The following is a 57671-nucleotide window of genomic DNA, read 5'->3' on the forward strand; positions in this document are numbered from 1 at the left end:
AGCAGATGCGCCGTCTTTTAGTACTTCAACTTGCTTAATCATTGATACTGGGATTGTGTTTAAGTCAACAGTAGATGCTGCACCAGTACCAGAGTTGATCATACGACGACCATTAACTAGTACTAGAGTACGTTGTGCGCCTAAACCACGTAGGTCAACACGTGCGTTACCGCCTGAACCGTTGTTAACAGCAGGGTTAGTCATCGCACCGCTTGCTGCAGTCATTTTTTGTAGAACGCCATCGATGCTTGATGCACCCATTGCTTTGATGTCATCTGCGCCGATTAAAGTTACAGGACTAGACGTCTCCATATCGGTACGCTTAATGCGAGAACCTGTAACTTGAATTTTTTCAATAGACTCTGCTGCATCATCAGCAGCTAAAACTTGCATGCTTGAAAACATTGGGATTGCTGAAACAACAGCTAAACCAAGAATTGATTTTTTCATGTGAAAACCCTACTTGTTGGAAATTTACCTTTAATCAGGTAGCGCTCGTTATTATTAGAATCACGAGTCAGCGGAGGGCAACTTAGGCTCAGTTAACTGAACGAAAACTGAATGGAAGATTAAATAAAAAACACCACAAAAATGACGGACCCATTTCAGGTAATAAGGTTTCATGATGTATCAATGTTAACAGAAAAAAACACTTCTATATCAGAAAGGTAAGATTCTTTAGTAGCAAAAAAAACATGATTGAAATCAATTGCACGCACTTTGTAATCAAGTGTAACTAAAGCCCAATTAGTGCTACAAATGAAATTTTTACAAGTTGATCACACCACGTTATAAAAACCGTAAAAGCTTGGTAAGACTGCTAACCATACTTATTCACTAAAATTAACTAAATAGACAAAGTTAGCCTGTTAAACAGTGAATTAGAGGATGATTTTTTACTTTTGTTCCATCAGTTTGAAACTAACGTATAAAAATACGTTTAATGAAGAGCATTAAAGTATAAATAAATGACAAGGTAATGACGTTACTCACAGCTTCAGCGAAATTCGAAGCTGTGAGTAATAAAAATAGCGGTTGGTGTTAGCGAGTTTGAATTGAATCGAAATAATAAAACAAAGTACGAGGCTGATTATCAGCAGTGTTATAAGTAAGCGTCATTTTCCAAGTCATGACAGGTTCAGAACACGCTCCGACCATAGTGTCAGCAACCCAAACCTGCCCTTTGCGTTTAAACTGTAGTGGGATGAATCCCATATACATAGTGACACCTTCAAGTTTTGCAGCTAGATTTTTGGCCCCGTTTGGCAGCTTTAGGTTAATTGCAAAGGGCGTTTCCGGGCTGATGTCTGGGTTACTCAGCCAAGCTTCTGCATTATTTGGGTAATAACAATGACGATTGTTCTCACAACTTGTACTTGTTCTGTCCTCTTCTATACTTTGGCTATCACATGCAGCTAAAAATACACTAAAAAGGAACACGGTGAATAAACTAGTTCGCACTCTATTTGCCTGTATAAAATAAAAGCGGATACTAATTAGCTACCCGCGAAAAGACAACCATGCTAGATGGAATAAGCTAATAAAAATACAAACTCTGACAAAAAATAACCAACAAAGCGCTAAAATTTGATTGATGTCATAATTTTATGCAATTGACCTATCTTTTTAAGGTCAAAAATTTTATCATTTCCATCGCAAAAATAAGGGTTTCTCGAGTTTGTTTTCTGAAGCTAGCACCTCTAAGTTGGCTTTAGGTAACACGCTTGTGAAGTAATAGTAGGCCCCACTTTTAATAAAGTGGGTAATTCATTTCTAAAACGCATTAATTGCAGCGGAAGCCAGAAAATGAGCCAAACAGTAGCATCACAAACTGAGTACAATTATAAAGTTGTACGCCAATTCGCTATTATGACAGTGATTTGGGGCATCGTTGGCATGAGTGTTGGGGTTCTGATTGCTGCCCAATTAGCTTGGCCAGCACTTAACTTTGATACACCATGGTTAACTTACTCTCGACTACGTCCGTTACACACGAACGCAGTAATTTTCGCATTTGGTACAAGTGCACTTTTTGCGACGTCTTATTACGTCGTACAACGTACATGTCAAACGCGCCTTTTCTCAGATAAACTAGCAGCCTTCACCTTCTGGGGTTGGCAACTTGTTATCGTACTAGCAGCGATTACCTTACCATTAGGTATCACAAGCTCTAAAGAATACGCAGAACTTGAATGGCCAATCGATATTCTTATCGCCGTTGTTTGGGTGACTTACGCAGTTGTATTCTTTGGTACGTTAATCAAGCGTAAAGTATCGCACATCTATGTTGCGAACTGGTTCTACGCTGGTTTCATCATTACTGTTGCCGTTTTACACATTGTAAACAGCATGGCAATTCCAGTTTCACTAACTAAATCATACTCTATCTACGCAGGTGCTGTAGATGCAATGGTTCAGTGGTGGTACGGTCACAACGCTGTTGGTTTCTTATTAACTGCTGGTTTCTTAGGTATGATGTACTACTTCGTACCAAAACAAGCAGGCCGCCCTGTTTATTCATACCGTCTATCGGTAGTTCACTTCTGGGCTCTTGTTTCTTTGTACATCTGGGCAGGTCCTCACCACCTACATTACACTGCGCTTCCAGATTGGACGCAAAGCTTAGGTATGGTTATGTCAGTTATCCTATTCGTTCCATCTTGGGGTGGTATGATCAACGGTATCATGACGTTATCAGGTGCATGGCATAAACTACGTACTGACCCAGTACTACGTTTCTTAGTTGTTTCTCTATCTTTCTACGGTATGTCTACGTTCGAAGGCCCAATGATGGCTATCAAGTCAGTAAACGCGCTTTCTCACTACACTGACTGGACTGTAGGTCACGTACACTCAGGTGCACTAGGTTGGGTTGCAATGATTTCTATCGGTGCTATCTATCACCTAATCCCTGCACTATTCTCACAAGGCCGTATGTACAGTGTTAAACTAGTTAACACGCACTTCTGGTTACACACTGTTGGTGTTGTTTTATACATCGTAGCAATGTGGATCTCAGGTGTTATGCAAGGTCTAATGTGGCGTGCAGTAAACTCAGACGGTACGTTAATGTACAGCTTTGTACAGTCATTAGAAGCTTCGTATCCGTTCTATGTAATGCGTTTCCTAGGCGGTGTATTCATCGTAACAGGTATGCTAATTATGGCTTACAACGTTTATCGTACTATTGCTGCGAAGAAAGATTCGCTTCAACTAGACGCTGACGCACAATTGGCATAATGGAGTAGCACGATGAGCAATAATAATTCACAAAACAAACACGAAATAGTCGAAAAGAACGTTGGCCTTATGGCTATCTTGACTGTCTTTGCAATCAGCTTTGGTGCACTAGTTGAGATTACTCCACTAATGTTCCAAGACGATACGACTAAACCTGTTGATGGCCTACGCCCTCTTACAGCATTAGAAATGGAAGGCCGTGACATCTACGTGCGTGAAGGTTGTTACAACTGTCACTCACAAATGATTCGCCCTTTCCGTGACGAGGTTGAGCGTTATGGTCACTACTCTGTAGCTGGTGAGTCAGTATGGGATCACCCATTCCAATGGGGTTCTAAACGTACTGGTCCTGACCTAGCTCGTGTTGGTGAGCGTTACTCAGACGATTGGCACCATGCTCACTTAATGGATCCACGTGCAGTGGTTCCTGAGTCAAACATGCCAGCGTTTCCTTGGTTAGACGAAAACAGAGTCGATACGACCCATACACTTAAAAAGCTTCAAATATTCCGTGATAGCTTCGGAATTGACAAAGCTAGCGACCGTTACGACGGTAAAGGTTATGGTAGTGACGAAGAGCTACAAGCTGACATTGCGAAAATCGAAGCCATGAACGATGGTAAAGGCGCAACTGAAATGCAAGCTCTAATCGCTTACTTACAACAGCTTGGCACACACTTGAAGTAATTATTATGGATTACGGAACATACAGAGGCATTTTGACTCTGGTAATTTTAGTACTGTTTATTGTGATTGTTGTATGGGCATACAGCAAGCGTAGCAAAAGCCGATTTGATGACGCTGCTAATGCCATATTTGAAGATGAAAAAAAACACAACAACACAATCTCTAACGAGGAAAAGGAGTCTGAGAAATGACTAGCTTTTGGAGTATATGGGTTATTGTATTAACCCTAGCGTGTCTTGCTATCATCTTCGGCCTACTTCTGTGGAACTTGAAAAACTACACAGGTGTTAAAGAAGGCGAAAGCTGTGGTCACGAGTTTGACGGCATTGAAGAACTAAATAACCCACTTCCAAAATGGTGGACTTACATGTTCTTCGCAACATTTATTTGGTCTGTATACTATCTTGCAGCCTACCCTGGTTTAGGTAACTGGGAAGGTTTAGGTAAATGGACAAGTTCTAACCAAGGTATTACTTCTCTAGCTGAGTCTAAAGAAGCGACTGAACAAGCATTAGCTAATGGTGAGAACGTTCAATTAGACCAAGAATTTATTGCCGCTGATGAGCGTTTTGGCCCAATCTTTGAGTCATTTGCAAAACAAGATATTGAAACACTAGTTAAAGATGAAAAAGCGCTTGAGATTGGTCAACGTTTGTTCTCACAAAACTGTGCACAATGTCATGGTTCAGATGCACGTGGTGGTCAAGGCTTCCCTAACCTAACGGATAACGATTGGTTATATGGTGGCACACCAGACAAAATCAAAGAAACACTTCTTTATGGTCGTGTAGCTGCGATGCCACCATGGGGTGATGCGCTTGGCGAGCAAGGCATTAAAGAAATGACTGCTCACGTACTTAGCCTTTCAGGCCGTACAGTTAACCAAAAAGACGCTGCTGCAGGTGCTGCTAAGTTTGCAATGTGTGCTGCGTGTCACGGTGCTGACGGTAAAGGTTCGGTTGCACACAACTTACCATTTGGTGCACCTAATCTAACAGATAACATCTGGTTATATGGTGGTTCAAAACGTGCCGTTGAAGAAACACTAACCAATGGCCGCGCAGGTGTAATGCCAGCATGGAAAGACATTTTAGGTGAAGATAAAGTACACCTACTAACTGCTTACGTTTACAGCTTATCGCAAGATAAATAACCACGCGGTTAAAAAAATGTATAAACAATTAATCATTTAATTCAATAGATTAATTAAGATCAAAAAAGCCTCTATCTAGAGGCTTTTTTTTAGTCTTTTGCTTTTAAATCCGATAAAATGCTTACAACGTTTTTAAAGGTATAAGTACTATGAAACCCACTCCTTGGTATAAAAACTTTTGGCCATGGTTTTTAATCTCTTTTCCTCTTGCAGCGATCATTGGCTGCGCTGGTCTTATTTATATGGCAATTGGTAACGGCCCAGATATGGTTGTTGATGATTACTATAAAAAAGGTAAAGCAATTAACCTTGAACTCAGCAAATTTAATAAAGCAAAAGCGCTTTATTTACATGGCGATTTAAATGTTACTAACGACAAAGTTGCATTCACCTTCACTAAAGGTGATGCAAGCAATGTCCACTCTTTAAAAATGTCATTTTATCACCGCACCATTAAGGCAAATGACTTTGATGTGAGCTTAATGAAAAACGCCCATGGCGATTTTACAGCCCTACTCGACGCTCATGTTGACGGCGCATATACAGTGTTTATTGAACCAATAGATAACAGTTGGAAACTCAAAGAAGACATCATTTTACCAACTGATAAAACAATTTCGATTAGCCCTGAATATAAGTAGTAAACTCTAATGTCCGATAATTGCTTTCATTGTCTTGAAAGTGTGCCAAAAGGCTTTAATGCGACTGTCGAAATAGACGGTAAGGCACAACCTATGTGTTGTATTGGTTGCCAAACGGTTGCAGAAAATATCGTCGCCCAAGGCATGACCGATTACTATAAATTTAGAACCGTTCGCTCTGGTAAAGTTGAACAACTTGTTCCAGAGCAACTCGAGTTGATCAAAAGTTACGATAACGAAGATATTCAAGACGAGTTTATTTCTGCCTCTAATAATTTATCCGAGGTGCTACTAACGGTTGAAGGCATAACTTGTGCTGCTTGTGCGTGGTTAATCGAAAAACAATTACTCAATCTAAAAGCGATAAAACGCGTTGATGTAAATACATCGACCAACCGTGCCATGATCCAATGGGATAAATCGGTTACTCCGCTTAGCCAAATTATTACCTCATTACACGAAATCGGCTATAAAGCTTATCCGTTTCAGGCAGACCTTGAGGCCAGTCAAAAACAGCAAGCTGCTAAAGCCTATATCCGCCGTTTAGGTGTTGCGGGTCTAATGACCATGCAAGTAATGATGTTCGCTTTTGCCATGTATTTTGGCATGTTCTCGGGCATGGAAGAAAACTTCGAACAGTATTTCCGCTGGATAAGCCTTGTGCTTGCTTCACCGGTAATTCTCTATAGTGCCCTACCATTCTTAACTAATGCGATTAATGGTTTAAAAGCAAAACAGCTAAATATGGACCTACCCGTATCTTTAGCAATTTTTGGTGCTTATGGGGCAAGTTGTTATGCCACTTTAATGTCTGTTGGCGAAGTTTATTTTGAATCTATCTGTATGTTTACCTTTTTATTATTACTAGGTAAATATTTAGAATTTAGAGCTCGCTTAAAAGCCAGTGAGTTTACTGCTAACTTGCAAAAGTTACTGCCCCTTACAGCCCGTATCATCGATGAAAACAATCAAGAATCAATTATCGCAGCTAAAAAGCTAAGACTAGGTGATGTTGTATTAATTAAAGCAGGCGAAACAATTCCTGCTGACGGTATCGTTATACAAGGTCAAACAACTGTTGATGAAGCCATGATGACAGGTGAGCATCAGCCAGTTAATAAGTTTATTAACCATCAAGTATACGCAGGCACTATTAACCACGATGGTGTGATCCGTATTGAGATCAACAAAATCGGTCAAAATACCTTACTTAATCAAATTATAAAGTTACAACACACAGCTTTAACTAAACGCCCAAGATTAGTTGAAATAACTGATAAGGTGGCTCAGTGGTTTGTAGCGTGTTTATTAGTGTTTGCGTCAATTACAGCGATTGGCTGGTATCAAATAGACCCTGAGCATGCTTTTTGGATTACTATTTCGGTGCTTGTTGCAACCTGCCCTTGCGCACTGAGCTTAGCGATTCCTACCGCCCTTACGTGTGCAGTAGCAAGCCTGACAAAGCGTGGTATTTTAATTAAACAAGCCCATGTATTAGAAACGCTACCGCAACTAACCGATATTGCCTTTGATAAAACAGGCACCCTTACCCAAGGTCGTTTCACTATAGAGCGAGTTGAACTAGTAAACAGCCAGTATAGTGAAGCTGACGCATTACGACTAGCAGCGCAACTTGAAAGTTTCTCTGAGCACCCGATTGCTAATGCATTCGCTGGTTTCAACGATACAGTGAACCCAATTGAGAATGTTACAATCGAACCGGGTAAAGGCATTACAGCAGAACTTAATAATCAGCACTATGCGATAGGTAAAAGTGGCTGGTTCGATACTGATAAAGCAGATGCTCAAGCAACCTTGTATATCAATAAACAAGTAGTTGCGCGCTTTTACCTAGCCGATAGCTTACGTAACAACGCAGAAAAATTGATTACTAAACTGCATTCACAGCAGCTCAAGTGTCATATGTTAACTGGTGATGCTTCAAACAGTGGTGAGCAAATTGCTAAGCAGTTAAATTTAGATACTGTACATGCAGCATGTAGCCCTCGTGACAAACAAACCCATGTTGAAGCATTGGCTAGCAAAGGTGCCATTGTTGCTATGGTTGGTGATGGTGTGAATGATAGCCCGGTATTTGCAAGTGCCCATTTATCTATTGCGATGGAAACTGGCGCCGATATTTCCAAAAATAGTGCCGATGTGGTATTACTCAATAGTGATCTAACCGCCATTGAACATTTGCTTACTGTCTCGAAGAAGACTCGCCGTATTGTTAAGCAAAACTTGGCATTATCACTTATTTACAATGGTTCGATTTTACCACTTGCAGCACTAGGACTTGTAGCTCCTTGGATGGCCGTTATTGGTATGTCTGCAAGCTCCATTTTGGTTATTACCAACTCATTAAGGTTATTAAAACTATGAGTATCATCTACATCCTCATCCCAATTGCCATTTTATTTGTGCTAATTGCTATTGGTGTGTTCTTTTGGGCTGTAAAAAGCGAACAATTTTCTGATTTAAACAAACAGGGCCACAGTATCCTGTTTGAAGACGATAAAGAGCAGCACAACAAAAGTAATGATTGATCCGCAGTTTATTAGTGCATTTGTAATGGGCTTGTTAGGCAGTGGTCACTGTCTGGCTATGTGTGGTGGTATTTCCAGTAGTTTACAACTTGCCGCTAGCAAAAATCGTGCAGTTCGCTTTTCTATTGCTTATAACCTTGGCAGAGCGCTCAGTTACATGCTTGCCGGTGCTCTAGTAGCCGGTATTAGTAGTCGCTTCGCTGCACAAAATACCTCAATCTCAGTAGGTTTATCGTTTCTAAGTGGTATTTTTATGCTACTTGTTGGGATTTATATCATGCGCCTAGCGCCCACCCTACAGTGGCTAGAAAAATTAGGAAAAACGCTAGTATGGCAGCATTTATCTAAACTGAATCGTTATTTACTACCTGTCGATACAACGCCAAAGGCCCTGTTGTATGGCGCTTTATGGGGATGGCTGCCGTGTGGATTAGTTTATTCGGCACTAACTTGGGCACTTACCAGCCCTTCTGCCCTTCACGGTGCTGGGGTAATGTTATTTTTTGCCTTAGGGACATTTCCTGCAATGATTAGTATTGGTCTAGTCAGTCAAAAAATAAACACTATTTTCAACCATGTTTGGATTAGGGTTATTCTAGGCAGCGTAATAATATGGTACGGTATATACTTATTAATTATAGCAACCGATAAGCTAATTCATTAATCTTAGCGGTTGTTAACTTATTTGAATGGATTTGATGTATGGACTTCTCACAAAACAAGTCAAAAGGCTTATGCACAATTAGCTGTAATAATTGCAGTATCAGCCAGCTATGTTTACCATTTTCATTAAACGGTCAAGAAATGGATCGTCTAGATGAAATCATCGAACGTAAAAAACCACTGCATAAAGGTGATTATTTATTTGAATCTGGTGAAAGCTTAAATGCCATTTATGCTGTGCGCTCAGGTTCGTTTAAATCTTACACTCTATCTGAACAAGGTGACGAGCAAATTACCGGTTTCCATTTAGCTGGCGATTTAGTCGGTTTCGATGCAATCAACAAAATGGCACATCAAAGTTTTTCTCAAGCCCTTGAAACATCTATGGTGTGTGAAATTCCATTCGATACGCTTGATGAATTAGCCGGTAAATTACCAAAATTGCGCCAACAAATTATGCGTTTAATGAGTAATGAAATTAACTACGACCAAGAAATGCTGTTGTTACTCAACAAAAAATCAGCTGAAGAGCGCCTTGCAAGTTTTATTTACAACTTGGCTGAACGCTTTGGTGAGCGTGGTTTTTCACGTAAAGAATTCCGTTTAACTATGACGCGTGGTGAAATCGGTAACTACTTGGGCCTAACTGTTGAAACAATTAGCCGCCTTTTAAGTCGCTTTCAAAAGGCTGGTTTTATTAAGGTTGAGGGCAAGTTTATCACCATTTTGGACCAGCAGGCACTTGCTACAACAGCGGCAATTAAATGTAAATAGAGTTTGATTTAACGCAACTTTATACTGTTTACCCCTTTAACTGTTCTAAATTTAGGTTACACTCAAAGTACTACTTTTTGCGGAACAGTTAAGGAGCAGCACATGGACGCAATTAAACGAATTTTAGCAGTTATAGACCCAACTAAAGAGCAGCAACACAGTTTAAGCCGCTCAATCGATCTAGCCAAAAAATCTGGCGCGACCATCACCGCTTTCCTCAGTATCTACGACTTCTCTTATGAAATGACAACTATGCTTTCAGCTGATGAGCGTGAAGCAATGCGAGAAGCCGTGATAAAAGACCGCCAAGAATGGTTAAATGAACAAATTGCACTTTATCCAGAACTCACTATTGATAGTTGTGTGGTTTGGCATAACCGTCCTTACGAAGCTATTATTAACACCGTGATCAACGATGGCTTTGATCTTGTTGTTAAAGGCACTCATCAACACGACACACTAAAATCGGTTATTTTCACACCTACCGACTGGCACCTTATTCGTAAGTGCCCTGCTCCAGTGTTACTTGTTAAAGAAAAAGAATGGCCAGCTCAGGGGAATATTCTAGCAGCTGTGAACGCGGTGAGTGAAAATGAGCAACACCTTGAACTTAACAAGCGTATTATTAATGATGCCCGCTTCATTTGTGACTTAGCCAATGCCACGCTTAATATTGTAAATGCGTACCCAGCAACACCGGTTAATATTGCAATAGAAATCCCAGAGTTTAATCCTGGCGTTTATAACGAATCAGTTAAAAAACATCACTTTGAATCAACGCTCTCTTTAGCTAAAGGGTTTGATATTGACCAAGCTCAATGCTACATAGAGGAAGGTTTACCAGAAGATGTCATTCCAGATGTTGCTGCACGCCTTAACAGCGAGTTAGTAGTGATTGGTACTGTTGGTCGCACTGGCTTGAGTGCTGCGCTAGTTGGTAATACTGCAGAGCACGTTATTGATAGTCTTGATTGCGATGTCTTAGCCCTAAAACCAGATGGCTATGTGAGCCCTCTCGCTAAGTAACAACCAGGATATGTATTAAAAAAGCCCCAGTTTGGGGCTTTTTTTATATATTTGTTACATCAATGAACAGTGATTCATCAATGTTTGTTGATGAGACCACCGCCTCGCTAAAGTCATAGCTTTCACGATTGCCTTCTCTATCAAGTGGTAAGTTTTCAAAATCAAACAAGTTTCTATCAGCAAGCTGGCTTGGGCTGACATTCTGTAAAGACTTAAAGATACTCTCAACGCGACCTGGAGTTTTCTTATCCCACTCTGTCAGCATCGCTTTAATTGATTGACGCTGTAGATTTTCTTGAGAACCGCATAGGTTACATGGAATGATCGGGAAATCTTTGTGCTCAGCGTATTTAATTAAATCTTTTTCACGACAATATGATAACGGACGAATAACTACGTTACGTTCATCATCTGAACGTAATTTTGGTGGCATCGCTTTTAATCGTGAACCATGGAACATATTTAAAAACATAGTTTCGACGATGTCATCCAAGTGATGACCTAGTGCTAGTTTGGTCGCACCAATTTTTTCTGCAAATGAGTAAAGTGTACCGCGACGAAGTCGTGAACACAGACCGCAGGTTGTTTTGCCCTCTGGTACTTTTTCTTTTACTACTGAGTAAGTATCTTTATCAACGATGTAATACGGGATATTTAGCGTTTCAAAGTAATCAGGCAAAATATGCTCAGGAAAACCAGGCTGCTTTTGATCAAGGTTTACGGCAATCACTTCAAATTTAATTGGCGCAGCTTTTTGTAAATTAAGCAAAATATCAAGCATTGCGAATGAATCTTTACCACCACTGATACATGCCATAACAACATCGCCGTCTTCAATCATGTTGTAATCAGTAATCGCATTACCAACATGCCTTCTTAGACGCTTTTGAAGTTTATTAAATTCAAGAGTTTCTTTTCTAGTATCAGTTTGATTCATTTGCTCTGCTCATACAGGCTTTACTAAGCCATGTTTCATAGTAAAAAGTTCGGCGTGGATTATACGGACTTTTTGAGCCAGTTGAAATGATTAGCGTGGGATAATTAAAAAGCATAACTCGTGAAGATATTACGTAAACTAAGGCTCTTTATGAATAGCATTAAAGGATCATCAATTTACAGGCTTATTTTAGGGTTTTCTGACTTCAATAAGCTAACTTCATTTTACTGTGCATTTATAACGCGAAGCTGTACAAGCAAGATCAGGCCAATCATCTCTGCCCCAGCAGTATTTATCATTTCTAAGTGGTTTTAGGTGCCAAACTACAGGTTTACCTTTTTTATCTAAGCGAGTTTCATTTTCAAGCTGCACTCGAATTAAATTTTTCTCTGTCGATAAAATAGTATAAACAAAGGTTTTTCTTGCTTCAGTCTCAGAAATATAGCCCTGCTCGTCATAAGAGATTTCTAATATTTTGTTTTTAAAAGCTATAGTATGAAAATTAGCTTCACAAACTGGGCTATTTGTAGACTGCCATGAGCCTTGTAACTTAGTTTGCATTTCTTGTTTGATAGGTGAATAACTGCTACAAGCTGAACATAGCAGTAAAATAACAAAAAATGCCGGTATAATTTTCATAAGTATGCTTTTAAGTCCCTGAAAAGTTGACGTTTAGCATAACGAGAATCGTAAAAATGTCCAGCAATAAGCTTAATACAAAAACAAAGGGCACATGAGCCATGCGCCCCTTGTTAACCTTAAGTGTTTTTAGTTTTTGTCTTATTTTTTGCCATTCGTTTGGCACGTTTTATTGCCGATTTTTTAGAAGCATTTTTCTGCGCTATTTTTAACACTTTAGCTTCTTTTAACTGCTTTTTGGCTTCTTTCAACCGCTTTTTAGCATTTTTAGCCAGGCTCTCTGCTTCGCTGGCACACTCTACAGCGGCTTGTGCTTTAAGTGCTGCATCTTTTGCAATTTCAGAGGTTCTGGCCACCTCTTTTTTACTTTTTTCGAGAACTTTTTCGAGCTTTGCAAGGCGCTTTTCAAATATTGACTCTGAATTTTTCATTGTATTCTCCTTTACTGACGCGTAGACATGCGGGTAGGTTCAGTGACAATAAGCGGGTCAACCCGATTGACTATATCCTGATCTTTTTCTGGGTAGTCCAAACAACTTAAGAAATGACGCATACAGTTGATACGACCCCGTTTTTTATCATCAGAGCGAATTTGTGTCCAAGGCGCATCTTTTGTATGGGTATGAAACATCATCGCATCTTTCGCGTCACTATAATCATGCCATTTAGCCAATGATGCCATATCAACCGGACTCAGCTTCCATTGCTTAAGCGGGTCGTTTTGACGTGATTTAAAGCGTCTGAATTGCTCTTCTCTACTGACCGAAAACCAATATTTAAATAGCTTAATACCGCTATTCACCAACATACGTTCAAGTTGTGGTGTTTGACGCATAAACTCTAAATATTCGTGATCATCACAAAAGCCCATTACCTTCTCTACACCGGCTCGGTTATACCAAGAGCGATCAAATAGTATAATTTCACCTTTGCTTGGCAGGTGATTAATGTAACGCTGAAAGTACCATTGTTCTCGCTCTCTTGAAGTTGGTTTTTCTAAAGCCACTACGTGCGCACCACGCGGATTTAAATGCTCCATAAAGCGTTTAATAGTGCCTCCTTTACCCGCCGCATCTCGACCTTCAAATAAAACCACTATTTGTTGATTGGTCTCTTTTACCCAACCTTGCATTTTCAAAAGTTCAATTTGCAGTTCGTGTTTATGGCGCTCGTATTCAACCAGGTCCATTTTGCGTTTATATGGATATTTACCGTCTGCATTCCACTTTAGGCTTGGGTTTTTAACATTTAAATCAAAAATTACATTCTGTTTCGCATTGGCTTCGGCTAATTTCTGTTTTTTAACTGATACAGGTTCGACATTGACTATCTGCATAACGACTCCTTTTAAACTATAAGTACCTATATTGAGATCTTTATAGTTTTACTTTAAGCCAGTTATTGCTAAGTAACTTGATCTAAATCTATATTTTTATTTCTTGAAAAATCATTAAAAAATATAAAGTTAGCACTTTATAGCTAATTAAAAATAAGCCTATAAAAGTAAAATCAAGCCCTTTTTCTATAGTAAAAAACAATCAGATAAAACCTATATCTTCATACCGTTTTCATATCTAAATACAAGCTGTTACTTAAACTGCGCTGCAATACAAGTAATTAGAAAAAATATTAAATGAGGGAATAAACTAGACAAGAGAAGCTGTTATATAAATTGCTTTATTTATATTGAATTTTCAATTTTGATACTAAACCAAAGTAACGAGATAAACTTTTAAAAAAAGAGACACAAGAACTATCTTCTCAACATTGAAAAAGGGACCTTAATAAGATCCCTTTTGTCGATATTTAAACGATTTTAGCCGATGTATAGTGGTTATTTAACGATCCAAGGCGTGGCGCTAATAAGCTTAGCATGACTGCTTAATACCGTTTCATCATCTTGCCAGTCATCAGAAACCTTAATTGAGCAACGTTGCTCCTTACAGCTAACACCGTTTGCCGAGATAGCATCTTGGCCGTTAAATTTTAGTACAACACCTTGTTGTTCAGGCAGCAAAAACCACATTAATTTGCTAACGAAAAAGCCCGACAAATCAGATAGTAGCTCGTCAAATTCTTCATTTAACGTATACAAGTTTGCTTTACTAAGCTCAAAATCAGCCAGATCAGTTGCTTCAATTTGCAACCTTAATTGACAATCATGTTTTGGATTTTCTGGCTGAACAACAATAACGGCTTTATCTGTATCTAGCTGCTTATCAAAAGGTAAAAGCAATTGAGCTTTATCTGTATAAGTTAAGTCAAACTCTTGTTTCTCTGTAATTATTTTACCTGATTTGATTGTACATACTTCGTTAGTAGCGATATCAGACAAATAAAAATTAACTTGAGCGTATTGAAATTCGCCTTTATTAACGACTTTCAAACGATCATAAAAACCATCGTATGCAACAACAAATTCAGTAGCAGCGGCCTTTGAGGCAACTGCACCTAGTGCAACCGCAATGGTTGTAAATTTTAACCACGGAAGGAATTTATTCATCAAAGTAAGCTCTGTTTTGATTTATCATTTTATTTAATTCTTCAATGTACGCTTCACCGCGCTCAGAATACGACAACAAGCCCTGTGTTAGCTTAGTAGCATCAATTGGCTTTTGCTGGCGACGTAAATCGGCTCGAATTGATCGTAAATCTTTATACGCTGCGTGAGTATTAATATTTTTAAAATATGAGCTTACAGCAGCACGTACCGATTTAAAAGCAGTCACTTCATGAGCGGCTTCGTTGGCTCGACGACGTGGTACCATGCCACAGCCTTTTTTATAACACCACTGACCGAAAAAGTTTAAGCCAATTCGAGCAAAACGTGACGTACCCCATGCTGATTCGTTAGCCGCCTGCATAAGCGCAAGTTCTTTTGGAATGATATCTACACGGCGCAGAGCTTGGGTCAGTGATAAGGTATCAATAGTGGTTGGTAACTTGTAGCTGGTCAGTATTTTCTTAATATCTGATTGCTGTTTACTACTTAGCGGCTCATTATACTCAAGCATCATGCGTGCAATTTCTATGAGCGCACGTTGTTGTAGGATCTTTTTATTCTCAGCCTCAACATGAGGACGGATAAAGTCAAAAAATGCATGTTTCTTTTCTTTCACATCAGTAAACGCTGCAAAATCAGGCAGTTTTACATTATGTAATGGCTTTTCTTTTTTGATTACGCGCTGAGTGCCAATAGGTGTTGTCTGTGACTGTTCATCCCCCTCATCCAGAGTATCTTTATCCATAAATGGCGACAACAACGCCCATGCAAAAAAAGCGGCCAGTAAAGCTCTAAAAACGTAATTCAGCATGTATTCTCTCAAATAAACTTTTACTAATATGCGGTAACTTCACGCACACACAATGGCGAAGTATACCAAAGCAGACATTTTTTGGCGAATTAGCCCTGAGATAGTTCCTTAAAGTATAACTAAAGAAGCGTTATGAACCGCCAATTTACTCGCAATTTTCAAGCGCTTGCGTATACTTAAATGCAACCAAACGAGAAATAGGAAGGTTATTTTTATGTGCCAATCTTGGCAAGCTCGCATTATTGATCAGCAAAAATATCGTCCCAACGATAACCGCTCAGCTTGGCAAGTTGACCGTTCTCGTATCATACATGCTGCAGCATTTAGGCGTCTGCAGGCTAAAACCCAAATTATGGGTATTGGCTTAAATGATTTTTACCGAACTCGCCTTACCCATTCTTTAGAAGTTGCACAAATTGGTAGTGGATTATTACGCCACTTAAAAAAGCAACACCCTGAATTTACGAATTTTCCGAGTGGTAGTTTACTTGAAACCTTATGTCTTGCTCATGATATCGGTCATCCACCATTCGGAAGAGAACACCAATTTTGTATCTTTTAATATAGGAAGGAAGCTTTAAGCCTTATGAAACATAACATTAAGCAAAAAGCTATACATACAATTTACCACATACAAATTTCAAAAGTCAAGTTTAACTAGATAGATCATCCAAACTAGCCAAGCAGTTTTGTTCAAATAGGTCCATGAACACACCTACTTCTGGCATTTCTTCTTTATACGCGTCAACTTTCTCAGATAAGCGTTTTTTAACAGATACGAATTCAGGGTTATGGAATTTGAGTTCATCGCATGCTTTAAAATAAGCAGTAAGAACATCTGCCGCTTTTACTAGTTTCTTATATTCTTTATCTACCTGCTTTTGAATAACTAGTTCTTTAAACAAAGGTTGTAATTTTTCGGGTAGAGTGTTTAAGCACTCAATCTCTGCCAAATCTTCAATTTTCTTGAATTCTTCTGTTAATGCTGGAGAGCTGTATTTAGTAACATGATTGATATCTTGAAGTTTTGTTTCAGAAACCTCATGGTACAAAGCAATTGTAGCCGCCTTCTCAGGGCTTATTTGACCACCGCAGTACACATTTTTTATAGTTGCTAAGAGATGAGCGATAACAGCAACTTGATGGCTATGTTCTGCAACATTTTCTTCTTTCATTAAGTGCATAGGAGACCAGCGCTTAATGAGGTTCATACGAAGTATCCATGCTAAAAACGAACTATTTTTCACTATAAAACCTCTCAGATAAAATTAAAATTCTCACCATTTCAATATTTAAAAAAAACATTATGCTCCCCCACTTGAAGGTTCAAGTGGAATCAATCTATAAAAATGTGTACTTAGCCTTCTTCTGGAATTTGATTAAGCGTTCGGTTGATTGTTGAACGACTAACTTTGTACTTTTTTGCTAAGTTAGAAATGGATTCTAGATATAGCTTTCATTATATCGTTAGCTTGTTTTTTATATAATACTGGTAACCTACCTAGACTTACCTTGAGCTTTTGCTTCTTCGCGGCCTTCAGCATTTCTGCTTCTGATAAGATCACGTTCTAGTTGAGCGAATATTCCACATAGGTTAATTATCGCTGCTTACATTAAGTGAGACATCTATGGTTTTTAGATTTGCACCTTTACGATGGATATCCTCTATTGCTTCCAGAATAGACTTTAAAGAGCGACCTAATTGGTCAAGACGAGTTAGAATAACCTCGTCACCAGCTCTTATATAATCAATAAGCCCTTTCAGCATCTCATCCTTTTTAACTGAAGTACTAGAGTGTTTACCCTGAAAGATTCTCTCACAGCCAAATTCAGTTAATTTAGTAAGTTGAATATCAAGCTCCTGTTCTTGAGTTGATACTCTGGCAAACCAACTTTCATATATTATCTAGCTTCAGCCAACTCTAAAGATGCGGCTATCTCGTACTCATCATCAGTTTGATTACCATAGATATCTCCGCGATGAATATCATAGAACGTTGCGAAGTCAGGAATATCAGAAACTATATTCCTTCCCCATTTAGATTTATAAATAATGTTGTTAGTACTTAAATGCTTAATTAATTTGTGAGCCTCTGAACTTAATGACACTCGTTCAAGTACCTTATAGGTTTCTTGTCCATATTCACAAATGTGAGTGGCATTACCTTCTTCCACTATTACTCTAAATGGATCTCTTAAAATTTCTTTTAACTCTTCGAATGATAGTTTTCTAATTTCTTTAATTTCACTCATATGCATGTCCAAATATTATAACTTTGGGACACCATACCAAACAGATGTCCGAAAAAACAACAACTTTCTGACACTTACAATTATTTGAATTTTACTGATTCTTGACATGACAATTAGATAACTACGCATTCTATTGATGTAGTATTTATGAATGTATGGTTTAACTATGGTAGTCATATCTGCTCTTACAGGTTCGAAGAATTCGTTCTCATCTTATCTGACAAGCAACTATGAGCGAAAATCGGACGATCTCTCTAGCTCGTTTTTGGACAGAAATGAGTTAGAGCCGACCAGTGGCTCTGTGCCCAGACTGTGTGAAAACTCTGATCACCTTTTGGTCTAAGTATGTTCTGCTTATGATCTATTAATCTATACATTTAGTTCACTTAATATACTGATATTTATATAATTAGACTATTGATTCAGTTGAGGGTTGAGGCAGTATGTCAAAGTTTATAAGCGGTGAAAGTCGTGACCAATCAACGTTATTTCCAGAATCGTTGGAAGACTACGTCAGTGAAGATAATACGGTCAGAGTGATTGATGTTTTCATTGAGGAACTAAATCTAGCTGAATTGGAGTTTAAAGGGTTAACTTTAAAGTCCACAGGCCGCCCTAAGTATCATCCAGCCACATTATTAAAACTGTATCTTTATGGTTACCTCAACCGTATTCAATCATCCCGCCGATTAGAAACCGAATGCCAACGCAATATTGAACTGATGTGGCTACTTGGTAAGTTGGCACCCGACTTTAAAACGATTGCTGATTTTAGAAAAGACAACGGAGATGGTATAAAAAATGTGTGCAAAACGTTTGTTGAAGTCTGCCGTCGTCTGAATATGTTTGAGAAACCAGTTGTTGCCATCGATGGTAGTAAGTTTAAAGCTAGCAACAACAAAGGCAATAATTTTACGCCAAGCAAAGTTAAATTCCACATCGACCGAGTCGAAAAGAATATTGAACGTTACCTTGAATTACTTGATGAAGCCGATAAAGAGCAAGCTAACGTCACAAAAATTAAAGCCACAAAAGATAGGCTAGCTGACTTTCGCAGCCAGTTAAAAAAACTACACGAGATTAAAGAACAAGTTGAAGCTCATCCTGACAAGCAAATATCCACTACTGATCCTGATTCACGTTTAATGAAAACTCAAGGTTTTACAAGAGTTGTGAGTTATAACGTGCAAAGTGCGGTTGATACCAAGCACCACCTTATAGTGGCGCATGAGGTGACCAACGTGCCAGATAGAGGCCAGCTTGCGTCAATGACAAAACTCGCACAAAAAGCATTGCGCAAGGAAGATATAAGGGTATTAGCAGATAAAGGTTACTTCAGTCAGCCCGATATAAAAGATACTATCGATTTGGGTGCAGAGCCAATCATGCCCAAGACGGATACATCGTCCTCTGAAAAGAAAGGGATATTTAACCGCTCACTCTTCAAATACGATGCAAATAAAGATATTTACTTATGCCCCGCTGGTAATGAACTTCAAAATCGAATGCAGGTATTTGAGCAAGGTAAATACCTTGATGTTTACTTCAATCACATTGCTTGTCGAGATTGTAAAATAAGAAGTCAGTGCACTAACTCTAAAAAAGACCCTAGGCGAATAAGGCGGTGGGTGCATGAGATTCTGACAGAAGAAATGCTTCAAAAGCTAAAGAATGAACCTGAATTGATGCTTCATCGCAAGCAAACTGTTGAGCACCCCTTTGGCACAATTAAACTCTGGATGGGAGCTACCCACTTACTAACACGAGGTTTAAAAAGCGTGGGGACAGAAATAAGTCTTCATGTCCTAGCTTACAACTTCAGAAGAATGATAACAATTATGGGAGTTAACGGCCTAAGTAAAGCAATTAGAGTAGCGTTGCCATAGCAGTTTCGCTCGCGCGGAGAAAATTGCGATACTGAGAAAAAATCGATCGCAACCATCTTAAATGGTTTCAAACTAAGAACATACCCAAGACAATTTATTAAAAATTAGTTTTCACACAGTCTGTGCCAAAAGCGGACTTGGTACAAAAACAAAGGCACCTCATGTATCAAAAGGTGCCTTCTTATTTTGTTAAAAGTTGTTTTTATTTTTAACCGCTATAACTTGACCATTTTTTGCAATTTGGAAGTAAAGCTTATCTTCGTTGCTAGCATTAGATGCACTAACTACGTAGAAATTGTCTTCAACGCTAGCAATCGAAAGTTGCGACTTATCAATATTTTTCCATGACTCATCTAACTTACCAACTTCAAAACCAGCGTCTTTAAATGTCATCTTTTGAATATGTGTTGCAGCGATGCTAACAGCTTTCTGACCGCTGATGACACCATGATCTCCATGTGCCTGTACATTACTAGTTAGCAAGGCACCACAAAGCGCAACGATTGATATTAGTTTGTTCATTTTAGTCTCCATTTTGTATGAAATTCGTAAAGTTAAATTCGTTATTGTTTAAGGCCAATAACTTCGTATTGCCCTTTGACCATTAGCTGTATTGAAACTGGCTTGTCTGATTTGTTTTTCCAGTACCAGCCATGAGAGCCTTCAAATGGCGTGGTATAACTACCTTTCATTTCATTAGTAGTAGCAATAACATAGCTTTCAAAATATCCCGTTGTGTCACCTTCTGGCTCACCATGTAAATCGAAGTACAATGGAACACCATCGGTTAACCATTCATAAGTCATTTTTTCATGCTGCTTCATATAAAATTTATATTCGATGCCGCGTCCCGCAGGGACTGTCACTTCTATTGTTTGAAACTCATCCGTGCCTTTAGTTGTCTCTAATGACGTTGTTTCCACTTCAGCCGCTTGTGCAAGTGCTGTTAAACCTAACTTGTTTCCAATACCTGTCGGATCGATGTTGTACTCTGCTGGTAAGATAAAGGTAACCAGTGCAATAGCCGCGACAACGACTGCTGAAATACTCGCTTTAACGAGTGTTTTGGTACTAACTGTATGTTGCATAAAATTCTCTTTTATTTCTGTATTTCTATAAGTTAAAAATCGATTAAATGGTAAAGTAACCAGCAAGTTGTAAGCCCATCAACATCACACCAGCACTCATTAGTGCGGTATTTGTGACTGTCGAAAAGCGTTGAAATGAAGGCAGTTTTCGCCATGCATTTATCATGATCAAAATAAGTGCGAGCGCAGCAAATTGACCAAGTTCAACACCTAAGTTAAAGGCAATCAGGTTGGTAATAAGACCTTCATCAGCTAGGCTAAACTCTTGTAATTTGGTAGCTAAACCAAAGCCATGAAACAGACCGAAAATCAGCACCGCCCATTGGGTATTAGGCTGCCAATTAAAGCAAAGCTTAAAGCCACCTAGATTATCGAAGCCCTTATAAATTACGGAAAAACCGATAATGGCATCAATTAAATAAGCATTGACCTGTATGTCACTTAACACACCAAATAACAGGGTTGTACTATGCCCAATAGTAAACATGGTGACGTACAACAGTACGTCACGGCTACGATATAAAAAGAAGATAACACCGACTAAAAACAGCAAGTGGTCATAGCCCGTTATCATATGCTTAGCGCCTATATATAAAAACGGGATAAACTGTACTCCATTATTTTGCTCTAAAAATGCTCTGGTTTTATCATCGACTCCGTGAGCAAAAGCTTCGATACTGACAAGCGCTAACAGCGCAATCGTCAGATAAGTCAGTACTTTAATCATGTTACTTGGCATCTTGAGACTCCAATACTTCAACATCAGTCAAAATAGACTCCTTTTCTTTATGTAAAATTCTGTATAAGGCAGGGATGACAAACAGAGTCAAAATCGTTGACGAAATAATGCCACCAATGACTACTGTTGCCAGAGGCCGCTGAACCTCCGAGCCTATGCCTGTATTTAACGCCATAGGAATAAAACCTAATGAAGCAACGAGTGCGGTTGTTAACACAGGTCGAAGACGCGTCAGCGCACCATCAAAGATTGCTTTATCAAGTGCCAAACCATCTTTGCGCAGTTCTCTGATAAACGACACCATAACCAGTCCATTTAGGATGGCGATGCCCGATAAGGCGATAAAGCCAACCGCTGCCGAAATTGAGAACGGAATATCACGTAGTAACAGCGCAGCAATACCACCAGTTAATGCAAGCGGAACCCCCGTAAAGATGATCATGGCATCTTTAAACGAGTTAAGGGCGAGGATTAATAAACCAACAATCATGATTAAAGTGACAGGTACAACAATACTCAGGCGCTCTGAAGCGGATTGCAGTTTTTGGTAAGTGCCGCCATATTCCACCCAATAACCAGCAGGTACTTCAACGTTTTCATTAATGGCTGCTTGTATGTCTGCAACAAAACTACCTAAGTCCCTACCACGAACATTGGCAGTTACTACCAATCTACGTTTACCATTTTCACGATTTATTTGGTTAGCACCCGATATCAGCTCAATATCAACCAATTCTTTAAGTGGTACTGTATGTCCATCAGCCAACGTTATCGGTAAATAAGGTATTGAATCGATATCATTACGTTTGGACTCTGTGAGCCTTACTACAATATCTGAGCGCACATCGCCTTGATAAAACTTACCTGCAACTGTACCGCCCATAGCCATTGCCACTTGAGACTGTACTTGGCTAATACTAATACCAAACTGCATCAGTTTTTCACGATTTGGCACAAGATTAAGCATGGGTAAACCAGTGGTTTGCTCAACTTGTATATCTACGGCACCTTCAACCTGAGAGATTGCACCCTCTATCTCACTGCCTAACGTAGTCAACGTATCAAAGTCATCACCAAACACTTTTATCGCAAGTTCAGCTCTCACCCCAGCTAACAATTCGTTAAAACGCATTTGTATTGGCTGTAAAAACTCATATCGGTTCCCCGGAATTGGCTCTACTAGCGCGGCTAACTCTTCTACAACTTGAGTTTTTGTCTTATCTGGATCAGGCCACAACTCGCGAGGTTTCAGGATAATGAAGTTATCTGCGACACTTGGCGGAACGGCATCAGTTGCAACGTCGGCAGTGCCTATTTTGGCAAAGACGCGTTCAACTTCTGGCATTTGTTTAATTTTATCTTCTAAAGATTCCTGAAGCGCGATTGCTTGAGACAATGACGTACCCGGAATTCGCAGCGCGTGCATGGCAATATCACCTTCATCCAAATTAGGCGCAAATTCACTACCTAACTTAGTTGCCTGATAACCTGAGAAACCCACTAATACTGTTGCGGCTATAACAACGAACCAACGGGCTTTTAAAACCCAGTTTAAAGCAGGCTTGTAAAGAACAGTAGCACCACGAATTATTGGGCTATGTTTTTCTTTCACAGGCTTTTTAAATAACAAGGCAACCATAGCGGGTACAAAGGTAACCGATAACACCATAGCGCTAAGTAACGCGATAACCACGGTGATCGCCATCGGGTGGAACATTTTGCCTTCAACACCCTCAAGAGCAAAAATGGGTAAGTAAACAGCGGTGATAATAAACACGCCAAATAGCGCTGGACGTATGACTTCCTTTGTGGCTTCGAACACGAGTTCCATGCGTTCTTTTAGCGGCAGAGGTTTGTTTCCTGCTTGACTTAGCCTGCGAAGACAATTTTCCACGATAATAATGGCACCATCGACTAACAAACCAAAATCTAACGCGCCTAAACTCATCAGGTTAGCACTCACGCGAGTTTGTACCATACCTGTTACTGTCATCAACATGGCAAATGGGATCACTAAGGCTGTTAAAAATGCAGCCCTGAAATTACCCAGTAGCACAAAGAGTACAACGATAACCAATATCGCCCCTTCGATCAGGTTAAGCTGAACCGTTTGTAGCGTTTTATCTACTAATTTAGTGCGATCATAAACAGCAGTTGCGACTATACCTTCTGGTAAAGTGGCGTTAATTTCCTTGAGCTTTTCTCCCACGGCATGAGCTACTGTGCGGCTATTTTCGCCAATAAGCATAAATACCGTACTCATCACCACTTCACGACCATTTTGTGTAGCAGCGCCAGTTCTAAGCCCTTTGCCGTTTTCAATATCGGCTACGTCTTTTATATAAATTGATGAACCATCAAGCGACTTAAGCGGAATATTACCAATGGCAGTCATATCAGTAACCTGACCGGGCAGCCTTAACAACCACTGTGCGCCATTTTGCTCAATAAAGCCTGCACCTTGGTTTTGGTTGTTTTGCGAAATTGCATCAACCACATCGGCTTGTGACAGCCCAAAAGCAAGTAACTTTTCAGGTTTGAAAGCGACTAATATTTCACGCTCAAATCCGCCTATCGGGTTCACTTCTACTACACCCGGCACCCGCATTAACTGTGGTCTTATTGTCCAGTCATGTACGGTTCGTAAATCCGTTGGTGTAATAGGCGTGCCATCAGCATGTGTAGCATCAGGCTCAGCATCAACAGTGAACATGAATATTTCACCAAGACCTGTCGCAATTGGCCCAAGTTGAGGCTCTAAGCCCAGCGGTAACTCAGCGCGTGCCGCTGATAAACGCTCATTAACAAGCTGACGGGCAAAATAGACATCAGTATCATCACTGAATATTGCAACCACTTGAGATAGGCCATAACGAGAAACTGAGCGGGTATAGGTTAACCCCGGTAAACCCGACAATGCGGTCTCTAACGGAAAAGTTACCCTTTGCTCAACTTCTAATGGCGTAAACCCAGCCGCTTCGGTATTGATCATTACCTGCACATTGGTGATATCAGGCACTGCATCAATCGGTAGTTTGGTAAAATTCCATATACCCAAACCTGACACAGCTAACACCATCACCATGACAAGGAATTTGCGCTTTATTGAAAAGCGTAAAATTGACTCCAACATTTATACACTCCTAGTGATCGTGTGATGCGCCAGACTTTTCAATGTCGGCTTTTAAGATGTAGCTATTGTTGGTCACGTATTCGGTTCCCGCTTTTAGGCCACCTAATACTTCAATCCATTCGCCTCCAGTGCGGCCCAACTCAAGCATACGAACTTCATACTGCTCACCCACTTTGGCGTAAACAACAGTAAAGTCTCTAAAACCTTGTAAGCCAACACGCTTTACAGCCAGTGGCACATCAATGGTTGCAACTTCAATGTCAGCTTTTACGAAGCCGCCTTCGGCAAGGTTACGACCTTCTAATTCGACCCAAACTATTCTTGCCTGATCATCTCTCACGCTAGGTTCAATAAATGACACCTCACCTACAAGGGGGTCCTCATGACCTTCAATGTTTAACGTAACTGGCGTTTCCAGTTTAACCTTGGAATAATCCGAAGGATAAACCGCTAATTTGGCAATATGGCGATTAAGATTGGTAATGGTGAGTAAGGTTTTACCATTAGTTTGCTCACCCGCGTTTGCGAATAACTGGGTAATAACACCGTTAATGGGCGCTTTAATAACGTAGGGCTTAAGACTTTCATTACTTTCTACTGTGAATAGCGTTTGCCCTTTTTTAACAATTTCACCGTAATTGACGTGTAATTTGGTGATTTCACCATCGAAACGCGCAGCAATGTTTCGCTTAGCGTCCACAGGTAAACTTAATTTTCCATAAGCGGGTATGGTTTGATGAATTGTCGCAGGGCCTGCGATTTCAGTGTTGATTTCCATTGCATCGGCAACTGCCTGTTCAATTGTGGTGCGACCCTCGAAGTTGTCATATCGCCAATTGTACTTTTTACCCTGATAAGTTGCTTCAATGGCAACAACAAAAGAGTGAGGCTCATAAATCACCATATCACCGCGAAGAAAGTCACCTTGAGCATTGAAGTTAATATCATCAGTGCCATCGCCTAGGCGAATTAATTTTACGTTTAAATCGACATTCTTTGGGTCTATAGGTTGTCCATCATTTGTCGCCCAAACACGAAACTCTGGTGGCACACCAGTTTCAAAAATAGAGAGTTCAATGGCAAAATCACCATCTCGTAACATGCGCCCACGGTGTGGACCTTTCTCTGGTTCAGCTTGCTCTGCCGCAGGTGTTGATGCTGCAATAGCATTAGGTGCGACGACACCTGTGAATGAGATAATAATCGCCAAGCTCAATGACGACAGAATATTTTTATTTTTCATAAATTTACTCATGGTTTTACTCGCTATCACTAACGGGCACGCCAGTTAGGCGTTGAATTTCAATATGTTGTAAATGCAAAGATTGATAAGCATCAAGTAACTGATTTTGGGCGCTGAGCAGCTCTCTACGTATATCACTCCACTGGTTGTAGCTAAGCTTACCGATATCAAATGCCTGACTTGCTTCAGTCAATGCGGTTTCTAGTACGGGAATAATTTCAGCTTGAATCGTTTCAATGACATGGTGGGAATGCGCCATTTCTTGTAATAGCACATATAGCTGTGCATCCAGTTTCTGCATTAAGGCTTGTTGCTGAGTTGCCAGTACATCTTGTTTTGCGCGTAAGGCCGCTATTGTTCCTGCATTGCTATTGTCATTCCCCCAAGGAATAGATATACCCGCTACTAAACCAAAGTCATTTGTCGCTTCATATCGTCTCAATCCCGCAGTGAGTTGCCACTGAGGTTTTGCTTCAATGCGTGCAAGCTCCATTTGAGACTGAGCGATACGTTGTTCATTAACAAACTGCTGTATTTGTGGGACTTGCTTAAGCTTGATTAGCTGGCTTTCTACCGAGGGAATTTCCGGCTTAAGCATTAAATTCCCAGTTAATTTAAGCTCAGCCTGAGGCTTGCCCCATAAGGATGACAGTTGATAATGACTAGCTTTTAATTCGTGCTCTAAATCTTCTACAGCGAGATTTCTTCGAACCAGCTCGGCTTGAGCCAAGCGCATTTCAACATTGGAACTTTTACCCGCTTTTACTCTTTTGGCAATAGCGTCAACCACTTCCTGTGCCTGAGACACCGCTAATTGATTGAGTTTCAAGCGCTCTTGCTTTATCAAGATTTCAACAAACTGTTTAGCAACAATCGCAGATAAATCGAGGGCTTTTATTTTTTGCTCTACTATTACTGCATTTGCTTGGCTTTTTGCCGCATTAACTCTGCCATCAATTTGATCTTGTTGAAGCAACCAAGAGTATGTGAGCGTTGATTGCATACTTTGTAATGCGCTATGCTCACCTGTCCCTAACGCATCTTCAATCATTAAACCTATTTGAGGACGCTCTCCAATGCCAGCTTGCTCGATATTACCTTGCCACACAGCTTCTTGAGCTATCAAGGCTTTTAGCTCAGGATGACTTTGTAGAGTCATGGTCACAGCCTTGCTTAAATTTATAACCTGATGTGATGACTGTAATTGCTGCTGGGACTGCGCATTAGCCAAAAAGGGAGTTGATGTTACTAAACCAGCCCCCGTTGTTAAAACTAGACCAACAGCCAAAAACCGATTGCCGATCGGTTTTTTTCCGTTGCTTTTATAAAAATTAAATCTCATTCCATATCCTTAATTAATGGATGAAAAAAGTTTCGATAAAGTGATGAAAACTATCGACAGTGGATGCCGCTAGTACTGGCATAGTTGCCAATAATGCTAGAGTAATGATGATAGTAGTAAGTGACGGTTTATTAATTGGATTTAATAAACCCTCAACACGAAGACTCGTGTAATCATGTCCGAAGTAGCTAACAGACGCCTGATCGCAGTCCGTAGGAAGTGCTTTTTGAAGTCTAGCGACATCAATTAATGTCTGTGCGATATCAAGGTGGTCGTATTCTTTTGTGACCTCATTGTCGGCCATCTTTTCCGTCATTAAGACATATTGCTCGATTAGGGTTTGTTTTATACGTGACGGATAGAAGCTGGCAAGTGCCGTGAAAAGCACTTTAAATAACGGGTCTCTTGCCGTTACATGGGCCAGTTCATGATTAACGATGATATTAAGTTGTTCATCGCTAACTTGGGTTTGTAGTCCGGTTGATACATATATCTTGGGAGATATAAAACCTGTAGTAAAGGCAACAGGCACTTTAACAGGCATCAATAAATATTGATTGCCATTAGTCGTCCTAGCACCTTGTGCATCAGTAAAGCTTAGTAAACTCGATAATGCGATGGACTGTTTGGTTCTAACAAAGGTAGTCTTAGTTACGCGCCAAGCTAAATAGATTAGTGCTAAAAGTAAGGTTAACGCGTGCCAACTTGAAAAGCTAAAAATATCGATATGGTGCCAATGGGCAAAATCTTCGAACCAGCTTATGTTAAAAACTTTATCAAACCCTAACGAGTAAGGCATAAAGTAACCAATACAAGAAAAGGCTATCCACCAAGGTGCACTCACTAGTGACCACAATATAAACTTTTGACTATTAAAACTGACTTGTTTGAGTCTGAACAACACAAAACGAGATACGACAGCAACAGTTGCAATACCGATCACAAATGCAAGCACTGAAACACTGAGCAAATTTAGAACGATTGCCATATCTCCAACTAACATAATTAAGCCCGTTCCTTTCTTAGCTGGCGTTGTTTCTCGATCATTTTTTCTAATGTATCGAGTTGTTCGTCATTAAGCTGTGCCGAAGCAGAACTGAACGCAGCAATTAAGCTATTTTCACCATCATCAACAAAGTCACTGGTTACATTTGAAATAAGTTGAGCAATTAAGCCTTCACGATCTACTCTGGCTGAATAACAATACGCATGGCCTTGTTTAGTGCGTTTAAGTAATTCTTTTTTAAATAACCTATCAAGCGTACTTTGGATAGTATTTAACGAATTACCACGAGCTAACCCCAGTACTTTATGTACTTGCTTTGCATCCGCCTCTTTGACATTCCAGAAATGTTGAAGCACTAATTTTTCTAGTTCACCTAATTGCATAACACTTTACTCTATTTAATTCGCTGGCTATATTGCCACAACAAAAACCGATAGGCAATCGGTTTTTAGATTTAAGGGTATTATATGGGTTGGCTAATAACTAAGTATTTGATCACCGCTACGGTCATTGTCGCGGCATCGGAGCTAGCAAAACGAAATGATAAACTAGGCGCACTCATAGTGGCCTTACCGACAGTCACAATTTTAGCCATGATTTGGTTATATGTTGAAAAGCAGCCGTCAGAGAAAATAGCCAATCATGCTTGGTACACTTTTTGGTATGTACTTCTCACATTGCCCATGTTTTTACTTTTCCCCATGCTGATGCAGCGCTACAGTTTTTGGCTATCGTTACTCATCAGCTCATTAATAACTGTAATTTGCTTTTGGCTGTTTTCTTTATTGCTGAAGCTGTTTGGAATAGATTTGCTTCCTTGAGGTTAACAGCAAGGTCCTTTGTTCACCCCACAGCTGCCATTAGAGTATTTACGTTAACGCGTAATGGGGCGTGCGACGTGAAGTCGTATGAAGCGCTGTTCACCGCTTAATGAGTGAACCATCTGTATCACCAGATGATCCTAGGAGCCTGAATAAAGTAGCGGCTCTGACAATGTAACGAAGGTTGGTATGCGCCAATCGGGATCTTAATCGTGAGAGGACGATCCTCCTGATAACCACAAATCGGGTGAGTGCTAGGCAGTCAGTATGATGAACATAAGTGAATCCGCGTAAGGTGCGTTATACGATGAAACAGCGGAAGTGGTTAATACGCTGTAGCCAAAAGGCACGAGAGTCGGAAAGAGATTGCCCCATGCTCTTTCGTGATCACTGAACTCTCCGCACTATAGCGGGCATCTAACCTGACATTGCGCAACATACGGAACACGGTAAGCCTGTATCACTCCCTTTGGGAAAGCTTATATAGCCGATAGTGATGCAGGTAGAGGATGTTGGAGAAAGCAAAGGCTGGATTGTAATGATGCAGATACAGACGTCTGTCTGGCACGAAAGTGAGCTGACTTCCGACTGGTCTTCCGTTGCAAGAGAATTTGAAGAACTTTATTCAAGGAGAAACGCAAATGATGATTTCAAAAGAGATTAGTGCCTCCCCTGACAGTGCTCAATGGCAATCCATAAATTGGAAAACTGTTGAGTCGCACGTTTTAAAGCTTCAGATGCGTATTGCAAAAGCAACAAGAGAAGGTAAACACAGCAAAGCGAAAGCGTTGCAGTGGATACTGACTCACTCGCATTCGGCAAAACTTCTTGCTGTTAAGCGAGTATCACAAAACAAAGGCAGTAAAACGCCCGGAATAGACGGCGTCATCTGGAATACGGATACGCGCCGCATGAAAGCAGTCAATCAATTGAGCAGAAAGGCTTATCAAGCCAAACCGCTCAAGCGTATCTACATCCCTAAGAAAAACGGCAAGCTCAGACCTTTGGGTATCCCGTGCATGGTCGATAGAGCGCTACAAGCGCTTCACCTTCTTGCACTAGAGCCTGTGTCAGAAACACTTGCTGACCCAAATAGCTACGGATTTCGGCGCAATAGAAGCACTGCTGATGCTATTGCTCAGTGTTTTCTCTGTTTGAGTAAAAAGCAATCCGCGCAATGGGTTCTTGAGGGAGATATCAAAGCCTGTTTCGACAAGATTGGGCATCAATGGCTTATGAATAATATAGCTGTAGATAAACGAATGTTGGAACAATGGTTAAAGTCTGGTTTTATGGACAAAGGGCTGTTCTATCGCACTGACGAGGGAACACCACAAGGCGGGATCATATCTCCAACCTTGATGCTGATGACTCTTGCAGGTCTTGAGCAACGCATTAAGTCCACCGCACTTAAAAATGGGGCGAGAGCCAACTTTATAGGATACGCCGATGATTTCGTAGTCACATGCACTTCAAAGGACGTGCTGGAGAACGATATCAAACCGTTGATTGCTGACTTCTTAGCACATAGAGGCTTAACGCTCTCCGAAGAGAAAACGCACATTACCCACATTAGCCGTGGTTTTGACTTCCTAGGCTTTAACCATAGGAAGTACAAAGGAAAACTGCTCATTAAACCGAGCAAATCTAACACGTTAATATTTCTGAGTAACTTGCGCGAACTCATTAAAAAGCACGCAACTACCCCCGTTAACGATCTAATCAAGTTGATAAATCCGAAACTCAGGGGTTGGTCGAATTACTATCGCCATTGCGTTGCCAAACAAGTATTCGGATATGTGAGCCACAAACTATTTCTAGCGTTATGGCATTGGGCTAAAAGGCGTCATCCAACAAAATCAAAAACTTGGATCGCCATGAAGTACTTTATCAACCGTCGAGGCCAATGGCAATTTCACGGTTGGCAGAAGAGCATGAACATGAACATGAACATGGATTGTCAGTTTAATCTATTTCAAATAGCTAAGGTGCCAATAGAGAGACATGTGAAAATCAGGAGTGAAGCTACGCCTTTTGATCCTTTATACCAAGAATACTTGGCAAAGAGAAAAGCAAAGAGGCAATGCCGCAACTCTTGGAATGAGCCTAATCTCGCTGCTTTATAAGTTGCTGGGTACCAATTAGGTGCCTTCGTGAAGGCTTGAGCCGTATGCAGTGAAAGTTGCACGTACGGTTCTTAGGAGGGCGACACTTGGTAACAGGTGTCGTCTATCCGACAGAAAAGAGTTACGCCTGAATGTCCGGTTCATGGCAAACAACAAATAGTGGTCAGTCTAATACCTTTTTAGAAAAAGTATGTTACTAATTTTGTATAAAGCTAATTACCGCCAATTGAGCGCTAAATTATAGGTAATAGTACAAAGCAACCTGTTATTACAATTCATGCGCTCAATTGCTCGACATCAAATCGGAAATACCAAAAGACAGTAGTGGCACTTTTGATATCCGTCCATTGATAACTGAAAGGCTACATTTCTTGTCCGCCTTATATTTTTAATAATGTAAAAGCTTTATGCTCATCAATTGGCACTATGACCCTATGTAGCAGAATTTCACTTTCCTCTATTGATCTGGCAAGTAATTTTTTAAATAGTTCTAAATTATCTTTTTGTAGATTATTAAGGTTTGATGTGAAAACAGATACTTCATCAATACTCGCGTATTCCAAAAAGTTAAAATAGAGCCGAATAAACCCAGCAACAACATCTGAGATTTGCGTAAGGTAGTTTTCAGATAGTTTTGAATCAACAAAGGTAATATCTAAGGAAGTAAAATTATTGTCGCAGTTTTTGTACTCTTTAAATTTATTTTCAATTAATTCCTCGTTATCCATAACATGCTTTGAATTCGGAAACATCTGAACTCGATTGATGTAGAAATTAGATAGATCATTAATTAGCACACCTTTTTCTGTATCAAAAACCAACTCAAACTCAAAATCATCACTAAACATGTTAATGCACCTAATAGTTAATGTGCTTAGCATCATTAACATCTGAGCGTAGATGCCGTGGCCTTCAGTTTTCAAAATAAACATTAAGTTCTTTTGTATTAACGAATGAAAAGCCTTTAAGAAGTCGAGCGAATTACCTTTCTCGATATAGGGAAAATCAAACTCACTCATTAGATTTAAGAAATTTTCTTTATCCAATTTAATTAGTCGATACAAAGCATCTTTATACTTTGCGTGTAACACAATATCTCTATGGTCTTTAGTGCAAATTACTAGGTCATCAATAATATCTAGAAAAGACCAGTAGACGGTATTGATCATCTCGTAATGAATGAATATTTTGTTCGAAAGAAGTCGATTAAAAAGCGTTTTAAAATGCTTGCTACCTAAAGCGTACTTGAATGCTTCAATAGGCGTATATTTGGCCCTTATCTTAGCCATATGTGAGAATTTAAGTTCTCTGTCTTGCTTACCTTTCTCCTTATTTTTAGGTATCTGTAGATCTTTTTTTAGTTGTTCAAAATCTAATTCAATACTGTTGGAATCGAAAGCAACCCCGGCTAAAACAAATATTGGTGAAGATTCCTGATTAGGATCTTTATCTATATTGTATTGCTCGCCTTCTAGATAGAGTTTTCTGATATTATTAGATTCATCGTAATAAATTTCATACTGCTTCGTGCTAGTTCTTAGTAACATTAAATTGAATTCCTTTACTTCCCAGATAGCACGCTATCTTCATATTCCATCTTGTAAACATCGGCATCTTTCTCGTAAATACGCCAGTCTTTGGAACCATTGCAATCCCAACTGTAGCAAGCCCAAAACTTACCATATTTACCAGTAGTTGGTTTTAGATCTCCACTGCATTTTGGACATGTAGGTGTTTTGGCATTACATTGATTGTCCTTGCAAACTTGAAATTCACCAACCCGCTTTCTGGAGCCTCCGCACTTTTTGCAATAGTAGAGACGATAATCACATAGGGGGATATTTGCGCAAAAGCTATAAGTATTTTCTTTATTCTTTACAAGTCTTCCTGTTTTACATTCAGGGCAACTTAAATCAGTAACGTTTAATGAGTCTGGGCTAGCTTTTATGCTTGTTTCATCAATTAACTTCTTACCATATCCCCGCAATTTGTTTACAAACTCAGAACAATTCTCTTCAATTGAAAGAATAAATACCCGTTGTTTTGCTCTAGTTAAAGCAACGTAGAAAATTCTGCGCTCTTCAGCATGTTCATAAGACTCTAGTTTGGGTAGCAGTAGTTCAATAAGTGGATGCTCAATTTTTTCAGCAGGGAATCCATTTTTGCCTTTCATCATGTCCATAATAATGACGTAACCTGCCTCCTTACCTTTGCTAGTTAAATGCATCAATAGCCGATTGTTCTTTCTTATCAGCTTCATTTCCAAATAAAGCACCTAACGCTCCACCAATCAAAACACCGGGCATACCACCGACAAGCCCCAAAGCCCCACCAATGACAGTAGATGCTGGCATCGAATCATTACTACGTTCAGCAAAGACATTCTTTACATGGAAAGTTTGTGATCCGATAGTAAATACTTCACTTCCTAATTTGGTCGCCAATTCAACTCTTGAAGAAGCAGTGATGTTTAGATGATGTTTTGCGTTGTTCATGTCAACGACATAGAGCTTCATTATTTTCCCTTAAATTTACTTATGCTTTTTGCAGCGTATTTCAAATGATACTTCAAAAGTTATGTTACCAAATCTCTTAAGTTATCCTTTAATTGCGAGTTAACTTCCGAAATATCAACTTGCCATTCCTGAGTTAAATATTCAGTAACTGAGGTCACATCAGATGGATAGATCACATTGCCTTTAACTTTGGCAAATGGGCCATCAGTTTCTAACAAAACTCTTTCCCTAGGTAACCAAGAGATCACCTTCCTAGCTCTTGCAGAATGAATCATTGCTGGGCCAATTGAGAAATAACATCCTAATTCTACAGCTTTGAATACTTGTGTTTTTGTTGCTAAAAACCAATGTAAGATAGGCGTACCAGCCTTAGGATAAGCACCGAGTAGATCTAACACTTCGTTAACTGCATTCAAACTATGGATCGTTAAGATTTTGTCAGAGAACTCAGTACACTTTGCAAGAATATGTTCAAAAACAACTTGCTGTAATTCAAAATGCTCAATATATCCCTTTGAGCCATCCAGCCCTATCTCTCCTATGTACCTTGTATCACTAACTAAAGTATCAAATAGCTCCAATTCGTTACTTCTAACGTGGGCTAGCTGTGGATGTAACCCTAAGGCTGTTCTGCAATTACTAAGTTTTTCAGTAAGCCTCTTGGTTCCATTGTATGCAGATGGAACTGTAGTCACGGAAAGTACGTAAAAACCAGAGTTCTCAATATCTTTAAGTACCGTTTCATGATCAGGATAGAGATCTACATGACAGTGCAAATCCATCATTACAGTTTTTCAGCCTTTAAAAAATTCTCAACCTCAGTTAATCCACGTTTAACCGTTAACTCCAGTTTTTTTCTAACGTCTGGATCTGAAGGTAGGTTTCCACTTTGTCTGATCCAGCCTCTATAGTCTTGAGTTTTATTTAGTCGGATAATCGCTGCTTGAACTGACTGGATATCATCCCGTTTTTTACGCTCATTAAGGACTGTTTTTAAACGTTGGTTCTCATAATCTGCATCATTCTTAAATTTCCCATGATGAATAGATGCTCTTCTTATTAAGCAAGGTACACAATGCCCACATTGAATGTTTCTTCTATGCCAATGACTGCATGAAACGCTTAGAGGAATTGCTTTAGCAATTGCAGCTTGATCCTTGCACTCAGACAACATTTCACCTTTTGTTTTAAATTGGTAAGGATTGAAAAATTTGACATGAAATCCGGCATCCCTTAACAGCTCTTCAAACTTACTTAAGAAAAACGGGTGCGTTGTCCTCGTGCTATGACTACCGATTCGTCTTCTAGTTAATGGTGGATTAATCGATATGTAGCCATTCTCAGGTACTATTATTGTGTTAATACTTGCATCACCAGTTGCGTTTCTCAACGCAACAATTCCTAACACAGCCATTGCTAGGAAATTAAAGCTCCTTCCACGCATGGAAATGTCTGTTTTGCCTTTTAGCGACTCCATCAAGCTTGGATAAATACTGTAAGAGATTTCAGCGAAATTGGATTTTAACAAAGACTTAATTGCCCTTTGTTTCGCGCCATCCCCTTTGTATGTGTGGCTAACTAGCAGCGGTTTATAGTTAGACTTCCCATTAAGAATATCAATCGTACCTACCGCACTATCTAGTCCGCCTGAAAACAAGCATACCGAATTCAATCCTTTTAGTGATTCCAAAGTTTCTTTCGCGTTGTCACTTTTGATAGGTTTTGGTAACGTCATCTCGCTTTGAAAAAAAGTGAAATCCCATTGATCACCAGTTAAAAAATTAAGTAATGAAATTAGCTTGTCTGATAACGCATTCCACAATTTTTCATCAGTAACAGGGATATGTAAGTGCATTTGCCTTGACCAAGCATCTGCTGCATTTTTCCTCAATTCAAAAGTATCAGCAGCGGTAACAGCAGAAGCAATGGTAACCAAATCTATCGCATCGGCATCAATTGGTACTCCCAACTTTCTGACTTCTTCAAGGAGTGTTCTTGAAGCTTTGCTGTGTTTAGTCGCATCATAATCATGTGTGTTATAAATTTGAACAGGATGCCACTCGGCAGAATATTCTGGTAACTTAGAGGGGTCGTTATGGAAGTAATAATTAATCATTATAACTCTCCCAAACTTCAACTGTTTGGCTAATAACGGCAATTTGCACTTCGTCTATATTATCCTTAGTTATATTCCCCGCATTGCCATGCGTAATGGTTTCTAATTGTTGTTGGGTTGCCACTTTTACTAACTCCCTTAATTCTTCTTCCATTCTGTGGTGCTTACTTGCATGTTGCGTATGGAACCAAGCCTCACCCATTCCTGTCACGATGTCTTGAAATATTAAATCAGTTAAAAAACACGAGAGAGTTTCGTACATTACTTCTTCAGTAAAAACTCCAGCATCAAAATCCTCAACGTCTGCTAATGCTTCTGCCAGTGCATAGTCAAGCGCAATTCTGACCGCATCTGCATCACCGTTATCGGGAGTAAGGTGCTCTGTTATTCGATCTATTGCTTGATCAGTTGATAAGCCGTTTAAGTCATTAATGGAGAGTGTCTTAAACTGAGTTTTAACACTATCTCCATTCATCATTCTGAATAGACTTGTACCAGCGGTGATACCGGACACTAATCGTCTACTCGTTCCAGTTCCTCCACCAGAACCTTTAGCATACTTTCTAAGTGAGCTTCTTAAATTAGAAGATCTGCCTCCACCTTTGGCATATTCACCAAATGATCTTCTAGCACCTGATAGTCGATTAGGTTTGGGATCATTATTTTTGGGACCGGGTATTTTTTCCTGTACTTTCTCATTGTCGGTCTCAGTATTAGGATCGCCATTTCCATCTTGTCCATCATCTAGTGAACCATCTGACCCACCATCAATACCAGAACCAAATTGTACTGAGTTTCCCTCTTCTGCCCACGGCGGCACCAATGGACTTTGATTATTTGGACCTGAAGCAGACGCCGAAGTACCCATCACTTTTCTCCTTTTAATTCTTTAATAACAGGCACCATCCAAGGCTTATTTGGTATAGTGTTGGTATATGTTACAAATACGCTTTTGCATTTTTCATCTTTAAGTGAGAGTAACCTAGCACCATAAAAGCCAACGGGCATCTTTTTCCAATCTTCGACCAATTTAAATTGTTCGATTAGTGCATCCATGACAGATAAATATTCCTCTTGAGGCGTTGTTTCCAAGAGTTTTGAATTTACTTCACTAAGTCTGTTTTTTTGCTTTGACAATCCTTCTAATAGTTTCAATGCTGCACCTGACATAACAGAGTTAATGGCACCAAGAGGAATGCTTTGTCTACTTAAATAAGCGGCAGGCTTAAGGTTTAAATTTGAAAATGGAGGATGTAACTTTGACCATTTATCAAGAAATTCTAGATCTTCTTTCCACTCCTCAGGCAATTTATCGAGACTAAGTTCACTTTCAGAATCTTCCAGCATGGCAATTATTTCTGGCTTACCATTTTCTTTATCAATCAATTCATAAAGCTTATTAGTTGCCTGAGTACCCATACACCTTTCAAAAATAACTAATTTGGTAATCGTTTTCTCATCAAGCTGCATGCCTCTGCGATTCGCTGTTTTAAGCCGCATTCGAATTTGATTGAGCAAGCGCTTTACTATGCGCGGGTTACCATTAATATGCGCAGAACTTGCTAAAATGGGAGCCAATTGCTCTGCTACCTTAAATTCAGCTCTCAACTCTTCAATGTAGTCAACATTGCAGTCATTAAGCAGCTCATCAATAGTTATAGGATCTTGCTGCCAAGAAAGTCTTAATGATTCCTCTAATTTATCGCGGATTTTATTGAACTCTGGTTGCTCGACTTTCTTGTCTGAAGCAATTAGATCATCAAGTATGCTCTAATTTCTTGTACGCCCGGTTTTGGTACATGGACAGGTATTTGAATTAACTTGTCTAAGTAGTCTTTTTGATGTCGAACTGATGCTCCTTTGTGAAAATGCTGCACAGCCAATCTAATCATGTCTTCGTCCGCTGCGATAACAAACGCAGTATTTGGTAAAAACAAGAATAATCGAATGGCTTCTAGTGTTGAAATTGCATTGATTGGGGAACAGCGATCTAAATTGTCTACATATACGATTAATGGCTTGTTGAAACCTTCAAGCAAAGAAGCATATGAACTTCTAAACTTGCGAATTTCAGTTGGTGGTGAAATCACTTTCTTAGATCTGACTAAGCCTTTCCCTTTTTTCACTCCCTTCTCGACATTCTTTGCAATATCCGCTACGTCGCCAAAATCAATTTCGTCTTTGTTTTCATTTTGGTCGCCAGTTTCAATATCATCGTCAAAATAATTCATTATCTTTTGACCTAGACCAAACAAAGGAAAGCCGGATGCAGCTGCACCTCCTTCAGCTAGCAAGCCAAGTAATCTGATTTTATCAACGCGCTCCGCAAAATTTTGAGCTTTATCAACCAATCCTTTATTACCTTCAGCTTCCTTTAAAAGCTCTGAGGCTATTGTTTCAAGCAAAGCTGCCTTGGCGTCATCAAATCCCTCAAATGTCCACGCATCAAAGTGAATTTGAATGTAATCTTTTTTATCCTCGGCTAAAGATTTTTTAGTTAACTCTAAAATAGTAGACTTCCCAGCCCCCCAGTTACCAAAAACGCCGATACTTATCGGCATTAGCTCTTTTTCAGTAATTAAATCTTTAATCGACTCTGCCGTTTCATTAAAATTTAGAAAGTCTATTGGAGACTCTTTATCTGACCACATTTACTGTCCTTGTTGTTGTTATATTTCATTTAAATTGGTGTAAATTTCTATATTTCAAGCCAATTTATTCAGCTTAAGTACATAAGATCGCAATTATTCTGAATTTATAACATTAGTTACTAAGTGCGCTTCACTGGGTGTTTGTCAGAAGCACTTTTTAATGTCTCTACAAAATTGAAAAATGCTTAAGTAACCCAATTTTGTAGCAGCGTAACTAGCTATAATGTCGTCATTTGCTAGCAGACTGAATAGACCTATTATCTAAGGTAATTCTCAGCCGTTCTTGATGTTGCTCTTCATACTCTACCGACGAAAGTAGATAATTGGAATCATGTTTTCTGTTTATTGTTATAGAACATATCTCTATAGTCGAATGCTTCAGCCGTTTACGTTGTTTTCCTTATCTGAATTATTCGTGCAGGTGAGTATTGCCCTGTTCTCATGATGGCTAGCTCTTTAACTGAAATCTCATAAAAGCCGAGATTTTTATCAACAACGTAACGACTTCCATTTCTAGTTCTAATTTCCAATTTATCATCAACCTCCAGCTTATCAACTATCATAGAAGTTGTAATTTGCTCAAACGGGCGATACCTGAATGATTCATCTTCTTTGACTACTCCAAACAGTACTTCTCCAAGATACTCATTCTTGGCTTCGCTGAAATCAATTACCGTCACTATTGAAGCTTCCTGTAGATAAATTTTGAACATAATTTTCAATACTTAAACAGTATTATTAATCAAATCCGCATCTTTATACGGTCTCAATGCAAGACTAAATAGAGAATCATACTTAGGGCATGGAGATTTTCGAGCGTCCTTGTGAGTTAGTAAGCTTTCTTTGAGCGCGTAAGTAAACTCACAATAATTAACATGATCAATAACGGGTGAATCATCTAATTTCTCAGCTAACAATGTTAGCTTTTGCTTCCCAAACTTAATTATGAATGTTTGTTTTTCACGAATATTTCTAACTCGAAGATCTAGTAATGGCGTTGATTCATCTAGATCTTCACAAGCTTTATTGCTTAAAGGAAACCCATAAACAAGATATCTCTTGTTCTTGATATTAAATACATGTGGTTGATTTTCTTCTTTAAACATTGTCTGACTATTCAATACAGAGTGTGTACTCAAAAACCAAAGCTTCAACAATTCAACTTTATTTGCCTCATCTAACAATTCTTCTTCACTTGGCGTCGAATACAATAATGCTTTCTTAAAATTGTTGTTTACTGAGAATTGATCGTACTTTTCTTCAAAGTATCTTATTGCAAACAAGCGAAATGGAAATTCTCCCAACTTGATAGTTGAGTAAAGTGCCTCGTAATCTCTATTCAGGACAGAAAAAATGGGTTTCCAAATTAATCCGAAATTAGCATTGAAAATATATTTCGCTTCATCATCAAGACCGAACAAAAGAAATATTTTAGAGATAAGCTGCAACTTACTGATGTTTATAACAACCATATTGGCAAGTCGATTAGCCATGTGATCAATACTTTTTTGTAATTCAATGATTAATCTTTTGTCGTTTACTCCTTCTCCAATGAGCAAATACTTTAGCCAATTCAGTAGCATGGCGTGCTTGCTTTTGAGCGAGTTAATATTTTCATATAGCGAGGATTCAAGTGCTTTATAGTCAGTTTCGCAATAAATAGCTCTGGCAAGTGCGTCCTTCGCAATTTCTATAGGAAGATTTAAAGAGGTTGAAAGTAATGTTGCTTGTCTTTCTAATTTGAGATCTAAGTGAATATATGTGATCAAAATATTGCTCCAAACGTAAAGCAGAACGATGGCCCAGCACGCCAGTTCTTGCAGTGGTTACAATATTTTTTTCGGATGCTCCGCTTTGCCGTATTTTATTTTTAACAAAAATAAATGCTAGGCACAGGCTGTCCGAACAGCCTCATTTAGGCTAATTTAGAGGTCATTTTAAGTCAATACTTCAAATATGTATAACAGGAAGAAATGAAAGAATGAAAGTTCTATTAATCAATAAGTTAAAGTGAAAAAATACTTAATAAAATTTTTGAATTTTGTCCATTTACAAACGATGGGTGGTCATCCATCCGGCTTAAGATAGCTTCTTTATACTTATCAAATACTGCCATATATTTTGTATCAGCTTTTGGATGAAGGTTGGTTAATAGAATTAAATCGTCATTGCTCTGTACTTTTATGCGTAGCTTTAGTTCTTGCCAATTTGAACAATCATAAACAACTTCAGATAGTACTTGCTGAGCCTGCTTCAGAGGAAGAGATATAACTTTTGAAAGTCTTTTAGCTTGTCTTTTTACGTTATCTAATTGTTCACTATTCGCTGTAGTCATTAATCAACCAAACACAACAAATACCAGCCCACCGCACTAGCATTGAGTTTTATTGGGAAATTAAATTCTTCTACAGAGTATATCCATTTGGTCCACGGTGGCAGATCGGGCGTCTCTGGAAAGCCTAGGACCATTATTACATAGAGCTAAGTAACAATAAAAGTCAGAAATCAGCAACATAACCATGCAATGAATATTAAGTTGTAGTAGCTCATATCTGATCTTAATGTTTAGGTGATAGACTAAACTTCATTTAACAGGCAGCACAGGAGGTGGTGGAAATGGTTTAAACCATTCCTCATGAACTTTGCAGTTTTCGCTGTTTGGCTCTGGGAATGCCTGTTTTACTCTAACGTGAAGCGGCATCGATACACAATTACCAAATATTAGGGCCTCACCCGGAACAGATTGCTTGATCTTATTTGCGAAGTCATCTGAAAAATACGGAAGGATGGCATAGACGTACTTCATATCTATTTCATTCTGTATTCGGTGAATTATGAAATTTGAGCATTGTGATAAAACTGTCTCAGATAATTCTGACGGACGTTGAGAAGATATCAGCAAATACAATGCGTATTTTCTGCCTTCACGAGCTATCTGTTCGAAAATATTTTCTCGGAGAAGGTATTTCGAATCTTTTTTAATATAACGGTGAGCCTCGTCTAGTACGAGATGTATAGGTCTTTCACGTCGTGCATTACCTTTTAGTTTTCTTCTTGAAGAAAAGTTTATTCTTGATGTTACAGAAGTTAATGTCTCCAGAGCATCTTTAGACAACTCGCTGGTATCGATAATTACCATGTTGGTTTGAGCTGGTACGGCTAGATTTGATTGCCACAGCCAATCAAGATAATTATTGATATTGGTAGTCTCTATTGGTGCTTGCCGCATAAAAGCACAATCTGGGTTGTCTAAGAAAAAATCTAATCTTGTCATCATCGTAGAGGTATATTCCCTTACTCGCCCATTACCTCTAGCATCTTCTTCCAGCAATGTTAAATTTGCGGCCTGCTTCAAAAAGCGATAATCAAAATATTCTTCACCCGATGCTCTGAAATCCATAACCTCTCGAAGAGTAGCATCGTCAACTTTATTTCTCACTCCCTGTAAAGCCTTCTTCAGCTTGTCTTTATTTTCACCAAAACTGATTGTGCAACTGGAATACAGGTTTTCTAAGTCGGTCAGTATTCCTTCATCCGTGCAGGCTCTATTCAGGTTTGCATCAAGCTTAATAAGGTTCACAATCCCATAAATGATACTTTTTGCAGCAGTGATGATTGCTGTTTCGCTATCTCCCTGTGCATGCAGAGTATGGAGCAGGTTGCAGATCTTAAATCTAAGATAGTTAATTAACTTTTGCCTCTGCTCTCCATCACGAGTTGAGATCATATAAAATTTATAGCTTTCCTGAAGCACTTTGTCCCAGAAAGGACGTTGGGTCGCATCCGTCGCCATCAGAAATGCACTCCACTCATCAATGTTCATGAGAAAGTGGGGAAGATAAAACGGCTCAAAGCCTTCTTCTGCTTCATTAATGTTGGGTTTGAGAAGCCTTACTTGTAAATTGGGGCCTATTTCATGTCCAGTAAAGGCATTCTTATATTCTCCATTCACATCAAAAATCAATATCCGCGAACCAATGGCAGAGTTATCTTTTTTCTTGTGAATGTCTTGGATGATGTGCGCTATTGTATTTGACTTACCACTGCCAGAGTTGCCCAACACTGCCGAATGAATATTGAAAAATGCATTGACTGATATGTTTATTGGGTAGTTGATTAAGTTTTTACTCTCACCTAGATAGAAACTTTGGTGAATCGACGCGTTCAATTCCTTGTCTTTAGTTGTATGAAGAATAAGTTCCATATCTTCAAACGTAACTACAGTTACCTCGCTGTAAATACCGGGGAAAATTCCTACACCAAGATTAAATTTTCCAGTTCTTGTGATAGTGCCGACAGGTTTTAACAACAGTTCCCTATTGCTATCAATGTCGTAAGCGGCAGAGTCTAATTTCATATCGCTATCAAAAATTGACACAACTTCACATATTAACTGCTCACCAACTGAGTTTGTTGTTTTTAGATAGCTACCAATGTTGCCAAAATAATAGACCACACCAGCGAGGTTTATAGAATTACCTCTAATGTCTGAAGAAATTTTGACTCGGAACTGGTTGAAGTTTACTGAAGTGATCTTTCCAATTTTCATTTTTTATCCCCGACCGCCTTCATTGACTTTATAAACTCTTCTAGTATTTCGCTATCCTTACTACGGTCTAAATCGGGAATGAAATTATTCACAATGTAATTGAAATAATGAATTTTTTCTTTTTTAGGATCTGAGTTTTCATCAATAGGAACTTCTACCTCTCCTGATATTTGATAAATACGTCGGTCTGTCAGTCTTGTAAGATTTTCAGACGGATGATAATTACCAAAAATAACCACACTAAGGCTGGAGTTTGCTGCGAGTGCTGCATAGATAGCATTGTTGATATGTTCATCACTAAAGCTATATCCAATTACTATTAATACACCATGCTGGAGTAACAATTTGTTTTGAAATTCTCTGATGAGATCTGCATAGGGTGAACCTAAGCTCTTGTTTTGTTTCAATGGTGTGGGGTAGATCAGTACATTTTTACCATTAGGTTCTTGATTCGGAATAACGTCAACTTCTTTGATATTAAAAAACGAATTGTCATCCGACTCTATCCAACTAATCGAGCCATGTAGCTTGTAAAGATATACCATGTTTTCTAATGGCTCATACTTTTCAACGCTAGGATCAACTTTTCTGGAAAAGGTAAAGGAGAAACGTGCAGGATTAAACGTGCGCGACAAGCCACTACTAAAACCATTATTGTAGTTAATGTTGAGAAAACCCAACGCTGTTTCACTTAACAAATCATTGTTTGTCGTAAATACATTAACCCTAGCTAAATCTTTGTTTCTTAGAGCTAGTTTTTGATAAAGTTTTTTATATAAATCGAGAGAAAGCTCTGCCTGCGCTGAGGTGCAATCTATATTTATAGATGAATAGATCTCAGTCTCTATAAGGTTAATTAGGAAGTCATTGAGGCTATCAGATTGACCGACACCTTTTAGGTATTCACGCTTTGAGTACAGTGTACCAAGTATGTTTTCTAGGTTCTTTGGAGAAACATCTTTCGCAGATTTGAACCGTTTTTTTAACTCATCATGCGATGGGTTTTCTGGAAGAAAAGCTAACTGGGTCATAGTTTGTGTAGCTTCTACTTTTTCAGTTACTTTACCAATTAGTGGTGCCATTGCAGGTATGGCATCAGAACTTGCACCAGCACCCAATAAAAAGTGAAGATTTTTTATGTTGGTAAGATCAGAAAGTTTACTCCTGATTTTTTCTATACCATCTGCAACACTATCATTTTCGCCAAACAAACTCTCCTGACCTTGTCTGAATATAAGGTAGTCTTTCGCAAATTTCTTATCTTCACTCATGACATCAACTCCCTTTAATTAATTTTTACTCATCGCGATTCCTGAATGAGAAACTGAATCCGGTAACTCGATAAGATACTTTTTTCTATATTTAGTATGATATTAGGTGGTATTACGAATAAAAATACAAGACCTATATTTAATCAAATGAACAGACAAAACTTATTCAAGCTCATCAACTTAATCCAATACATTCAAACCACTTCAATTTCCGTCAATCAATAGCCTTTAAGCTTCTATACTCTTCAAACGCAAACCGATCCGTCATACCACTAATGTAATCGATTAATAATCGAGATCTGTAATACAACTCTAAAATTTTATCTTCATCAGAAACGGTTTCTTGTTCGTGTATGCTTTTCACGCTGTCGCTGTAATGGCGTTTATGTTTGTTGGACAAATCATGATACAACCTTGTCTCAATAGGACATGGTTTCAAAAACTCGGTTTTGGAAAGGGACTTAAATTTTTCATAATCTAACTTAAGAAGTGGCATATAAGCATCAAGTAATCCTGATATTATCGTATGGCCTTGTAACTCTAAACGCTCTACTTCTTTAGCAGAAAAAACATATTTAGAAGCAACATCTTTCAAAACTTCTGTTGCTAAGTGAAATTCATCATTGCCATCTAACAAAGACTCATCAAGCGTCCCATCGAACACAGCTTCATGATTTTCAATATATCTGTCAGATGCATAATTAGCTAATTCATTAACCAAGATAGTTCTTAACGTAAGAATGTATGAATGGTTCTTATTGTGAGACTCTGACTCATATCTCTTGTATGCCTTTTCAGCAAGATTTGGCAAATATCTTTTTTTGACTACTTCGTTATCAACTTCTTCATCATCTAAATAAGAATCCCATATATCGTTTATAGCTTTATGAAGCTGATCTACATTTAAAATGCCTTTATCTAACGCATCATCAAGATCTGCAATACAGTAAGAAATATCATCAGCAGCTTCCATAATGTATGTCAGCGGGAATCTATTGCCAGATTTAATATTTAAGTTATTTTGAAGCGCTTTAACGTACTTTTCTTCAGAGTAGTAATAACCGGGCTTTTTCTTTCGATAGTAATAACGATCACTTTTATCAGTAGGCTTTGGTTCGTAAGCAGGTCGGGTATATTTGATTAGACAGGCTACTTGTGAAAAAGATAGGTTTAAGTCTTGCAAACTATGTAGAAGTCTAATGGCTTGCGCGTTACCTTCAAAACAAAGCAGGTCTTTTACTAGTATATTATCCTTAACCTCATCCCCGAATTTTTCAGTGAAAACATTCAACAGTGACGTTTCAGACCACATGTTTATGGCTTCTTCTCCAAAATGACCAAAAGCTGGATTTCCAACATCGTGCAGCAAACATGCGATTTCAATAGCACTGGTAAAGCCATCTTTTTTATCGTCTAATCCTAAAGCTTTTAATTTTTCAGCTTCGTTTAACTTTTTTAAAACCAGTTTTGCGATATATCTACCAACTTGTTGAACTTCTAAAGAATGAGTTAAACGACTTCTAACCGCAGCATTGGATTCTAGAGGGAATACTTGAGTTTTTTGTTGCAACCTTCTAACAGCAGCAGAATTAATTGAACGCCCCCGATCTGACTCCATTTCTTCATCAAATGTTTCTTTAGGAGCCGTAGATGCTCGAAAGCGTTCATGCTTTAACTTTTCGTTATAATCCATACTGAAATTTCCCTTAATATTGTTATTACTCAAAATAAAAACTTTACAATTCCCACAAACATTATGAATGTTTGTTCAATATCTATCTCTGTTGGGGCAAGTGTCGTTAATTTAAACCAAGTTTTCGTTTTATATCGAGAGGTATGTCATTCAACAACCTTCCATACAGCTCTTCACAAGTATTCTGAAGTAATTTTTTATTTTCATTCGTTAGTTTTATAGTACTGTTTTTTAACTCTTCTTTAGTCTTATGCTGATAACCTTTGTTAGGCTTATCTAATCTAGCTTCTTTAGATTTATGTAGCTCCTTATTTGTCTTATCATAGTATTTGGTCAACGCTTCAGAGAAGGTATTACTATTAAACAATGGCTGAGACTCTTTTCCAATTTTTCTACCGACTTCTGCCTTTGAAATAGTCCAGTACTTTTTAACCTCATAACTTCTTTTATTAGGATGCCCACTGATGTAGCGTAACTTTTCCTCTTTAAGATTATTTATCGCTTTGTAAGCTTCTTCAGCAGTGGGATGAAGCTTGATCCATTCTAACTTCTTATCTACTTCTGTACTCTCAGGCTCTTGGCTTCTTTCTTCTTTCAATAAGAAATCATCGTAATAATTATTACTCATTTGGGAGCCTCCTCAGAGCTGACAACCATTTCGATTGTTTCATTTAAGAAATCAATATATTTTTGATAAGGTGATACATCGTGATTTTTACTCAGTTCTTTTATACGTTTGAGTGCCAGCCTAACAGTCACTAAATGCGCCATTTTGATAAACAGAGGGAGGTTTGGGTTTCTACAAGCTTCGACATCTGGTTTGATATATACAACAATGCCGTTGAAGTTTCCCTCTTCGATATCACCGTTGATACAGCCCAAGCAAAGGCTAGGTTCAGCTTTGTGCCGCTGAGGTGTACCATCTTCTGAGCACTTAGCGTGGACAAATGTACCCTTTCGTAATACACACGTATTCCAAGGATTAACTTTAATATCGATTATTCTGTCATTCGAAACTTTGTTTGTTAGTTTTTCATACTCTCCGTGTGTTTTAACATGAGTAATAGCAACAGCTTTATTTATGAACCGATCAAACAGACCAGAATAATGCCTTCTTTCATCATTAAGACTCTTGATTCTATTTCTTACAATATGATTTATTGTTGTTCTCTTGGCGACCTGCATTAAAGCTTTAGCTTCTTTCCCCTTCAAATATGCCATGAAAAAACGTTCATCGATGTGTTTGAAATTTGCTCGAATAAACTTGCCTATGTCGCCTTTATATCGCCTCAAGACAGCTTCGGCCCATACATGCCTTAATGCGTGAGGAGTTGCGTTAAATATTCCAATTCTAAGTTCATCTATTATGGCTCTTATATCTGAATCGCTGATATTTTCACGAGTTACTCTTATGTATTCCAAAGTTTCTTGAGATAAGCGATTTTCGAGTATTTCAATTGCAATCTCATCAAGTTCATCATTGATATAACGTCTGATGGTTTCTGCAAAACGTAAGTGTTTCTGATCAACCGTATAACTTCGAGATATTAATTCTAGGACTTGGTTATCATTTCTCAGCTTATCTCTTAGTTCTTGTAGATTCTGAATTATTGCACTATTCAAATCGTATTTAGCAGACAAATACTGCTTTCTTTTAAATTCTACTAAATCACAATGAGTATCCTTAACCATTAGTAGTTCAAGTTCATCAAGTTCTAAAAACGTTACGTATTTTTCAGGAAAACTCTGCCAATGTCTTGCTACCATTCTACTGACATGACTCTCAATTAGCGTAGCTTCTCCAAGTGTGGCAGAAGTCAACGCAAAACCGTTGTCATTTGTTGCTGTAAAGGCAGACAATTGCTTAATTAGAATTGCAGTTGATAACGTTATTTCTCTTTCTAGTAATGTCTCGCCATTTGTCTTTGGTGAAATCCACTTAATATAAAATCTGAACGGTGAATATACAGCATCTGAAATTTCTTTATTAACAGCAGAATTTAACGATGATTCAGGAAAGCCATATTCACTCGCTCTCCAACCAGTATAAGCAACCATAGCCGTTACACCAGCAGCTTCGACATCCCTGAAAAAACTCCCCATTTTGACATTAGTTCTATCACGAAATAGATCTAAGTATTCGTCCAGAAGTGCAACTGCTTTCTCTAAATCTAAAGTTTGTTCGCTTAAAACTTTGTCACAATGCTCATCGAATTCTTGTAATGAAAAGTCGACCTTAAAGCCTGTGTTATCACTATTAATACTCGCAGCATATTCTGACAGTATATATTCTCTTTTTTTTAGCTGACTATCATAAAAGCGAGAAAACATCAGTGCTCTTACAAACTCATGTGAATCAAAACGAGTTTCATCTAATTTTAACTCTAATATTATTTTATTAAGCTTATCTATATTAAACGCATGATACTTCAAAACTATTTCGTTAAATTTAGTGGTAATTAAATTGCAGAGCTGCTCTTTATTTTCATTAAATAACGCATCCCATTTAGATTGATTTCCTTTCTCTTCTAAATCAAACCCTAGTTCAAAAACAGAACAACGAAGAGCTGTAGCAAAAACAATATGTTGCTCAAAGAAGCTTGCACAATAATCAACATAATGTTTACCCACATCCAAAGTTAAAAAATCAAATGTTCCTCCATTTTTGTAATCTGCCAAAGTCATACCCATTTGTGATAGACATGCTGAATTAAACGCCTTATTTAAATCCTCCTCATGGATATTAGTAACAACACTTTCTACACTATGAAGGCGTAAAGTTCTTGTAATACTTGATAAATTAAACATTTTAAATCGAGAGCCATAAGCGGGAGATGACAGGCGTCTAACAAAAGCTTTGTCTACAAAATCGTGAGTTAGAGTTAAACTAAAGAAGTCCTCCAGCTTGGATTCATCAAGTAATTTAATATTATTTTCTCGAAGATACGCAAAAAGCATTCTTAGCATTTCCAAATGCCAAACACTTCTATAGTCCAACGAGTTATTGTGCCTTTGCTGTAAAAAGAGCCACTTGGCAAAGTCTATGATCGTTAAATTAATAAACTCTCCGACTTCAAATTCAATTCTAATACTTGATTTAAATTTTAAAATTTCATTATTGAAGTCGCTAAAATCTAACGTTGCATACAAATTTTCTGCTCTGGCAGTGGTTGAAGAAAAAGGAATTACCCATTTATCACTTATAAAGGAAGCGTGTCCTTTAGGGTCAATTAAACGCAACATGTCATTACAATGCTCTACGAACCTAGATTTAGAGTTGTTGATATTGCTGACCGAACTAACCAAACTATTCACTTAGTAACCTCCTGTAAATGCGGTAAAAATAGGTGGCAGATCTTTCTTATACTTCTTATAAAGCTTCTGACCTTCAATGACCGTTTCTTTACTAAACAATCTGTTTGATAAAACCGTCTCTATCCATTCTGCCGTGGGTAACGCCTCTAGAAACAAATATTCTGGTGCGCGTTGAAAGATTTTTTGATGGCTGCGTTCTAATTCGCCTAAATAGTGTAAAAGCTTAAGAACAGTTTCAGGTGAATCAACAAGATAAATATTGTCAGGCAGACTACCTTCACTGCCTTCATTAGATACCAAGAAGCCAAGGCCGTTGACCTTGCCATTACTTTTGCCAGTAACTACTTTTAATAGCGCCAAGGTATTATCTGCTCTTAGTTTAATCGCTTGTAAGGCACTTTCTATTGTTGTGTTATATTCAGAAACTTCTGACTTACTGGGCCTTAAGACATTCAAAGAAATATCATTCATAACAGTGCGAGTGATTTTTCCGCAGTTATCTATCCAAGTTTGATTGTCTTCAGTACGATAGTTAGTACGTTCTGCCTCATTTGTATGAGAGTTGTAATTAGTAATTCGACTTGGGTCAAAGTTATCTGATTGAGAGTGTACTCTTGAGTTCTTTACAGCTTCAGAGCTAAAAATTCGAGTCACCGTTGGTGTTTCGCAATTTAAAAGCCAGTTAGTATTTTTTCTCTCATAATTCTCTTTTCGAATACCTTTTTCGCATATACCTACAACGCACTCGATGAATACGGGTGAAACCTTTTCTTTTGATAAATGGGTATTTATCACGTCACGAATACAAAATTTTCCCAAGAACTTGAAGAACAGTGAGATGCTTGCTGTTCTTCCCATCTTGGACTGTAATGAACCATCATTATCGATTAACTTACAATCAACTTTAAGTCTATCTGTTCGGTCATTTAGAAACGCTAGAATAGAAGTGCCTAATAACGAATTTCCTTCAACCGTTTCAAGATCATGGTAGCTTTTAGAGCGAGACTTAAAATAGTCTGATTCTATTTGAGTAACTTCCCCTGTTTGTCTTTTTGAAAATCTTAAATCACTCAATTTTATTTTAAACAAATCATTATATGGAACCGTTTGGTATGACATTAATAAAGCAAATAAGTAATTTTCCCCTTTAGAAATAGGGATCTTTTTATGTCTTTCAGATGAGTATTCTACTAGCTCTTGAATAAAGTCAGGATTAAATAAAAGTGAATAATCCGTGACCTGACGAAAAACTGTGACTCTTTTATTCGATATCTTTGTTGTTTGGGCTGCTATTTTTCCACCATCCCAAAATTCATCCTTCGCAAACTGATGTGCCTCTTCTACACATTGAGAAAAAATTAAAGACTCTAAAGCGGTATTAATAATGCTATCTGCTGTGATTCCAGTAAGGAGATTTCTCAGTTTCTCAAAAAATTCTCTTTGATTATTTAAAGTAGTATTTTTAAATGCCGCTTCATCTACACGAAACTGTTTACTTTTGCGACCTCCGCTATAATTATCTAGATGAGGGCGAATCAACTTCGCAGGAAAGTAGTTTGGTTTAACCTTTTTCTTGTGAAATAAATCAATAAGCGCGTGTTTTGCTTTATTAATTTCAATTAATGCGCTGCTTATTGTAATTTGGAATGACCGCATCAATAATTTTGGTGATCCAGCTCTTTGATATAGCTGTGACCCAACACCGATATCGTCTCTTCTTAACCAAGAGTGAAATCCAAAGTAATCAGTAAGTGTAGTTTGATCACTATCATCACTAGCTGCGGGTTTATTTTTTGATAGAAGATCTAGGTATTTATAATCATCTGATGCAAGTAATTCATTACCAAATGGTACATAATTAAGCGCTTTATTTATCAGTCGTATTAATTCAATCATTCCAGTGCTTTGAGTCTTCACTCCATCGTTTTTAACCCGGTAAGATTCAAAACACTTTAAAATGTTTACGCGATTTAATTGATCTACCTTAAGTGCATTCAAGTAACTCATGAATTTAGGGACGGTATAAGACAATGCTTGACGATTACCACTAGTCCCCTCATCAAGAACAAAAGTTATATAATTGGCAGCGTATAAAGCCGAAAATATTAATCGCTTCTCGTGTGATTCTAAATCTTCAAGAGTTACGATTTGCGACTTTGCACCCTCATATTCGGGAACAATAAATTTATCAGTCTCAAATGGCTCAAATTCAACAGCTCTAACCGTTTGTTTACTTGAAAACTCTGCCAGCATTTCAGCTTGTTGTTTTAATAAGCTCGCTTCTACACTATCCATTTGAGCACTCCAAGTATGATTTTTCTTGATCAAGCTTTTCTTTTACAGACCTAATGTATTTTCTCGTTGTTGTCGGAGCATCTTTGCCTTGAGTTTCATGACCTAATAATTCTGCAACTAGTAAATATGGTCTAGATAAGTGCGTAACATTTTCAAGCTCAAGTCCATCCTCTTCAACCGCATCATGAAACTTATCAGTACCGTAAGAATGTCTAAGGATGTGGTATGTATGTTTTTCGTCTAACAAATGAAGGTATGTTGGTAATAATCCTTCCTTTTGTTTGTCAATTACCAAAGCACGTGTATCTTTAAAATCTCTAGATCCTTGGTATTCCTTTATTCCATGTACAGTACGACTTGCAGGATCAGTCAAAAACAAACTATCTTCACCACAATCGGGTCTTTCTGTCTCGTAATAAAGTTTAAAACGCAACATGACGTCACGTGGAATATAAATCCACCTAGAAATGCCGCCAACACCACCTCTGCGGCCTTTAGTATATTTACCTTGAAGCCAATACTTGAACTCTTGCTTTTGTTTGTCTATGCGCGTATTGAGTTTTAATTCTGTATCTATTTCCTTGAAAAACGATTTCAGACCTAAATATGATTGACCACCAACTTTAAAGTCATTAAGTAATAATCCCATATTTTCCTGCGTACGTAGGCCACATTCTCCACCTGCCCGCAACGTACATTCTACTCGAAGACTTTTAGCATTGGCATAAAGTTCAGCCCGCATACGTGGAGACAGATACTTAATTACATTTCTTCTTTTTGTATTGTCCCTTGCAATAGATTTTTTATCGTCTTTTACACGGATCTCTTTAATGTTGGTAAACCCATTGAAAGCCAAATAGTTGTAGTAATACGTCAAGCCTGAAACTGCTTTCTCGACCATCTTCTCGCTGGTATTGCTCTCCAGAATCAAAACGTTATTTATATAATAATTGAGGATTTCTTCAGGTAAGTTATGGTGTGTACTTAGAGAAATTGAAGGTGAGTTTTCTGAATAACTTTCAAGCCACAACAGAAACTTTCTTAACTCGTAAAAGCATTCGGTAATTTTTGTTTTTGATAATGTTACTTTATTAAGCTCTGCATCTTTTATTCTTCGCTTTCCAGACCCATCTACCCATGTTAATTTGTATACTTGTCTATTTTTATAAAGTGAATGTAAATATAAGTTGGGTAGCAACAATGGAATACCATCATCGTCACACACCATCTTTGTTTTATATTTTTCACTTTGAAAGTTATACATCATCTATTTCTCATACCCAATCTAATTACATACTAATTTACCTTTCCAACAAAAGATACATTTTTATCTTTTTTAGTGGGTGTCCATTTCCTTTCGGTCATGGTGGTGAAATAGCATTAAACTACATGATGCGCGATCATGGTGGTTTTGAAGGTAATGCCCAAACTCTGAGAATTGTTTCTAAACTTGAGCCTTATTCTAATGGATATGGCATGAATCTAACCAGACGCACCTTGCTTGGCTTTATTAAATACCCAGCCTTTATTGATGACTTGTGGCACACCATTCCACCAAAAAGTGAACAGCGTAGCTTTATCAAAGCCGACCATTGGCGACCAGCTAAAGGTCTGTATCAAGATGATAAAGATATTTTCGATTGGATTATTGACCCACTGTCGAATAATGATAAACAACTGCTGAGTAGTCACTATAAGGTTGATGAATTTAGAGCTAAAACTCACTATAAATCAATAGATTCAGCAATTATGGAATTGGCTGACGATATTGCTTATGCCGTACACGATTTAGAAGACGCCATAGCCACTGAAGTTTTAACCCTTGCAGATTGGCAAAACCATGCCTTAGTACAATTACAAGAGTTAGACTCTGCTTGGTTAACAACACACTTAAGTTCGATTACAGCTAGACTGTTTTCCCATCATGAATATGAAAGAAAGGACGCCATTGGTGAGTTGGTTAACACCTTTATAATTAATGCCAAATTAATTGTACAAAATGCTGATTTTGAATCTGAAATATTACAGTACACTGTAAGTTTACCTGATGAATTTGCTGAAATTCTCAACGTGCTAAAGCATTTTGTTTTTAAACGGTTAATTCGCGAGCCAAAAATGCAGCAAGTTGAGTTTAAAGGGCAAAATCTGCTAATTGAATTATTTAGTGCCTTTGCTAGTGACCCCATGCGTTTATTACCTGAAACAACCCAAGACATGTGGCTTAACGCTCATCAGCAAGAAGATAATGCTATGCGTATAATTTGTGATTACTTGGCTGGGATGAGTGATGAATATGCCTATAAAACATATCAGAGGTTGTTTTTACCTACTTCTTGACTAGTTTTTGAATACAGCTGAAAACTGTTCTAAAATTAAACAGGTTATTAGAAAATAACCACTCCTCTTTGGATGCATTCTATTTAACAGGGATTGAAATGATGCTCAAAAAACACCTACTTTTAAGCGCTATAATGGTAAGTACATTTACCTGCTATAGCGCAGAACAACTTCCTGATCCGTTACTTGAAGAGCGAAATTTAATAATTAAAGATGCTTCTCGATTTGATTGGATACGACTAAACTCTGGTGAGTGGCTTAAAGGTGAACTTGTCTCAATGTATGATAAAGAGATCGAGTTCGATAGTGATGTGCTCGACACATTAATAATCGATCGTGAAGATGTCTACATGATTATCTCTGACCGCCACCATACAGTTCGTTTTAACGATGGGAAGGAGCTCAGCGGTGCACTTAATATATCCGGTGGTTTTATCAAAGTGGGTGAACAACCTGCTAAGTACCGTTATCGCGATTTAGTCTCTATTGCTCCTTCAGTAGAAAGTGAACTTAGTGCATGGACTATAAAATTGTCGATGGGTGCAGATTTAGCTCGCGGTAATACTGACCAAACTGAGTATTCTGTTAAAGCTGATATCAAACGCCGTACTGCATCTAGCCGTTTTTTATCTGAAATTTTGGGCTACCGGACTACCAGCGATAATCAAGTTACTAAAAACAACATTCGTGCTAACGGCACTTATGACTGGTTTTATACACAAAAAATGTATTACCGCCCTATTTTCTTTGAGTACTATCGTGATCCGTTCCAAAATATCGCTAATAAATACACTGTGGGCGCAGGTGTTGGTTACTATGTAATGGATACAGATAAAACAGAATGGGATTTTACAGCAGGGCCAGCATACCAAAAAACGCAATTTGACACTGTTGCTGAAGGCGAAGATAAAAGCAACTCATCAATGTCTTGGTTCATATCTACAAATTATGAATTAGAAGTAACCAAGAAAATTGATTTTTCACTTAATTATCGTTATTTGACGGCTAATAGTGACGCCGGGGGTGATTCACAATATGCAATGGCTGCGTTTGAATTTGAGATCACAGATGATATCGATTTTGACATGTCATTAGTATGGGATTACTTAGCCGACCCTATTGCCGATGAAAACGGTGTGGTACCAGAAAAAGAAGATTACAAAATGATTTTCGCACTGGGAATAGATTTATAAAAGTTAATTTGATGGATATATAAACGCCGAGCTTAAGCTCGGCGTTTTCAATGTTCGTTAAGCAAACACTTCCTTATAGCGATTTAATACCCATGTTATAGAGGGTAAAACCATAAATATCAGCATATTGGTCGATGATCTTACTTGTTGGCGTACCTGCACCATGCCCAGCATTTGTTTCAATGCGAATAAGATATGGGTTTTGTTTCGCACCTTTTTCTTGCAGTTCAGCAGCAAACTTAAATGAATGCGCAGGCACTACACGGTCATCATGGTCCCCTGTTGTCACTAAGGTTGCTGGGTAGCTAACACCCGCTTTAACATTGTGCACAGGCGAGTAGCCTTTTAAGTACTCGAACATTTCTTTACTTTGCTCACTGGTGCCGTAATCATATGCCCAACCAGCGCCGGCAGTAAAGGTGTGGTAACGCAGCATATCTAATACACCTACAGCAGGTAACGCGACTTTAAATAACTCAGGGCGCTGTGTCATAACCGCACCAACTAACAAGCCACCATTAGAGCCACCACGTACCGCCAGATAATCAGGTGAGCTGTATTGTTTTTTGTTTAAATACTCAGCCGCCGCAATAAAGTCATCAAATACATTTTGCTTCTTAAGCTGTGTACCATTTACATGCCAATCTTTACCGTATTCGCCACCACCACGAATATTAGCAACAGCATAAACACCACCATGCTCAAGCCATGCAGCAACTGTCGGGCTGTAACTTGGCGTTAAACTTACATTAAAGCCACCGTAGCCATATAAGATAGTTGGATTTTTACCATTAAGCTCAGTGCCTTTCTTGTACGAAATAATCATCGGAACTTTAGTGCCATCTTTCGATGTGTAGAACACTTGTTCTGAAGTATATTCTTCGCTGTTAAATTTAGCGCCTGACTTGCGATACACATCAGACTCGCCAGACTCAACATTAAACGAGTAAATGTTGCCTGGTGTGGTGTAATTAGTGAATGAATAATACAGTGTTGGTGCATCATGTTTACCGCTAAAGCCATATGCGGTACCCACACCTGGTAAGCTGATATCACGTACAAGTTTACCTGATTTATCGTATTGCTTTACTTGTGATATAGCATCAACCATATACTTAGCAAAGAAGTAATTACCGCCCTTTGAAATGCTCAATACATTCTCAGTTTCAGGGATTAAATCTTGCCAGTTGTCAGGACTTGGATCAGCAGCATCCACAGTAACAACACGCTTATTTGGTGCGTTTAAGTTAGTCACTAAATAAAGCTTTGTACCGTCATTATCTATAATTGATGTATCTGAGTCTGTATTATCTAAAATTGTCACTAACTTGCTATCAGGCTTAGTTAAATCTTTGATAAATAACTTATTACCTGATGTCGAAGTGCTTGCAGCAATAATTAAATAGCGATTGTCACGAGTAACCTCAGCACCAATATAGCGATGTTTCTGTGCTTCTGTGCCACCATAAATTAATTGGTCATCAGCTTGCGCTGTGCCTAATTTGTGATAATAAACTTTATGTTGATCCGTTTTTGCAGAAAGCTCACTTCCTTTTGGCTTATCGTAGCTTGAGTAATAGAAGCCTTCATTACCAAACCAAGAGATACCGCTGAATTTAACATCGACTAATGCCTCTTCAATAGGCTGTTTTGTTGCCGTATCAATAATAATGATTTTACGCCAGTCACTACCACCTTCAGAAATTTGATAGGCAGCTAAGGTGCCGTCTTCTGTAAAGGTTAAGCCCGACATTGATGTTGTTCCATCAGCACTGAAGGTATTAGGATCTAAGAAAATTTCAGCTTCTGAGTCACCTTTTTTACGATACACCACGTACTGATTTTGCAGGCCATCGTTTTTATAAAAATAAGTGTACTCACCTTCTTTAAATGGGGCTGTCACTTTTTCATAATTCATTAACTTTTCGAGTGTAGTTTTAAGTTCATCGCGATAAGGAATATTTTTTAGATAAGAAAAAGTAACGTCATTTTCGGCTTTTACCCACTGTGCAGTTTCGTCGCTCATATCGTCTTCTAACCAACGATATGGATCGGCTACTTTCTCACCGAAGTATTCGTCGACAACATTGCCTTTTTTAGTTTCTGGATAATTCACAGCAGCTTTAACCTCTGCAGTTTTTACTGTTTGTTCTGTTTTTGTAGGGGTAGATTCACCGCAACCCGCCAATGCAACAACAATTGCACATGCTAATGTTTTCTTGATCATAATCACTTTACTTTTAGTTATTGTTAATGAAATGAAAGTAAAATTAATACATTAGAATGTCTAGTTATTTGCGGTTAATCACGAAATGCGCTGTAAACCAATGTAAAAAAAAAAGCCACGCATTGGCGTGGCTCTTATAAACTTACACAAGTAAACACTCTTGAGATTATACTTTTGTTAACCAACCATGTGTATCTGCTGATTTACCCCATTGAATATCATTCAGTGCTTGACGTAATTTAGCGACT

54 protein-coding genes and 2 pseudogenes (2 of these 56 only partly in view) are annotated in these 57671 nt (G+C 38.5%); 16 read left to right on the forward strand and 40 right to left on the reverse strand.

The window, feature by feature from the left end:
* Window positions 1–450, reverse strand: partial view of a TonB-dependent receptor gene (locus EVU92_RS13375; protein WP_130051643.1) — the 5' portion only. The gene continues 2142 nt to the left of window position 1, outside the view; only the first 450 of its 2592 coding nucleotides appear in the window; its start codon is at window positions 448–450; its stop codon lies beyond the left edge, outside the window.
* Window positions 451–1041: 591 nt separating this feature from the next.
* Window positions 1042–1461 (reverse strand): hypothetical protein, encoded by a 420-nt coding sequence (locus tag EVU92_RS13380; protein ID WP_130051644.1) that lies wholly within the window; start codon window positions 1459–1461, stop codon window positions 1042–1044.
* A 345-nt stretch (window positions 1462–1806) separates the two neighbouring features.
* Between EVU92_RS13380 and ccoN the strand changes: the two genes are divergently transcribed.
* From ccoN to uspE, 10 genes are all read left to right on the forward strand, one after another.
* Complete coding sequence (ccoN, locus tag EVU92_RS13385; protein WP_130051645.1) at window positions 1807–3240, forward strand: cytochrome-c oxidase, cbb3-type subunit I; 1434 nt, start codon at window positions 1807–1809, stop codon at window positions 3238–3240.
* A gap of 12 nt (window positions 3241–3252) precedes the next feature.
* Window positions 3253–3927, forward strand: a complete 675-nt coding sequence (gene ccoO, locus EVU92_RS13390) for a cytochrome-c oxidase, cbb3-type subunit II (protein ID WP_130051646.1) — start codon at window positions 3253–3255, stop codon at window positions 3925–3927.
* Window positions 3928–3932: 5 nt separating this feature from the next.
* A complete protein-coding gene (locus EVU92_RS13395; protein WP_062569269.1) occupies window positions 3933–4118 on the forward strand; it encodes a cbb3-type cytochrome c oxidase subunit 3 in 186 nt (61 codons plus the stop codon).
* Entirely contained in the window at window positions 4115–5080 is a 966-nt protein-coding gene (gene ccoP, locus EVU92_RS13400) for a cytochrome-c oxidase, cbb3-type subunit III (RefSeq protein ID WP_130051647.1), read from the forward strand. The genes EVU92_RS13395 and ccoP overlap by 4 nt, the downstream gene beginning before the upstream one ends.
* A 149-nt stretch (window positions 5081–5229) precedes the next feature.
* Complete coding sequence (locus tag EVU92_RS13405; RefSeq protein ID WP_130051648.1) at window positions 5230–5721, forward strand: FixH family protein; 492 nt, start codon at window positions 5230–5232, stop codon at window positions 5719–5721.
* A gap of 9 nt (window positions 5722–5730) precedes the next feature.
* Entirely contained in the window at window positions 5731–8106 is a 2376-nt protein-coding gene (locus tag EVU92_RS13410; RefSeq protein ID WP_130051649.1) for a heavy metal translocating P-type ATPase, read from the forward strand.
* Window positions 8103–8270 carry a cbb3-type cytochrome oxidase assembly protein CcoS gene (ccoS, locus tag EVU92_RS13415; RefSeq protein WP_058551123.1) on the forward strand — a complete coding sequence of 56 codons (168 nt, stop codon included), beginning with the start codon at window positions 8103–8105 and terminating at the stop codon, window positions 8268–8270. The genes EVU92_RS13410 and ccoS overlap by 4 nt, the downstream gene beginning before the upstream one ends.
* Complete coding sequence (locus EVU92_RS13420; protein ID WP_130051650.1) at window positions 8263–8934, forward strand: sulfite exporter TauE/SafE family protein; 672 nt, start codon at window positions 8263–8265, stop codon at window positions 8932–8934. The genes ccoS and EVU92_RS13420 overlap by 8 nt, the downstream gene beginning before the upstream one ends.
* 38 nt (window positions 8935–8972) lie before the next feature.
* Window positions 8973–9707 carry an FNR family transcription factor gene (locus tag EVU92_RS13425; protein ID WP_130051651.1) on the forward strand — a complete coding sequence of 245 codons (735 nt, stop codon included), beginning with the start codon at window positions 8973–8975 and terminating at the stop codon, window positions 9705–9707.
* 102 nt (window positions 9708–9809) lie between these two features.
* Window positions 9810–10733, forward strand: coding sequence for a universal stress protein UspE (gene uspE / locus EVU92_RS13430; RefSeq protein WP_130051652.1), 924 nt, complete (start codon window positions 9810–9812; stop codon window positions 10731–10733).
* A gap of 43 nt (window positions 10734–10776) precedes the next feature.
* On the opposite strand, the gene ttcA is transcribed toward uspE, so the two are convergent.
* From ttcA to EVU92_RS13460, 6 genes are all read right to left on the reverse strand, one after another.
* Complete coding sequence (ttcA, locus tag EVU92_RS13435) at window positions 10777–11670, reverse strand: tRNA 2-thiocytidine(32) synthetase TtcA (protein WP_130051653.1); 894 nt, start codon at window positions 11668–11670, stop codon at window positions 10777–10779.
* 219 nt (window positions 11671–11889) lie between these two features.
* Complete coding sequence (locus tag EVU92_RS13440) at window positions 11890–12309, reverse strand: hypothetical protein (protein ID WP_130051654.1); 420 nt, start codon at window positions 12307–12309, stop codon at window positions 11890–11892.
* Window positions 12310–12428: 119 nt separating this feature from the next.
* On the reverse strand, window positions 12429–12740 hold the full coding sequence (locus EVU92_RS13445; protein WP_130051655.1) for a hypothetical protein: 312 nt from the start codon (window positions 12738–12740) through the stop codon (window positions 12429–12431).
* An 11-nt stretch (window positions 12741–12751) separates the two neighbouring features.
* Window positions 12752–13645, reverse strand: a complete 894-nt coding sequence (gene ppk2 / locus EVU92_RS13450) for a polyphosphate kinase 2 (protein ID WP_130051656.1) — start codon at window positions 13643–13645, stop codon at window positions 12752–12754.
* Between the two features lie 498 nt (window positions 13646–14143).
* A complete protein-coding gene (locus EVU92_RS13455) occupies window positions 14144–14812 on the reverse strand; it encodes a DUF2987 domain-containing protein (RefSeq protein ID WP_130051657.1) in 669 nt (222 codons plus the stop codon).
* A complete protein-coding gene (locus tag EVU92_RS13460) occupies window positions 14805–15623 on the reverse strand; it encodes a glucosaminidase domain-containing protein (protein WP_130051658.1) in 819 nt (272 codons plus the stop codon). Before EVU92_RS13460 ends, EVU92_RS13455 begins: the two co-directional genes overlap by 8 nt.
* Before the next feature lie 214 nt (window positions 15624–15837).
* Here EVU92_RS13460 and EVU92_RS13465 point away from each other — a divergent pair.
* Window positions 15838–16158 (forward strand): annotated as a pseudogene (locus tag EVU92_RS13465) (HD domain-containing protein); the annotation flags it as partial.
* Window positions 16159–16276: 118 nt separating this feature from the next.
* Here the strand turns inward: EVU92_RS13465 and yfbR are convergent.
* From yfbR to EVU92_RS13480, 4 genes are all read right to left on the reverse strand, one after another.
* Complete coding sequence (gene yfbR / locus EVU92_RS13470) at window positions 16277–16870, reverse strand: 5'-deoxynucleotidase (protein ID WP_130051659.1); 594 nt, start codon at window positions 16868–16870, stop codon at window positions 16277–16279.
* Between the two features lie 250 nt (window positions 16871–17120).
* The gene (locus tag EVU92_RS21890) at window positions 17121–17225 is read right to left on the reverse strand and encodes a recombinase family protein (protein WP_335679317.1); all 105 of its coding nucleotides are present in this window, start codon (window positions 17223–17225) and stop codon (window positions 17121–17123) included.
* Entirely contained in the window at window positions 17218–17529 is a 312-nt protein-coding gene (locus EVU92_RS13475) for a recombinase family protein (protein WP_346654652.1), read from the reverse strand. The genes EVU92_RS21890 and EVU92_RS13475 overlap by 8 nt, the downstream gene beginning before the upstream one ends.
* A complete protein-coding gene (locus tag EVU92_RS13480) occupies window positions 17526–17876 on the reverse strand; it encodes a hypothetical protein (protein WP_130051660.1) in 351 nt (116 codons plus the stop codon). The genes EVU92_RS13475 and EVU92_RS13480 overlap by 4 nt, the downstream gene beginning before the upstream one ends.
* Before the next feature lie 443 nt (window positions 17877–18319).
* On the opposite strand from EVU92_RS13480, the gene EVU92_RS13485 reads away from it, so the two are divergent.
* Window positions 18320–19762, forward strand: a complete 1443-nt coding sequence (locus EVU92_RS13485) for an IS1182 family transposase (RefSeq protein ID WP_004589456.1) — start codon at window positions 18320–18322, stop codon at window positions 19760–19762.
* A gap of 189 nt (window positions 19763–19951) precedes the next feature.
* Here the strand turns inward: EVU92_RS13485 and EVU92_RS13490 are convergent, their stop codons facing one another.
* The 8 genes from EVU92_RS13490 to EVU92_RS13525 are packed head-to-tail and all read right to left on the reverse strand — an operon-like array spanning window position 19952 to window position 28696.
* Window positions 19952–20284, reverse strand: coding sequence for a DUF6488 family protein (locus EVU92_RS13490; protein ID WP_126873588.1), 333 nt, complete (start codon window positions 20282–20284; stop codon window positions 19952–19954).
* 41 nt (window positions 20285–20325) lie between these two features.
* Window positions 20326–20850: a hypothetical protein gene (locus EVU92_RS13495; RefSeq protein WP_126873590.1), complete on the reverse strand. Its 525-nt coding sequence runs from the start codon at window positions 20848–20850 to the stop codon at window positions 20326–20328.
* 43 nt (window positions 20851–20893) lie between these two features.
* On the reverse strand, window positions 20894–21589 hold the full coding sequence (locus EVU92_RS13500; RefSeq protein WP_126873610.1) for a HupE/UreJ family protein: 696 nt from the start codon (window positions 21587–21589) through the stop codon (window positions 20894–20896).
* Entirely contained in the window at window positions 21579–24722 is a 3144-nt protein-coding gene (locus tag EVU92_RS13505) for a CusA/CzcA family heavy metal efflux RND transporter (RefSeq protein WP_126873592.1), read from the reverse strand. The genes EVU92_RS13500 and EVU92_RS13505 overlap by 11 nt, the downstream gene beginning before the upstream one ends.
* Before the next feature lie 10 nt (window positions 24723–24732).
* Window positions 24733–25965, reverse strand: a complete 1233-nt coding sequence (locus EVU92_RS13510; RefSeq protein ID WP_126873594.1) for an HlyD family efflux transporter periplasmic adaptor subunit — start codon at window positions 25963–25965, stop codon at window positions 24733–24735.
* Between the two features lie 16 nt (window positions 25966–25981).
* Window positions 25982–27307, reverse strand: a complete 1326-nt coding sequence (locus tag EVU92_RS13515) for a TolC family protein (protein ID WP_126873595.1) — start codon at window positions 27305–27307, stop codon at window positions 25982–25984.
* Window positions 27308–27320: 13 nt separating this feature from the next.
* Window positions 27321–28310 (reverse strand): M56 family metallopeptidase, encoded by a 990-nt coding sequence (locus EVU92_RS13520; RefSeq protein ID WP_126873597.1) that lies wholly within the window; start codon window positions 28308–28310, stop codon window positions 27321–27323.
* Window positions 28311–28312: 2 nt separating this feature from the next.
* On the reverse strand, window positions 28313–28696 hold the full coding sequence (locus tag EVU92_RS13525; protein WP_028834938.1) for a BlaI/MecI/CopY family transcriptional regulator: 384 nt from the start codon (window positions 28694–28696) through the stop codon (window positions 28313–28315).
* Between the two features lie 84 nt (window positions 28697–28780).
* Between EVU92_RS13525 and EVU92_RS13530 the strand changes: the two genes are divergently transcribed.
* Both EVU92_RS13530 and ltrA read left to right on the forward strand, forming a co-directional pair.
* The gene (locus EVU92_RS13530) at window positions 28781–29134 is read left to right on the forward strand and encodes a DUF3147 family protein (RefSeq protein WP_130051661.1); all 354 of its coding nucleotides are present in this window, start codon (window positions 28781–28783) and stop codon (window positions 29132–29134) included.
* Window positions 29135–29775: 641 nt separating this feature from the next.
* Window positions 29776–31260 (forward strand): group II intron reverse transcriptase/maturase, encoded by a 1485-nt coding sequence (gene ltrA, locus EVU92_RS13535; protein ID WP_130051662.1) that lies wholly within the window; start codon window positions 29776–29778, stop codon window positions 31258–31260.
* 380 nt (window positions 31261–31640) lie between these two features.
* On the opposite strand, the gene EVU92_RS13545 is transcribed toward ltrA, so the two are convergent.
* The 18 genes from EVU92_RS13545 to EVU92_RS13625 all read right to left on the reverse strand — a co-directional run bounded on the left by EVU92_RS13545 (window position 31641) and on the right by EVU92_RS13625 (window position 52933).
* Window positions 31641–32807 carry a DUF3800 domain-containing protein gene (locus tag EVU92_RS13545; RefSeq protein WP_130051663.1) on the reverse strand — a complete coding sequence of 389 codons (1167 nt, stop codon included), beginning with the start codon at window positions 32805–32807 and terminating at the stop codon, window positions 31641–31643.
* Window positions 32808–32821: 14 nt separating this feature from the next.
* Window positions 32822–33520 carry a 3'-5' exonuclease gene (locus tag EVU92_RS13550; RefSeq protein WP_130051664.1) on the reverse strand — a complete coding sequence of 233 codons (699 nt, stop codon included), beginning with the start codon at window positions 33518–33520 and terminating at the stop codon, window positions 32822–32824.
* Window positions 33474–33776, reverse strand: a complete 303-nt coding sequence (locus tag EVU92_RS13555; RefSeq protein WP_130051665.1) for a hypothetical protein — start codon at window positions 33774–33776, stop codon at window positions 33474–33476. The genes EVU92_RS13550 and EVU92_RS13555 overlap by 47 nt, the downstream gene beginning before the upstream one ends.
* Before the next feature lie 59 nt (window positions 33777–33835).
* Window positions 33836–34561, reverse strand: a complete 726-nt coding sequence (gene qatD / locus EVU92_RS13560) for a Qat anti-phage system TatD family nuclease QatD (RefSeq protein WP_130051666.1) — start codon at window positions 34559–34561, stop codon at window positions 33836–33838.
* Window positions 34561–35892: a Qat anti-phage system QueC-like protein QatC gene (gene qatC / locus EVU92_RS13565; protein WP_130051667.1), complete on the reverse strand. Its 1332-nt coding sequence runs from the start codon at window positions 35890–35892 to the stop codon at window positions 34561–34563. The genes qatD and qatC overlap by 1 nt, the downstream gene beginning before the upstream one ends.
* Window positions 35885–36760, reverse strand: a complete 876-nt coding sequence (locus EVU92_RS13570; RefSeq protein ID WP_130051668.1) for a hypothetical protein — start codon at window positions 36758–36760, stop codon at window positions 35885–35887. Before EVU92_RS13570 ends, qatC begins: the two co-directional genes overlap by 8 nt.
* Window positions 36760–37470 carry a hypothetical protein gene (locus tag EVU92_RS21780; protein WP_240701315.1) on the reverse strand — a complete coding sequence of 237 codons (711 nt, stop codon included), beginning with the start codon at window positions 37468–37470 and terminating at the stop codon, window positions 36760–36762. Before EVU92_RS21780 ends, EVU92_RS13570 begins: the two co-directional genes overlap by 1 nt.
* A gap of 173 nt (window positions 37471–37643) precedes the next feature.
* Window positions 37644–38543 (reverse strand): P-loop NTPase fold protein, encoded by a 900-nt coding sequence (locus tag EVU92_RS21785; RefSeq protein ID WP_240701316.1) that lies wholly within the window; start codon window positions 38541–38543, stop codon window positions 37644–37646.
* A gap of 386 nt (window positions 38544–38929) precedes the next feature.
* Window positions 38930–39223: a hypothetical protein gene (locus tag EVU92_RS13580; protein ID WP_240701317.1), complete on the reverse strand. Its 294-nt coding sequence runs from the start codon at window positions 39221–39223 to the stop codon at window positions 38930–38932.
* 45 nt (window positions 39224–39268) lie between these two features.
* On the reverse strand, window positions 39269–40312 hold the full coding sequence (locus EVU92_RS13585; protein WP_130051670.1) for a hypothetical protein: 1044 nt from the start codon (window positions 40310–40312) through the stop codon (window positions 39269–39271).
* A 236-nt stretch (window positions 40313–40548) separates the two neighbouring features.
* Window positions 40549–40878 (reverse strand): hypothetical protein, encoded by a 330-nt coding sequence (locus tag EVU92_RS13590; RefSeq protein WP_130051671.1) that lies wholly within the window; start codon window positions 40876–40878, stop codon window positions 40549–40551.
* Between the two features lie 249 nt (window positions 40879–41127).
* On the reverse strand, window positions 41128–43092 hold the full coding sequence (locus EVU92_RS13595) for a DUF87 domain-containing protein (RefSeq protein ID WP_130051672.1): 1965 nt from the start codon (window positions 43090–43092) through the stop codon (window positions 41128–41130).
* The gene (locus tag EVU92_RS13600) at window positions 43089–44363 is read right to left on the reverse strand and encodes an SIR2 family protein (protein WP_130051673.1); all 1275 of its coding nucleotides are present in this window, start codon (window positions 44361–44363) and stop codon (window positions 43089–43091) included. The genes EVU92_RS13595 and EVU92_RS13600 overlap by 4 nt, the downstream gene beginning before the upstream one ends.
* 214 nt (window positions 44364–44577) lie before the next feature.
* Complete coding sequence (gene dgt / locus EVU92_RS13605) at window positions 44578–46056, reverse strand: dGTPase (RefSeq protein ID WP_130051674.1); 1479 nt, start codon at window positions 46054–46056, stop codon at window positions 44578–44580.
* 106 nt (window positions 46057–46162) lie between these two features.
* Window positions 46163–46684 (reverse strand): hypothetical protein, encoded by a 522-nt coding sequence (locus EVU92_RS13610; protein WP_130051675.1) that lies wholly within the window; start codon window positions 46682–46684, stop codon window positions 46163–46165.
* Window positions 46681–49371 carry a hypothetical protein gene (locus EVU92_RS13615; RefSeq protein WP_130051676.1) on the reverse strand — a complete coding sequence of 897 codons (2691 nt, stop codon included), beginning with the start codon at window positions 49369–49371 and terminating at the stop codon, window positions 46681–46683. Before EVU92_RS13615 ends, EVU92_RS13610 begins: the two co-directional genes overlap by 4 nt.
* Window positions 49372–51666 carry a hypothetical protein gene (locus tag EVU92_RS13620; protein WP_130051677.1) on the reverse strand — a complete coding sequence of 765 codons (2295 nt, stop codon included), beginning with the start codon at window positions 51664–51666 and terminating at the stop codon, window positions 49372–49374.
* Window positions 51659–52933: a hypothetical protein gene (locus EVU92_RS13625; protein WP_240701318.1), complete on the reverse strand. Its 1275-nt coding sequence runs from the start codon at window positions 52931–52933 to the stop codon at window positions 51659–51661. The genes EVU92_RS13620 and EVU92_RS13625 overlap by 8 nt, the downstream gene beginning before the upstream one ends.
* 86 nt (window positions 52934–53019) lie before the next feature.
* On the opposite strand from EVU92_RS13625, the pseudogene EVU92_RS13630 reads away from it, so the two are divergent.
* Both EVU92_RS13630 and EVU92_RS13635 read left to right on the forward strand, forming a co-directional pair.
* Window positions 53020–54003 (forward strand): annotated as a pseudogene (locus tag EVU92_RS13630) (anti-phage deoxyguanosine triphosphatase); the annotation flags it as partial.
* Between the two features lie 134 nt (window positions 54004–54137).
* Entirely contained in the window at window positions 54138–55196 is a 1059-nt protein-coding gene (locus EVU92_RS13635; RefSeq protein WP_168990022.1) for a DUF481 domain-containing protein, read from the forward strand.
* Between the two features lie 73 nt (window positions 55197–55269).
* Here the strand turns inward: EVU92_RS13635 and EVU92_RS13640 are convergent, their stop codons facing one another.
* Together EVU92_RS13640 and EVU92_RS13645 are read right to left on the reverse strand one after the other, a co-directional pair.
* Window positions 55270–57423 (reverse strand): prolyl oligopeptidase family serine peptidase, encoded by a 2154-nt coding sequence (locus tag EVU92_RS13640; protein WP_130051681.1) that lies wholly within the window; start codon window positions 57421–57423, stop codon window positions 55270–55272.
* 166 nt (window positions 57424–57589) lie between these two features.
* Window positions 57590–57671, reverse strand: the 3' end of a protein-coding gene (locus EVU92_RS13645; RefSeq protein WP_256854557.1) for a branched-chain amino acid aminotransferase. Its footprint extends 920 nt past the window's final position; the window shows 82 of its 1002 coding nt (coding positions 921–1002); the start codon falls outside the window, past its right edge — the gene reads right to left on this strand; the stop codon is at window positions 57590–57592.

Source organism: Pseudoalteromonas sp. MEBiC 03485 (assembly GCF_004195145.1).
Lineage (GTDB): Bacteria > Pseudomonadota > Gammaproteobacteria > Enterobacterales > Alteromonadaceae > Pseudoalteromonas > Pseudoalteromonas apostichopi.

Coding starts and splice junctions, on each gene's coding strand:
- ccoN (WP_130051645.1), top strand. CDS start 1,807: ATGAGCCAAACAGTAGCATCACAAACTGAGTACAATTATAAAGTTGTA.
- ccoO (WP_130051646.1), top strand. CDS start 3,253: ATGAGCAATAATAATTCACAAAACAAACACGAAATAGTCGAAAAGAAC.
- EVU92_RS13395 (WP_062569269.1), top strand. CDS start 3,933: ATGGATTACGGAACATACAGAGGCATTTTGACTCTGGTAATTTTAGTA.
- ccoP (WP_130051647.1), top strand. CDS start 4,115: ATGACTAGCTTTTGGAGTATATGGGTTATTGTATTAACCCTAGCGTGT.
- EVU92_RS13405 (WP_130051648.1), top strand. CDS start 5,230: ATGAAACCCACTCCTTGGTATAAAAACTTTTGGCCATGGTTTTTAATC.
- EVU92_RS13410 (WP_130051649.1), top strand. CDS start 5,731: ATGTCCGATAATTGCTTTCATTGTCTTGAAAGTGTGCCAAAAGGCTTT.
- ccoS (WP_058551123.1), top strand. CDS start 8,103: ATGAGTATCATCTACATCCTCATCCCAATTGCCATTTTATTTGTGCTA.
- EVU92_RS13420 (WP_130051650.1), top strand. CDS start 8,263: ATGATTGATCCGCAGTTTATTAGTGCATTTGTAATGGGCTTGTTAGGC.
- EVU92_RS13425 (WP_130051651.1), top strand. CDS start 8,973: ATGGACTTCTCACAAAACAAGTCAAAAGGCTTATGCACAATTAGCTGT.
- uspE (WP_130051652.1), top strand. CDS start 9,810: ATGGACGCAATTAAACGAATTTTAGCAGTTATAGACCCAACTAAAGAG.
- ttcA (WP_130051653.1), bottom strand. CDS start 11,670: ATGAATCAAACTGATACTAGAAAAGAAACTCTTGAATTTAATAAACTT.
- EVU92_RS13440 (WP_130051654.1), bottom strand. CDS start 12,309: ATGAAAATTATACCGGCATTTTTTGTTATTTTACTGCTATGTTCAGCT.
- EVU92_RS13445 (WP_130051655.1), bottom strand. CDS start 12,740: ATGAAAAATTCAGAGTCAATATTTGAAAAGCGCCTTGCAAAGCTCGAA.
- ppk2 (WP_130051656.1), bottom strand. CDS start 13,645: ATGCAGATAGTCAATGTCGAACCTGTATCAGTTAAAAAACAGAAATTA.
- EVU92_RS13455 (WP_130051657.1), bottom strand. CDS start 14,812: ATGAATAAATTCCTTCCGTGGTTAAAATTTACAACCATTGCGGTTGCA.
- EVU92_RS13460 (WP_130051658.1), bottom strand. CDS start 15,623: ATGCTGAATTACGTTTTTAGAGCTTTACTGGCCGCTTTTTTTGCATGG.
- EVU92_RS13480 (WP_130051660.1), bottom strand. CDS start 17,876: ATGAGTGAAATTAAAGAAATTAGAAAACTATCATTCGAAGAGTTAAAA.
- EVU92_RS13485 (WP_004589456.1), top strand. CDS start 18,320: ATGTCAAAGTTTATAAGCGGTGAAAGTCGTGACCAATCAACGTTATTT.
- EVU92_RS13490 (WP_126873588.1), bottom strand. CDS start 20,284: ATGAACAAACTAATATCAATCGTTGCGCTTTGTGGTGCCTTGCTAACT.
- EVU92_RS13495 (WP_126873590.1), bottom strand. CDS start 20,850: ATGCAACATACAGTTAGTACCAAAACACTCGTTAAAGCGAGTATTTCA.
- EVU92_RS13500 (WP_126873610.1), bottom strand. CDS start 21,589: ATGCCAAGTAACATGATTAAAGTACTGACTTATCTGACGATTGCGCTG.
- EVU92_RS13505 (WP_126873592.1), bottom strand. CDS start 24,722: ATGTTGGAGTCAATTTTACGCTTTTCAATAAAGCGCAAATTCCTTGTC.
- EVU92_RS13510 (WP_126873594.1), bottom strand. CDS start 25,965: ATGAAAAATAAAAATATTCTGTCGTCATTGAGCTTGGCGATTATTATC.
- EVU92_RS13515 (WP_126873595.1), bottom strand. CDS start 27,307: ATGAGATTTAATTTTTATAAAAGCAACGGAAAAAAACCGATCGGCAAT.
- EVU92_RS13520 (WP_126873597.1), bottom strand. CDS start 28,310: ATGTTAGTTGGAGATATGGCAATCGTTCTAAATTTGCTCAGTGTTTCA.
- EVU92_RS13525 (WP_028834938.1), bottom strand. CDS start 28,696: ATGCAATTAGGTGAACTAGAAAAATTAGTGCTTCAACATTTCTGGAAT.
- EVU92_RS13530 (WP_130051661.1), top strand. CDS start 28,781: ATGGGTTGGCTAATAACTAAGTATTTGATCACCGCTACGGTCATTGTC.
- ltrA (WP_130051662.1), top strand. CDS start 29,776: ATGATGATTTCAAAAGAGATTAGTGCCTCCCCTGACAGTGCTCAATGG.
- EVU92_RS13545 (WP_130051663.1), bottom strand. CDS start 32,807: ATGTTACTAAGAACTAGCACGAAGCAGTATGAAATTTATTACGATGAA.
- EVU92_RS13550 (WP_130051664.1), bottom strand. CDS start 33,520: ATGAAGCTGATAAGAAAGAACAATCGGCTATTGATGCATTTAACTAGC.
- EVU92_RS13555 (WP_130051665.1), bottom strand. CDS start 33,776: ATGAAGCTCTATGTCGTTGACATGAACAACGCAAAACATCATCTAAAC.
- qatD (WP_130051666.1), bottom strand. CDS start 34,561: ATGATGGATTTGCACTGTCATGTAGATCTCTATCCTGATCATGAAACG.
- qatC (WP_130051667.1), bottom strand. CDS start 35,892: ATGATTAATTATTACTTCCATAACGACCCCTCTAAGTTACCAGAATAT.
- EVU92_RS13570 (WP_130051668.1), bottom strand. CDS start 36,760: ATGGGTACTTCGGCGTCTGCTTCAGGTCCAAATAATCAAAGTCCATTG.
- EVU92_RS21785 (WP_240701316.1), bottom strand. CDS start 38,543: ATGTGGTCAGATAAAGAGTCTCCAATAGACTTTCTAAATTTTAATGAA.
- EVU92_RS13590 (WP_130051671.1), bottom strand. CDS start 40,878: ATGACTACAGCGAATAGTGAACAATTAGATAACGTAAAAAGACAAGCT.
- EVU92_RS13595 (WP_130051672.1), bottom strand. CDS start 43,092: ATGAAAATTGGAAAGATCACTTCAGTAAACTTCAACCAGTTCCGAGTC.
- EVU92_RS13600 (WP_130051673.1), bottom strand. CDS start 44,363: ATGAGTGAAGATAAGAAATTTGCGAAAGACTACCTTATATTCAGACAA.
- dgt (WP_130051674.1), bottom strand. CDS start 46,056: ATGGATTATAACGAAAAGTTAAAGCATGAACGCTTTCGAGCATCTACG.
- EVU92_RS13610 (WP_130051675.1), bottom strand. CDS start 46,684: ATGAGTAATAATTATTACGATGATTTCTTATTGAAAGAAGAAAGAAGC.
- EVU92_RS13620 (WP_130051677.1), bottom strand. CDS start 51,666: ATGGATAGTGTAGAAGCGAGCTTATTAAAACAACAAGCTGAAATGCTG.
- EVU92_RS13625 (WP_240701318.1), bottom strand. CDS start 52,933: ATGATGTATAACTTTCAAAGTGAAAAATATAAAACAAAGATGGTGTGT.
- EVU92_RS13635 (WP_168990022.1), top strand. CDS start 54,138: ATGGTAAGTACATTTACCTGCTATAGCGCAGAACAACTTCCTGATCCG.
- EVU92_RS13640 (WP_130051681.1), bottom strand. CDS start 57,423: ATGATCAAGAAAACATTAGCATGTGCAATTGTTGTTGCATTGGCGGGT.